Genomic DNA, 50,163 nt, shown 5'->3' on the forward strand with positions numbered 1-50,163 from the left:
GGCTTGAAAAACTCTGAACTGTTCGGAAATGCAGCGTATCTCTTCGGCCTGTCACGCCGGAGGTCGCGGGTTCGAGCCCCGTCACTCGCGCCATTTTTTCAACGAGTTAGCGAAAAAATGTGAACATGGCCGTGACGCGGACCGTAGGTTCGCGCATTTGATTCTCAGCCCTGTCGTCTTCCTGCCGGAGCATCTGCTTTCACCTGCACCCTCAAGCGGCATCGGTCTGACTATTCCCTGACGAATGATGTCGTCTGCCCGTTGTAGCCGCCGTTGCGCAGCGCCTGGCGGGGACTGCGGAGGCTCCGCTATAAATGCTGGCCGCAGACAGATGACAGCAGCCGCAACGATGCGCGCCGTCATCGGCGTAAGGCTCCTTCCTCGGCCTCCTTCCCCTCGTCCCGGAAGATAATCCAAGAGCGGCGATGAACCGCATCGGCAACCAGATCCGGTCACGACCAGAAACAAAGAAAAACCCCGCCTGATGGAGGCGGGGTTTTTAGATCGTTGAACGAGGCAGGTGCTGCCCCGATGCAGTGGAAGCGCCTTAGTTGACGGCGTCCTTGAGACCCTTGCCGGCGGTGAACTTCGGCACGGTACGGGCCGGAATCTTCACCTCGGCGCCGGTCTGCGGGTTACGGCCGGTCGACTCGGCACGCTTCGACACCGAGAAATTACCGAAACCGACAAGCCGGACGTCCCCACCATTCTTCAGTTCGCCGGTGATGACGGAGAACACCGCATCGACCGCCGACTGCGCGTCACCCTTGGAGAGTTTCGCAGCTTCGGCGACAGCGGACACCAGTTCGTTCTTGTTCATAAAATTTCCCTTCCATGAGAAAACCGGGACGAAAGACTCATCCGGCAGGAGCCGAACTTTAGAAAGAAGCACGGCTGCAACCAAGCGAAAATCCGGGTTGAACCCCTCAAAATCCCCCGTTTTCCGGGCTTTTCGAGCAAAAAGGCCGGGCATATGCCCGGCCCTTTTCAATTGATGCACTGCAATGTGAGCGAACGCTAATGCGCCAGCGACTTTGCAGCGTCGTCCGCGGTATCCACAGCTGCCGGCGTGCCGGCAGGTTCCACCCACTCGATCGGCTCCGGCATGCGCACCAGCGCATGCTGCAAGACCTCGCCGGCGCGGCTCACCGGAACGATCTCCAGACCGTTCTTCACGTTGTCCGGTATCTCGGCCAGATCCTTGGCGTTCTCTTCCGGTATCAGGACCTTCTTGATACCGCCGCGAAGCGCCGCCAGCAGCTTCTCTTTCAGCCCGCCGATCGGCAGCACCCTGCCGCGCAGCGTGATCTCGCCGGTCATCGCCACATCGGCCCGCACCGGAATGCCGGTGAGCACCGAGACGATGGCCGTGACCATGGCCACACCGGCCGAAGGACCGTCCTTGGGCGTCGCGCCTTCGGGAACGTGAACGTGAATGTCGCGCTTGTCGAACAGCGGGGGCTCCACGCCGAAATCGATGGCCCGCGAGCGGACATAGGATGCCGCAGCGGAAATCGATTCCTTCATGACGTCCTTCAGGTTGCCGGTGACCGTCATGCGCCCCTTGCCGGGCATCATCACGCCTTCGATCGTCAGCAACTCGCCGCCAACCTCCGTCCACGCCAGACCGGTGACGACACCGACCTGATCGTCCGTCTCGGCCATGCCGAAGCGATAGCGCTGAACACCCAGATAGTCGGCAAGATTGGCTTCGGTAATCTTCACCGACTTCTTCTTGGTCTTCAGGATCTCCGTCACCGCCTTGCGGCCGAGCTTCATCAGCTCGCGTTCCAGAGAGCGTACACCTGCCTCGCGGGTGTAGGTCTGGATAATGGCGCGGATGGCACCATCGGCAACCGAGAACTCCTTCGGCTGGAGCGCGTGGTCGCGGACCACCTTGGGCAGCAGGTGCCGCCTGGCGATCTCGACCTTCTCGTCCTCCGTGTAGCCGGCGATACGGATGATCTCCATGCGGTCCATAAGAGGCGCAGGAATGTTCAGCGTGTTCGCCGTCGTCACGAACATCACGCTCGACAGGTCGTATTCGACCTCGAGGTAATGGTCCATGAAGGACGCGTTCTGCTCCGGGTCCAGAACCTCCAGCAGCGCCGAGGACGGATCGCCGCGGAAGTCCTGTCCCATCTTGTCGATCTCGTCGAGCAGGAAGAGCGGGTTGGACTTCTTCGCCTTCTTCATCGACTGGATGACCTTGCCGGGCATCGAGCCGATATAGGTACGCCGGTGACCGCGGATCTCGGCCTCGTCACGCACGCCGCCAAGCGCCATGCGCACGAATTCGCGTCCCGTCGCCTTGGCGATGGACTTGCCGAGCGAGGTCTTGCCGACGCCGGGCGGGCCGACGAGGCACAGGATCGGGCCCTTCAGCTTCTTCTGGCGGCTCTGCACGGCCAGATACTCGACGATGCGCTCCTTGACCTTGTCGAGGCCGAAATGATCGGCATCGAGAACGGTCTGCGCATAGTTCAGGTCCTGCTTCACCTTGGAGTTACGACCCCACGGGATCGACAGCAGCCAGTCGAGATAATTGCGCACGACTGTGGCTTCGGCCGACATGGGCGACATGGTGCGCAGCTTCTTCAGCTCCGCTTCCGCCTTCTCGCGGGCTTCCTTCGAAAGCCGGGTCTTCTTGATGCGCGCTTCCAGTTCGGCGGCCTCGTCGCGGCCGTCCTCGCCCTCGCCGAGCTCCTTCTGGATCGCCTTCATCTGCTCGTTGAGGTAGTATTCGCGCTGCGTCTTCTCCATCTGGCGCTTGACGCGAGAGCGGATGCGCTTCTCCACCTGAAGAACGGAAATCTCCGCCTCCATGAAGCCCATGGCGCGCTCGAGACGCTCCTTCACCGAAAGGGTGGAGAGCATTTCCTGCTTCTCGGGAATCTTGATGGCGAGATGCGAAGCAACCGTATCGGCGAGCTTGGAATAGTCGTCGATCTGGCTGGCCGCGCCAACCACCTCCGGCGAAATCTTCTTGTTCAGCTTCACATAGTTTTCGAAGTCGGAGACCACGGAACGGGCGAGCGCCTCGATCTCGACCTCGTCTTCTTCCGGCTCCGTGAGCGCGGAAGCGTGGGCCTCGTGAAAGTCCGTGCGATCGGTGAAGCTGTCGATGCGCGCGCGCGCGGTGCCCTCGACCAGCACCTTGACGGTGCCGTCCGGCAGCTTCAGGAGCTGCAGCACATTGGCGAGCGTTCCCACCTCGTAGATGGCGCCGGCTTCGGGGTCGTCGTCAGCGGCGTTCATCTGGGTGGCGAGCAGGATCTGCTTTTCCTGACCCATCACCTCTTCCAGCGCCTTGATCGACTTTTCACGGCCGACAAAGAGGGGCACGATCATATGCGGGAAGACCACGATGTCACGCAGCGGGAGGACTGCGAACACACCATTGCCTGCGGACCGGGCTGTTTTGGCCATTGTCAAACCTTTCCTTCGCGCACGCCTTGAGCCGAACGCGAATCCTATATTAACGACCGGGGATCGTTCCGCCTACCACCGTTTGCGACGGAGGCTTACGCAGCGCGGACTTCAGCCCCGAACTCACCCGTTAGGTGGATGCCGGCAAAGCAAAGATCAAGGGCGGCAGTCGGCAATCGGCAATTGGCAGTCGGAAAAGAAGCTGCCGCGCACTGCTGTGTGCCGCCGGCTCCGACTGCCGATTGCCGACTGCCAAACGCCATCAGGCGCTGACGTTACCCTTCTTTTCCTTGGTATCGGAGTAGATGTAGAGCGGGCGTGCATTGCCCAACACGACCTCTTCGGAGATCACGACCTCGCGAACGCCTTCCAGCGCCGGCAGTTCGAACATGGAGTCCAGCAGGATCGCTTCCATGATGGAACGCAGGCCGCGCGCGCCCGTCTTGCGCTCGATGGCGCGGCGGGCAATGGCCGAAAGCGCGTTCTCATGGAAGGTAAGTTCCACATTCTCCATCTCGAACAGGCGCTGGTACTGCTTCACCAGCGCGTTCTTCGGCTCGGTCAGGATCTGCACCAGCGCAGCCTCGTCGAGATCCTCGAGCGTCGCCAGAACCGGCAGGCGGCCGACGAATTCGGGGATCAGGCCGAACTTGAGCAGGTCTTCCGGCTCAACCATGCGGAACAGTTCACCGGTGCGGCGCTCCTCGGGAGAAGCCACGGAGGCACCGAAACCGATGGAGGTCTTGCGGCCGCGATCGGAGATGATCTTGTCGAGTCCCGCGAAGGCGCCTCCGCAGATGAACAGGATGTTGGCCGTGTCCACCTGAAGGAATTCCTGCTGCGGATGCTTGCGCCCGCCCTGCGGCGGCACGGAGGCGACGGTGCCCTCCATGATCTTCAGGAGCGCCTGCTGCACGCCCTCGCCCGACACGTCGCGGGTGATCGAGGGATTGTCAGACTTGCGGCTGATCTTGTCGATCTCGTCGATATAGACGATGCCGCGCTGGGCCCGCTCGACATTGTAGTCGGCAGACTGCAACAGCTTCAGGATGATGTTCTCGACATCCTCGCCGACATAGCCCGCCTCGGTCAGCGTGGTGGCGTCCGCCATGGTGAAAGGCACGTCGATGATGCGGGCGAGCGTCTGCGCAAGCAGCGTCTTGCCGCAGCCGGTCGGGCCGATCAGCAGGATGTTGGACTTCGAAAGCTCGACGTCGTTGCTTTTGCCGGCATGGGCAAGGCGCTTGTAGTGATTGTGAACCGCAACCGACAGCACGCGCTTGGCATAGGGCTGGCCGATCACGTAATCATCGAGCACATTGATGATTTCCTGCGGTGTGGGCACGCCCTCGCGCGACTTCACCATCGAGGTCTTGTTCTCCTCGCGGATGATGTCCATGCAAAGTTCGACGCACTCGTCGCATATGAAGACGGTGGGACCGGCGATCAGCTTGCGCACTTCGTGCTGGCTCTTGCCGCAGAACGAGCAATAGAGCGTGTTCTTGGAATCTCCGCCGCCGCCGTTGCTGACCTTGCTCATCTTCCAGTCCTTTCATGACCGTCCGCCGGTGGCCTGGCCGGCAGGACGCATTCCCGTGCGCCGGGGGTTCCGCCGCTTTCGGCATCCCTTGGCACCCGCAACGCATTCCGTACGAAACACCAATCAGAAAACGTGGCAATGATTCCCGCAGCCCTGGTGAAGCTAAGCCGTCGAAAATCAACATTGCCTTAACGTAGGCAATCGCGTGGGCTGTGGGAACAGCAAATTGTGGCCGAAATGCCGCAAACAGTCTCAAAAGCGCGTCATTTCAGCCACCGCCGTCCGTCAGGCCGAAGCGGTATCCGCCTCGGCCGCCTCACGCGTGGAATGCACCTTGTCGATCAGCCCGAATGCCAGCGCCTCGTCCGCCGTCATGAAATGGTCGCGGTCGAGCGTCTTTTCAATGGTCTCGTAGTCCTTGCCGGTGTGCTTGACGTAGACCTCGTTGAGACGGCGCTTGAGCTTGATGATGTCCTGGGCATGGCGCTCGATGTCCGAGGCTTGCCCCTGGAACCCGCCCGAAGGCTGGTGAACCATGATGCGCGCGTTGGGGGTGGCGAAGCGCATGCCCTTCTCGCCCGCGCAAAGCAGCAGCGAGCCCATCGAGGCGGCCTGCCCGATGCAGAGCGTGGAAACGGCCGGCCTGATGAACTGCATGGTGTCGTAGATGGCCATGCCGCTCGTGACCACGCCGCCCGGCGAGTTGATGTAGAGCGAGATTTCCTTCTTCGGGTTCTCGGCCTCGAGGAACAGGAGCTGCGCGCAGACCAGCGTCGCCATGCCGTCTTCCACCGGACCGGTAATGAAAATGATGCGCTCCTTCAGAAGGCGCGAAAAGATATCATAGGCCCGCTCGCCGCGGTTGGTCTGCTCGACCACCATCGGAACGAGGTTCATGTAGGTTTCGATCGGGTCTTTCATGAATTGTCCTTGTCGAGATGGACCGGCACGGAACGGAGGCAAGGCCGGGATTGAATCATTCTGACTTTTCATCCCGTAAATAGGATGGCCGCTCACCCTTGCGCAAGGGTAAGACTGCAGCGCCTACCGTTAAGGTTGCCGTATGCCGGAATGAAACGCCGGCCCGCTTATGCAGGCCGGCGCATGTCGTCGACAAGGATACGGTGTCAGATCTTGAGCGTGCGGTTTTCCTCGCGGCCGACGCCGCGAACTTCAATGCGGTCGCCATAGACCTCGACAATCGAATAGGCGGTGGTGTCGGGCGTATCGACCATGCCCTTGAAGTTGAGGAAATGCTTGCCGCCGGTCTCGCCATAATTGCCGGCGTGGTTATGGCCGTTGAAGTAAGCGACGAAATTGTCGTAGCCGGTCAGCATTTCCACAATGCGCTCGGAGTCCCACTGGTTGTGCTCGTTGGCCGGATAGACCGGATAGTGATTGAGAACGATCACCTTCTCGCCGGCAGCCTGCGCCTTCTTCATGGTTTCCTCGGCCCATTCGAATTGCTCGTCGCTCAGGGAACCGTTCCAGCTCTGTGCGTTTTCCGCAGCCTTGGCCTTCAGCTCGTCCAGCCGGGCGGCTGCGATTTCACGGCGCGGATCGCCCTCCGGCGGCGCAAAGGTGCTGACATCGTTGCCATCGAGCACGAGGAAGCGATAGCCGCCGCCAGTGAAATCGTAATAGGCCTTGTCCATGCCAACCGTGCGGACGACCGAGGCGAGATATTCCTTTGCGATGTCGTAGTCGTGGTTGCCAAGCACGAAGAAATGCTCGTGCTTCAGCTTGTCGTAAAGCGGCAGGATATGGGAAAAACTCTCCCAGTGGCGGTCGATGATGTCGCCGAGCGTCGCCACGAACTGGAGGTCTTCCTTGTTGAACGCCTCTATGGCGTCCGACAGCTTCCAGAGGCTGTTGGCATAGTAGCGGTTCATCTTCAGGCTCGGGGCGACCGGCGCATATTGCGGGTCGGCCACGATGCCGAAACGGAACAGTGGACCGTTCTGCGCGACCGCGCCGGTGACGGCGAAACCGGCAAAAGGTGCGAAAAAGGCAGCGGCAGCGCCGCCCTTGATGATGTTGCGACGAGTGACCATGAATGGCCTCCTGGGCTTGTTGGAAGGACAAGCCGCAGCTACCTGCCTGTCATGACAAGCCAGTGACGGTACAGGCCAGTGACGGTACAGGGACTGTTCAGAGGCGGATCACATACTCCTTGCGAGTCGTTTCAAGGACTTCCCAGCTTCCCCTGAAGCCCGGCCTGAGGACAAAAGAGTCCCCGGCGCGCACGGTCCTCGCTTCGCCGCCCTCCTCCGTAATCACCGAAATGCCGGAGAGGATGCGGCAGTATTCCCATTCGTCGTACTCGATGCGCCATTTGCCGGATGTCGATTCCCAGACGCCGGCGTAGAGGTCGTCACCGTGTTCCTCGACATTCCATGTCCGGAATTGCGGATTGCCGGAAACGATACGCTCCGGCGCCGGTGCGCCGGCTTCCGGCTCGATGCCGGAAATGTCGAGGGTGAGGAGTTTGGGTTCGGACATGGCAACGGGCTCCGGTTTGCTCCGGAGCCCTGCGTGCCATGAAGATCAGGCCTTGGCCAGCGCCTGTTCCAGATCGGCGATGATATCCTTCGCGTCCTCGATGCCGACGGACAGGCGAACCGTATCGGGCCCCGCGCCGGCCAGCGTCTTCTGCTCGTCCGAGAGCTGGCGATGCGTGGTGGAAGCGGGGTGAATCACCAGCGACTTGGTGTCGCCGACATTGGCGAGGTGCGAGAACAGCTCCAGCCCCTCGACGAACTTGACGCCGGCGTCGTAGCCGCCCTTGAGGCCGAAGGTGAACACGGCGCCAGCGCCCTGCGGAGAATACTTCTTCTGCAGCGCATTGTTCGGATCGGAGGCGAGGCCGGGATAGGAAACCCACGACACCTTGGGATGCTTCGACAGCCATTCGGCCACCGCCAGCGCATTGTCGCAGTGACGCTGCATGCGCAGCGGCAGGGTTTCAAGGCCGGTGAGGATCATGAAGGCGTTGAAGGGCGAGATGGCCGGGCCGAAATCGCGCAGGCCGAGCACGCGCGTGGCGATGGCGAAGGCGAAATTGCCAAAAGTCTGATGCAGGACGATGCCGCCATATTCCGGGCGCGGCTCCGACAGCATCGGATATTTGCCGGACTTCGACCAGTCGAAGGTGCCGCCGTCGACGATGATGCCGCCGATGGAATTGCCATGACCGCCGATGAACTTGGTCAGCGAGTGCACCACGATGTCGGCGCCATGCTCGATCGGGCGCACCAGATAGGGCGAGGCCAGCGTGTTGTCGACCACCAGCGGCAGACCGTGCCTGTGCGCCACATCGGCCAGAGCGGCAAGATCGACGAACTCGCCATTCGGATTGGCAAGGCTCTCGACGAAGATGAACTTGGTCTTCTCGTCTATCTGGGACTCGAAGGTGGAAACGTCCTTCGGGTCGCCCCAGCGAACTTCCCAGCCGAAATTCTTGAAGGCATGGCCGAACTGGTTGATCGTGCCGCCATAAAGACGACGCGCGGCAATGAAGTTTTCCCCTGTCTTCAGCAGCGTGTGCGCCACCAGAAGCTGTGCGGCGTGACCCGAAGCCACCGCGAGCGCAGCCGTGCCGCCTTCAAGTGCCGCCACGCGCTCTTCAAGGGCTGCCTGCGTCGGGTTCATGATGCGGGTGTAGATGTTGCCGAATGCCTGCAATCCGAACAGCGACGCCGCATGGTCGGCATCGTTGAAGACGTAGGACGTCGTCTGGTAGATCGGGACCGCGCGCGCGCCGGTGGTCGGATCCGGCTTGGCGCCTGCATGAACGGCGAGCGTGTTGAAGCCGGGGGCATTCTGCGACATTTCATTCCTCCAGAAAGGGAAAATCGGAAACTCTGTGCTATCATTGGGATCAGCAAAGCAAGTTGCAAAGCGCAAAACACCACACTCGCGACTTCTTTGGAACAAAAATCCCCTTTTGCCGCAGAATATCGGAATTCCATTCCAGCCTTGCTCATGGCGCCGCAGGCTGCCATCCCATAGACGCGCAGATACCGTTCTGCCCGCCCATATTGAAACCCATTGTGCGAATGTGCTTCTCATAGGCTCCATTCGACCGGAGCCATGCCATGCCAGCCCAGATCACGCATAAGCCGACCCTCACCACGGAAGAAATCAACGAGCTGATGGGCTCCGTCTATCCGCAACTGAACGAAGGCGGACGCGCCTATGAGGCGATCGACGTCTTTCCCGGCGGCTGCAAGGTGCGGCTGAACGCCGACGAGCGGCATTTGCGTCCGGGCGGAACGGTTTCCGGTCCCACGCTGTTCACGCTCGCCGATATTGGCGGCTATGTGCTGGTTCTGACCCATGCCGGGGCAGATGCTCTTTCGGTGACCACGAATCTCAACATCAACTTCATGCGCAAGGCCGATGCCGGTCCCATCGATGCCCATTGCCGCATCCTCAAGCTCGGCAAGAGCCTCATGGTATTCGACGCCGATATCGTGGCCGGCCCCGACGGGCACAGCATCGCCCATGCGACAGGCACCTATTCCATCCCGCCAGTCCGCAACACGGAAAATCATGGGGTAAAATAATACCTTCAAATTAACATTATGTTTTTGTTACATGTTTTTGTGAAACAGACCAATTCATCAACTTGACGGTGCCCTCACCCTCCCCTATAAGCCGCCATGCAGACGATGACCTTTAAGGTCGGCGTTTGCTGTTGGCGGCGCGGGCCTCCAATCCAAGCAACAAGAAACGCCGTGCCGGCCGCAAGGCAGGCAGGGTCCCAACCGGAAACAGAACCATGACAACCTTTTCGCAGAAGCCTGCGGACGTGGTGAAGAAGTGGGTACTGATCGACGCCGAAGGTCTCGTCGTCGGCCGCCTCGCCTCTCTCGTCGCCAACCGTCTGCGCGGCAAGCATAAAGCCACCTTCACCCCCCATGTCGACGACGGTGACAACGTCATCATCATCAATGCCGACAAGGTGGTGTTCACCGGCAACAAGTACACCGACAAGAAGTACTACTGGCACACCGGCCACCCCGGCGGCATCAAGGAGCGCACTGCGCGCCAGATCATCGAGGGGCGCTTCCCGGAGCGCGTCATCGAGAAGGCTGTCGAGCGCATGATTCCGCGCGGCCCGCTCGGCCGTCGCCAGATGAAGAACCTGCGCGTCTATGCAGGCACCGAACACCCCCACACGGCCCAGCAGCCCGAGACGCTCGACGTCGGCGCGCTGAACGCCAAGAACAAGAAGGTCAAGTAATGGCTGAGCAGCTCTCCTCGCTCGCGGAACTGGGCTCGGTGGCCCAGACCTCGCAGCCGGCCGCACCGGTCCACGTCCAGAAGCTCGACAAGTCGGGCCGCGCCTATGCCACCGGCAAGCGCAAGGACGCCATCGCCCGCGTATGGGTCAAGCCCGGCTCCGGCAAGATCGTCATCAACGGCAAGGAGTACGACAAGTACTTCGCACGTCCGGTCCTCCAGATGATCCTGAACCAGCCGATTGTCGCGGCCAACCGTGTCGGCCAGTACGACATCGTTGCCACCGTGGCCGGCGGCGGTCTTTCGGGTCAGGCGGGCGCCGTGCGTCACGGCATCTCCAAGGCTCTTACCTATTACGAGCCGGAACTGCGCGGCGTGCTGAAGAAGGGTGGGTTCCTCACCCGCGACAGCCGCGTCGTCGAGCGCAAGAAGTACGGCCGCGCCAAGGCACGCCGTTCGTTCCAGTTCTCGAAGCGCTAAGCTTCGGCTCATCCCGACATCGAAAAGGCCGCCTTTCGGGCGGCCTTTTTGCATTCAAGGCAGGGCCGGCGTTCAGTTGATGCTCGCCGTCCTCCGTGCGGCTTGCAGGTGGTGGTCCGATCCAGCCAGCTGTCACGCATGACCACGAACACGCCATCTGCGGAACGGCGTATATCGACCTCGACCATTTCCGCCCCATCGGCGGCCGACGCGGCGAGCGCCGCAAGCGAATTTTCAGGATAGCGCGTCTTGCCTTCACGCAGACCGCCTGCCCTGTGGGCCACGATCATGACATGATCCCGCCAGCGGTTGGCCTGCTCGAAACGCTCCAGTATCCGGTCCACGCGCATTTCACCGGCGGTTGCCTTTGCAGCAGCAGGCAAGAGGAAGGCGGCGGCAAGCGTCAGGCGCGCCCAGAACATTCGCATCAGAACCGCTCCGTCGAACGTGTCGGGCGTGGTCTATGCCGATGCCATGACGGGCACGTGAACGAAGCCGGCTTATGCGGATATGAAAAAGGCCCCGCTTGGCGGGGCCTTTTTCTGAAACGCAGAGGAGACTGTGGCCGGGATCAGTTGCCCGCAGCCTTGGCCTTTTCCTGCTCTTCCTTGAGCTTCTTGGCGAAGTCCTCGTTGTTCTTGGAAACGAACTCCTGAAGCTTCTTCTGGCGCTCCTCAAGATCGGAGGCCTGCATCGCCGGCCCTTCGAAGGCGCCGGTGAAGCCCTCGAGCGAAATCTGGATCGGGTTGGGCTGATTCTGGAAATTGATCGAGGTCAGCACGATCTGGGAGCCCTTCTTGAACGAAGCGACGAGCTGGTCGGTCATCGGAACCTCGGCCACGCAACGGTCGGGGAAGCAGATGACATAGTCGAGCTTCTGGGCCTTGCCGCCGTCAATCTGAAGGGCGATGCCGGGAGGAACGAGACGGCCGCTCGGCACGGTCACCTGGAAAACCTTGCGGTTCACCTTGCCGCGCAGATCGATCATGCTCACGCCGGTGACGAGCTGGCCATTGCCTGCGGTGACGATGTTCTGCACATTGCAGATGTCGACATCCTCCTGCTTCGAGCAGGCCTTGAACCAGCCCTGCGGAATCTGCTGGGCCGAAGCCTGCGGCAGTCCGGCTGCGAGGAACCCGGCCACGCCAGCGGCCATGACCGACAGACGGTACGCTTTGGATTTCAGGCTGGACATAAGGTGCGCTTCCTCTCGACTTTGTGCCCGCGGCGCTGGCCCGACGCCGCACCGCAACGCTACCTGTTGCGTAAATGAGGCAACAGGATGGCTCGCGCGGCGTGTTACACTGCCAGCGTCGCCGAATCCAGTCCGCGCGGTGCATTTCTTGACTGTGACCAACGGATTTGCGCATCGCGTGGTAACTTGGCCACCGAATCAACGTGCCGCTCCACCGAGACCGAGTAATGAGACGAACCGCCCTCTGGCTGACTGCCGCCCTTTCGCTGCTGTCTATCCTGCCCCGGAACGCCTCGGCAGAACCACGACATGCCATCGCCATGCAGGGCGAACCGGCCCTGCCCGGGGATTTCACGCATTTCGGCTATGCCAATCCCGATGCGCCGAAGGGGGGCGAGATCACCTATTGCGTGGTCGGCACCTTCGACAATCTCAACCCGTTCATCCTCAAGAGCCTGCGTACCACTGCGCGCGGCGTGATCGACACGATCTTCGGCAACCTCGTCTTCGAACCGCTGATGCAGCGCAACATGGACGAAGCCTTCAGCCTCTACGGGCTGCTGGCCAAGAGCGTGGAGATGGACGAGGACCGCAAATGGATCGAATTTCATCTGGACCCGGATGCAAAATGGTCCGACGGCCAGCCGGTGACGCCGGAAGACGTGCTGTTCACCTATGATGTGTTCACCGAGAAGGGCCGTCCACCCTACTCCGACCGGATGAAGCGGGTGGAAAAGCTGGAGAAGACCGGCGACCACAGCGTGCGCTTCACCTTCAACGAGCATGCCGACCGCGAATTTCCGCTGATCATCGCCGCAACGCCCATCGTGCCAAAGCATTTCTTCGACAAGGAGAGCTTCGACCGGGGCACGCTGAAGCCGGTGACGGGCTCCGGCCCCTACCTCATCGAGCAGGTGGTGCCCGGCCAGCGCATCGTGTTCCGGCGCAATCAGGACTACTGGGGCAAGGATACCCCGACCAAACGGGGCTTCGACAATTTCGACAGGATCACCATCGAATATTTCCTGAACGCCACCGCACAGTTCGAAGCCTTCAAGAAAGGCATCTGCACCGCCTATGCCGGCCCGCTCTACACCGGCATGGGCCCGTTGCAGGTGGAGCGGGAATTCGACTTCCCTGCGGCGAAGGACGGGCGGGTGATCGTGAAAGCCTACGATCTCGGCATTCCGCCTGTCGTGAACGGCTTTCTGTTCAATACGCGGCTCTACAAATTCGCAGACCCGACCGTGCGGCGGGCGCTCGGCATGCTCTATGATTTCGAATGGGCCAACAAGAACATGTTCGGCGGCAAGCTCACCCGCACCATGAGCTACTGGCAGGGCTCGGAGCTTTCCGCGCTCGGCCATCCGGCCAGCGAAAAGGAAAAAGCGCTGCTCGCCCCCTTCCCCGGCCGCGTTCCGGCCGATGTGATGGACGGCACCTGGCGTCCTCCGGTGAACGACGGATCGGGACAGGATCGCGCAGCGCTCAAGGCCGCGCTCGACCTGCTCAGGAGCGCCGGGTTCAGGATCGAGAACGGGGTGATGCTCGATCCGGACGGACAGGCTTTCGGCTTCGAAATCCTCACCGCCTCGCAGGAGGAGGAGCGGCTGGCCGCCCTCTACCAGCGCACGCTGGCCAAGCTCGGCATCGCGGTGACGATCCGCGCGCTCGACGGCGACCAGATCCAGTCACGCAAGCAGCGCTTCGACTTCGAGGTGCTGATCGGCTCCAGCGGCTTCAACAATTCGCTGTCGCCCGGTATCGAGCAGATCGGGCGCTGGGGCTCGGAGGCAGCCGACCGCGAGGGATCGTTCAACCTTGCCGGCGTTTCCGATCCTGCCGTCGATGCGGCCATCGAAGCCATGCTCAACGCCCGCGAAAAGGACGATTTCGTCGCAGCGGTGCGTGTCCTCGACCGGCTGCTGATCTCCGGCAACTACATGGTGCCGATGCAGCACAACCCGCAGCAACTGATCGCCTACTGGAACAAGCTCGGGAATCCTGAAAAAGGCCCGCTTTTCGGCTTCCAGTTGCCGACATGGTGGGTGAAACCGAACTGACAGCCCGCGAAAGGAGCAGGCCATGACAGCATCCGTTTCCGTTGCCATCGACGTCGTTTCCGACGTCGTATGCCCCTGGTGCTTCATCGGCCTGAAGCGGTTGGAAAAGGCGATCGCCGCCGCCGGAGCCGTCGAGGTTCACGTCAGCTGGCGGCCGTTCCAGCTCGATCCCGGCATCCCGGAACAGGGTCTCAACCGCCGCGACTACATGCTCGGCAAGTTCGGCAGCGAGGACCGAATCCGTGAAATCCACGCCCGCATCGAGCCGCTGGGCGCCGCCGAAGGGATCGCCTTCGACTTCGACGCCATCACGGTTTCGCCCAATACGCTCGATGCCCACCGGCTTATCCGCTGGGCCGCAGCGAATGGCGAGGAGGTGCAGGGCAGACTGGTGCGCCTGCTGTTCAGCCTCTATTTCGAACAAGGCCGGAACATCGGCGACCATGCGGTGCTGATTGCCGCAGCGCGGGAAGCCGGCATGGATTCAGCGGTGGTGGAAACGCTGCTGCCCTCCGACGCGGATACGGATGCCGTTCGCAACGAAATCGCCACCGCTTCGCGGATGGGCGTGACCGGCGTGCCTTGCTTCCTGCTGGAGCGCCGTTACGCCGTGATGGGCGCGCAGGACACCGATACGCTGGCCGATGCCATCCGGCAGGTGGCCGCGGCCAAGGCACGCGGTGAACTGGACGGCGCGCAGTAAAACATGTCGCCCAAAGGTGGGAACCGATTTAGGGACAAGGACATGCTTCAAGACAAGGACTTAAAGAGCGGGGAGCGAACCTGAAAAATCGCTATGCGCTTTGGCGACTGGCAAGCTGTCCCAATAAGGCCGGAAACAAGCTCCGGCAGGAATTGTCGATCTCTTGTTGCGCCGCCATCGCCCCATGCGCGCAGTCCGGCGCGGAAGCACTGGCGGTGATTTTTCAGGAGCGGTGACCGGAGCCGGGCGTATCGTCGAGGCCGCCCATTCCAGGCCCTCCGCCCATGCCGCCGCCTCCCATTCCCATGCCTCCGCCCATTCCGCTGCCGCCGCGTCCACCGGAGCCCTGTCCCTGCCTGCCTTCGCCCTTGCCGCGCCCGCCGGCGCCGGACGGCCGCGTCGGGCCCTGCATGGGGATAGAAAGATCGGCGGGGATCGGGCCGATGTCGAGCGCCTCGCGGATGAAATCGCGTAACGAGACGACAAGCTCATGCGTATGCACCGGGTGGCCGGCGACCAGCTCGCGCGCGGCGCGTTCGGCCAGCCGAACCTGCTGCTCGGTGCCGAGCAGGATGATGTCGGAAAGTGCTGCCTCCACCGCGTCGCGGATGCGCCGGGGACGGTCGGACCCCGTCTCCACGTCAGGGACTACGACGCTGACAGTTTCAGCATCTTCCACATCATCTTCCATGCCGGCGGCAGAGCCTTCGTGCCGACGAAGATCGCGCAGATGGCGCGGATCGACCGCCAGATCGCCGGTGAAGGAACCGCCGAGCACCTTGTAGGCGGCGATCAGCGTGCGCAGGCGCTCGTTGATCTGGCGGTTCATCCGCTCCCGGCGCTGCTGGATGGTGAACATCATGATCAACCGGATGCCCATGCTGATGAGCGTGAAGAGCGCCAGCCCGACCACCGTGAACAGGATGCTCTGCCAGGAGCTGAAATCGAAATTACGCAGCATCTGCCCTCCGCTCCCGATTGCGCCACACATATCGGCGTCGGTTCCAAAAACCAGGGCAATTGCGCCTGCCGATCCAGCGCCGTTCAGGCGGCGGCGAGCTTCGCCAGTTGCGTCATCACCACGGCCGAACCGGACAGGCGCTTTTCGGCGTTCGGCCAGTCTCGGATGAAGACGACGCTCTGGTCCGGCCTGATCTTGGCCAGAATGCCCTGCTCGCCTATGAACCTGACCAGCCCGGCCGGGTTGGCGAAGGTCTTGTTGCGGAACTGGATGACGACACCCTTCGGCCCCGCATCCAGCTTCTCGACATTGGCCTTGCGGCACAACGCCTTGATGAAGACGATCTTCAACAGATGCTTCACTTCGTCCGGCAGCGGGCCGAAGCGGTCGATGAGTTCGGCCCCGAAGGCGTCGATTTCCTCCGGCGTCTCCAGGTCGCCGAGACGGCGATAGAGCGCCAGGCGCAATTGCAGGTCGGGCACGTAGCTTTCGGGGATCATCACCGCGGTGCCGATGGCGATCTGCGGCGACCAGCCGGTGTCGGCGGCAGAACCCAAATCCTTCACCTCGGCCACCGCTTCCTCCAGCATCTGCTGGTAAAGCTCGAAGCCGACCTCCTTGATGTGGCCGGACTGTTCCTCGCCCAGAAGATTGCCGGCGCCGCGAATGTCGAGGTCATGACTTGCCAGCTGGAAGCCTGCGCCGAGCGAATCCAGCGATTGCAGCACCTTGAGACGGCGGTCGGCCGTGTCGGTCAGCTTCTTCCTGGCCGGCAGCGTGAACAGCGCATAGGCGCGCACCTTGGAGCGGCCGACGCGGCCGCGCAGCTGATAGAGCTGGGCGAGGCCGAACATGTCGGCGCGGTGCACGATCATGGTGTTGGCGGTGGGGATGTCGAGGCCGGATTCCACGATGGTGGTGGAGAGCAGCACATCGTACTGGCCTTCGTAGAAGGCATTCATGATGTCGTCCAGCCGGCCGGGCGGCATCTGGCCGTGAGCCACGGCGACCTTCAGTTCCGGCACTTCCGCCTTCAGGAACTCCTCGATCTCGGCAAGATCGCTGATGCGCGGCACGACATAGAAACTCTGGCCGCCGCGATAGCGCTCGCGCAGCAGCGTCTCGCGGATAACCAGCGGATCGAATGGCGAGATGAAGGTGCGCACCGCCATGCGGTCCACCGGCGGCGTGGCGATCAGCGACAGTTCGCGCACGCCCGTCAGCGCCAGTTGCAGCGTGCGCGGGATCGGCGTCGCCGACAGCGTCAGCACATGCACGTCGGTCTTAAGATCCTTCAGCCGCTCCTTGTGCTTGACGCCGAAATGCTGCTCCTCGTCGATGATCAGCAGGCCGAGATTGCGGAACTTTATCGAAGAGCCGAGCAGCGCATGGGTGCCGACGACAATATCGACGGTGCCTTCCTCCAGCCCCTTCTTCGTCTCGGCCAGTTCCCTGGCGCCGACCAGCCGCGAAGCCTGCCGCACCTTGACCGGAAGGCCGGCAAAGCGCTGCGAGAAGGTCCTGAAATGCTGGCGCGAGAGCAGTGTAGTCGGCACAACCACCGCAACCTGGAAGCCTTCCATCGCGGCGATGAAAGCGGCGCGCAGCGCCACCTCGGTCTTGCCGAAGCCGACATCGCCGCACACCAGCCGATCCATCGGCCTGCCGGCGGAAAGGTCTTCCATCACCGCGTCGATGGCCGTCTGCTGGTCGTCGGTTTCCTCGTAAGGGAAGCGGGCAGAGAACTCGCCGTAGATGCCTTCGGCCGGGATCATGGTCGGGGCGGCGCGCATCTGGCGTTCGGCCGCGATGCGGATGAGATCGCCCGCCATGTCGAGCAGGCGTTTCTTCAGCCTTGCCTTGCGCGCCTGCCATGCCCCGCCGCCAAGCTTGTCCAGCGTGGCCTCGGCCGAATCCGAACCATAGCGCGACAGAAGCTCGATATTCTCCACCGGCAGGAACAGGCGGTCGTCGCCGGCATAGCGGATTTCGAGGCAATCATGCGGCGCGCCTGCGGCCTGAATGGTCTTCAGGCCCACGAAACGGCCGATACCGTGATCGGCATGGACGACGATGTCGCCGGCCGACAGCGAGGCGGCTTCGGAGATGAAATCGGCGGCGCGCTTGCGCTTCTTCGAGCGGCGCACCAGCCGGTCGCCCAGAATGTCCTGCTCGGCCACGACGACCATGCCGTCGGTCTCGAATCCGGTTTCGAGTTGCAGCACGGCCAGCGCCGCCTGCCCTTTTTCGAGCTTTTCTGTTTCGGCCAGCGTGGCGACGCGCCTGAGGCTGCCGAGATGATGTTCGGCCAGGATCTGCCCCAGCCGGTCGAGCGAGCCTTCCGTCCAGCCAGCGATGACGACGCGGCGGCCGGCGGCGCGCTGGTCGGAAATGTGCTTCACCGCCTCGGTGAACACATTGGCGTTGGGGTCGGCGCGCTCCTCGGCAAAGCTGCGCCCGGCCCGCGCACCTGCGTGCAGGACCTTCCGGCCGCCCGCATCGGGTGCGGTGAAAGGCGTGAATTCCAGCGTCTCGCGCGCGGCGGTGGCGGCATTCACCTCGTCCGGCGAGAGATACATGAACTGCGGCGCGACGGGCTTATAGGGAACCGTATCCTTCAGCGCGCCATCGGCCTGCTGCCTGCGTGCCTCGTAGTGGTCGAGGATCAGCGCGTGGCGTTCCGAAAGCGCCTCATGGGCCAGATGGTCGAACACCACCGGCCCCTCCGGCAGGTAATCGAAAATCGTCTCCAAGCGCTCATAAAAGAAGGGCAGCCAGTGCTCCATGCCCGCAAAGCGGCGACCTTCGCTTACCGCCGCATAGAGCGCATCGTCGCGCGAAGGGGCGCCGAATGCCTCGATATAGGAGCGGCGGAAGCGGCTGATGCTGTCCGCGGTGAGCGCCACCTCGCTCATCGCCTGCATGACCAGTTCGGTGCGCTGGCCGGTGGTGCGCTGGCTGGCCACATCGAAGGCGCGGATCGATTCCAGCGTGTCGCCGAAGAAATCGAGGCGCAGGGCTTCCTCCGCGCCCGGCACGTAAAGGTCGAGGATGCCGCCACGCACGGCGAACTCGCCCACCTCGCGCACGGTCGGAACGCGCTCGAATCCGGAATTTTCCAGCCGCCTGACGAGCAGGTCCATGTCGACCTGATTGCCCGGTTTCGCCCTGAAGGTCTGCGCCTCGATCAGATCGGCCGGCGGCACCCGCTGCAACAGCGCGTTGGCGGTGGTGAGCACCACGGCGCGATGCGGTTGCGCGCGCAGAGCGACGATGGCCGCAAGCGCATCGAGCCGGCGCGCAGCCGCATCCGAGCCGGGCGACACGCGATCGTAAGGCAGGCAGTCCCACGCCGGCAGTTCCAGAACCGGCAGGCCGGGATCGGCAAAGGCCAGCGCCTCGACGATGGCCGGCAGGCGCTGGCCGTCGCGGGCGACGAAGAGCAGCGGACCGTCCGGCGCGATCTCACGCGCTGTCCCGGCAAGCGCGAAAGCTTCGTAGCCATCGGCCACGCCATCGATGACGAAGGAGCCGGTGCCGCCCTTCGGCAGGCCGATTTTCGGAATGAGGCTCATGAAACGGGTTTCTTCGGAAACAAGCGGATAAAGTCTGACGAGACGTCAGATAGTTCAGACGGGGAGCGACGCAACCTTGCTGCGCCATTCCAGCACGCGATGCAGGATCGGCAGGTCGAGGCCGGATGGAACCGGGTCCTGGCCGGTGATCCACGGCAGCAGTTCGGTATCGTTGATCTCCAGCAGACGCTCGTACTGGTCGAGTTCGTCAGTGCTCAGGCCCTCGATTTCCGCATCGGCGAAACTGCCCAGAATCAGGTCCATCTCGCGCATGCCGCGATGCCAGGAACGAAACAGCAGCTTGCGCCGGCGGGCATCCAGCCCTTCGCTTGTTCTCGATGTTCCGGTCATGGCAGCCAACTCCACTTGGGAGCCAGTTAAGAAGCCCCCGATAATTCCTATCGGGGGCTCATATCGCATACTTATAAGAAACTCACCTAGTTTCGACCCACGTGCGGCCCGCCATAGAGCAGCGTGAAGCACGACAACTTGCACTGTTTTCTGTATAATAAACTACATAGAAATTTAAGGCTCTTATAAACAAAATCATGGGCTTGCGAGCATCTTAGCGACGAATTCGACTTGCCTCCGCGCGCATGGCCGGTAGACCTTGGCCATGCGCCCTTCCCTGCTCGATCCGCTGTTCGCGCCCATCACCTCGCTGGCCGGCGTAGGCCCGAAGGTTGCGACGCTGATCGAGCGCGTGCTGCCGGTCGATCTCGGCGACCGCGAGGCGCGGGCCGCCGATCTCCTGTTCGTGTTGCCCAATTCGGTGATCGACCGTCGCAGCCGTCCCGGCATCGCCAATGCCGCGCCCGGCGCCATCGTCACGCTCGACCTGACCATCGACGGCCACCAGCCGCCGCCGCGCGGCAACCGCTCGGTGCCTTACCGCATCTTCGCCCATGACGACACCGACGACATCACGCTGACCTTCTTCCACGCCCATGCCGCCTATCTGGAAAAACAGCTTCCCGAAGGCGCGCAGGTGATCGTCTCTGGCCGCATGGAGTGGTTCAACGGGCGGCCCTCGATGGTGCATCCGGACCATATCGCGCTGGCCGAGGAGGCGGCGAACCTGCCGCTGGTCGAGCCGGTCTATCCGCTCACCGCCGGCCTGTCGGGCAAGGTGCTGCGCCGGGCCATCGCACAGGCGCTTTCACGCGTGCCGGCGCTGCCGGAATGGCAGGACGCAGCCTTCATGCGCCGCCACTCCTTGCCCGCCTTCGGCATGGCATTGGTGCGCGTCCACAATCCCGAAACGCCGACAGATGCGGCCCCCGACAGCGCGGCATGGCGCAGGCTCGCCTATGACGAGTTCCTTGCCGGGCAGGTTTCGCTGGCGCTGGTGCGGGCCCGCGTGCGACGGCTTTCCGGCCGGCCGCTGACCGGCGACGGAAGGCTTGTCGAAGCGTTGCGCACCGCCCTTCCCTATGCGCTGACCGGTTCGCAGGAAACGGCGCTCGCCGAAATCCATGCCGACCTTGCCGAACCGGAGCGCATGCTGCGCCTGCTGCAAGGCGATGTCGGCTCGGGCAAGACCGTGGTGGCGCTGCTTTCCATGGCGCGGGCGGTCGAGGCCGGCGGACAGGCTGCCCTGATGGCGCCGACCGAAATCCTCGCCCGCCAGCATTTTTCCACCATCGCACCGCTTGCCGAACGCGTGGGGCTCAAGATCGCGGTGCTCACCGGCCGTGAAAAGGGCCGCGAGCGCAGGGACGTGCTGGAAGGTCTGGCCGACGGGACGATCCATATCGTCATCGGCACGCACGCGCTGTTTCAGGAAAGCGTCACCTTCCGCAACCTCGTGCTGGCTGTCGTGGACGAACAGCACCGCTTCGGCGTGCATCAGCGGCTGGCGATGACCGCCAAGGGCGATGCGCCAGACATGCTGGTGATGACCGCCACCCCCATTCCCCGCACGCTGGTGCTGACCGCCTTCGGCGACATGGACGTTTCGCGCCTCACCGAAAAACCAGCAGGCCGCCAGCCGATCCGCACCGTGACCCTGCCGCTGGAACGCCTGCCGGAACTGGTCGGGCGCATCCGCGATGCCGTGGCGGAAGGCCAGAAAGTGTACTGGATCTGCCCGCTGGTCGAGGAATCCGAAGAGGTGAAGCTGATGGCGGCGGAGGATCGATTCGCCTCGCTGCAACCCGTGTTCGGCGACCGGCTCGGCCTCGTCCACGGCCGCATGAAGGGCGCGGAGAAGGACGACGCCATGCGCGCCTTCAAGGATGGACAGACGCGCGTTCTGGTCGCCACCACAGTGATAGAGGTGGGCGTGGACGTGCCGGACGCCACCATCATCGTCATCGAACATGCCGAGCGCTTCGGCCTGGCCCAGCTTCACCAGTTGCGCGGGCGCGTGGGGCGCGGCTCCAAACCCTCCTCCTGCGTGCTGCTCTACAAGGAGCCGCTGGGTGAGACCGCCAGGCGCAGACTGTCGGTGATGCGCGAGACGGAAGACGGCTTCCTCATCGCCGAAGAGGATCTGAAACTGCGTGGCGAAGGCGAGTTGCTGGGCACGCGCCAGTCCGGCACGCCTGGCTTCCGGATCGCCCGCATCGACACCCATGCCGACCTGCTCGAAGCCGCGCGCGACGATGCACGGCTGATACTGGCGACCGATCCGGACCTGCAAAGCGCCCGCGGCGAGGCGTTGCGGCTGCTGCTCTACTTGTTCGGCAAGGACGAGGCCGTGCGCTTGCTGCGCGCCGGCTGAACCTCTTCCAGCTTCGGGTTGGAAATGGTGACGGCCTCGGCATCCGGGCCGCGCTTGCGCTTCACCTTGGGAGCGACGAGACCGGCCGAGACGATCAGGCGCGCGCCTTCCTCGATGGTCATGTCGAGCAGAACGATCTCGGATTTGCGCACATACATAAGGAAACCCGTGGTCGGGTTGGGCGTGCATGGCATGAAGACCGCGATCAGCGGATCACCTTCCACATCCAGTTTCTCGTTGATTTCGGTTTCCTTCTCGCCGGACAGGAACACCAGCGACCATACGTCCTTGCGCGGATATTCGACCATGCCGACATGCTTGAACATGTCGCCCTGATTGGACAGAACCGTCTCGAAAATCTGTTTCAGGGACCGGTAGATGCCGCGCACCAGCGGCATGCGTCCAAGAAGCCGCTCGCCGAAGTTGACGATGGCGCGGCCAACGATATTGGCGGCAAGAAAGCCGATCAGGGTGATCAGCAGCAGCGCGACGATCAGGCCGAAGCCCGGAACCGCGAAAGGCAGATAGGTATCCGGGCTGTAGCGGGCGGGAATATAGGGCTTCACCCAGGAATCGACCCAACCGACAAAGGACCACGTCAGATAGGCTGTGATGGCCAGCGGGGCGCTGACGATGAAGCCGGTCAGGAAATAGTTCCTGAGCCGTGTCATTGCCGAGGTCCTGATGATGATGTTCGACATGCTCGCCCGCTTCGTTGCGTTGCAACATTAAGCGAGCGGGCGGCGCTTTGGAACACCGAAGTTGCCCTTCATCCGTCTCCGGACGCTACTCCACTGTGACCGACTTGGCGAGGTTGCGCGGCTGGTCGACGTCGGTGCCCATGAACACGGCCGTGTAATAGGCCAGAAGCTGGATCGGCAGCGCGTAGACGATGGGCGAGATGATCTCCGGAACGTCCGGCATGACGATGGTGTCCATCGTCTCGACCGTGGCGTTGGCCGCGCCCTTCTCGTCGGTGATGAGGATGATCCTGCCGCCGCGCGCCGCGACCTCCTGCATGTTGGAAACCGTCTTTTCGAAGATGCGGTCGTGCGGGGCGATCACCACCACCGGCATCTTCTCGTCGATCAGAGCGATGGGACCGTGCTTCAGTTCTCCCGCCGCATAACCCTCGGCATGGATATAGGAGATTTCCTTGAGCTTCAGCGCGCCTTCCATGGCCAGCGGGAAGTTGGTGTCGCGGCCCAGATAAAGCACATGCTTGTAGTGCGACAGTTCGCGCGCCAGCTTCTCGATCTGGCGCTCCACCTTCTGCAAAGCCTGGTTGGTATAGCGCGGGGTTTCGGAAAGGCCACGCACCAGCGCCTTCTCCTCTTCAGCAGAAATCTTCCCGCGCTCGGCGGCCGCCCGCACGGCCAGCGAGGCCAGAACCGAAAGCTGGCAGGTAAATGCCTTGGTCGAGGCGACGCCGATCTCCGGCCCCGCCAGTGTCGGCAGCACCACGTCCGACTCGCGGGCGATGGTCGATTCGCGGACATTGACGACCGCGCCGATGGTCATGCCGGCCTTGCGGCAGTAGCGCAGCGAGGCCAGCGTGTCGGCCGTCTCACCGGACTGCGAGATGAACAGCGCGGCATCGCGTGCCGAAAGCGGCATCTCGCGGTAGCGGAATTCCGAAGCGATATCGATGTCCACGGGAAGGCGTGCATAACGCTCGAACCAGTATTTGCCGACCAGTCCGGCAAGATAGGCGGTGCCGCAGGCGGAAATCGCCAGACGCTCGATGCCATTGAAATCGAACGGCAGATCGAGCTTCCTGGTCGTGCCGTTGGCGAAATCGAGATAATGCGCCAGCGTATGCGAGATCACTTCCGGCTGCTCATGGATTTCCTTCTCCATGAAGTGGCGGTGATTGCCCTTGTCGACCAGATAGGACGTGCCCAGCGATTGCTGGCGGCGGCGCTCCACCGCATTGCCGTCGATGTCGAAAATCGAAACGCCGCCGTGGCGCACGACCACCCAGTCGCCATCCTCCAGATAGGTGATGGAATTGGTGAAGGGGGCAAGCGCGATGGCGTCCGAGCCCAGGAACATCTCGCCGTCGCCGTGACCGACAGCCAGCGGCGGACCGTTGCGGGCGCCAACCACCAGATCCTCGTCGCCCCTGAACATGATGGCGAGCGCAAAGGCCCCCTGAAGCCGCCTGAGCGCATTGTGCGCGGCTTCCACGGGAGCCGCGCCCTTTTTCAGTTCGCGCGCCACCAGATGCGCAACGACCTCGGTGTCGGTCTGCGAGGCGAAATGGTAGCCGTCGGCGGCAAGCTCGTCGCGCAGTTCGGCGAAGTTCTCGATGATGCCGTTGTGAACGACCGCCACATCTCCCGAAAAATGCGGGTGGGCGTTTGTTTCATTGGGTACGCCATGTGTGGCCCAGCGCGTATGGCCGATGCCGGTGGTGCCGAACAGAGGCTCATTTTTCAGTCGATTTTCCAGATTGACCAGCTTGCCTTCGGCGCGGCGGCGGGCAAGCTCGCCTCTTTCGATGGTGGCAACGCCTGCCGAATCATAGCCGCGATATTCCAGCCGCTTGAGCGCATCGACAATGAGGGGCGCAACCTGCGTCCTGCCCACGATTGCTACGATTCCGCACATTCCTGTTCAACCCTTGGTCCTGAGAGCGCCGCCGCTGTGTAAATGGGACGATGCAAACGAGAAAATCAAATTGCGTTTCGGCTCGTACCACGCTTCCTTCGCCGACTACTTCTTTGCCGCCTCTGCCCGGCGCGCGCGCAGAACGCGGGCCTTGTCCGGCAAGGTTTTCTGGCGGGCCCGGCCGAAGGCGAGCGCATCGTCGGGCACGTTTTCGGTGATCACCGAACCGGATGCCACATAAGCGCCATTGCCGATGGAGACGGGCGCAACCAGCGACGAGTTCGAGCCGATGAAAGCACCCTCACCGATCTCGGTGAGGAATTTGGAATAGCCGTCATAGTTGCAGGTGATGGTGCCGGCGCCGATATTGGCTCCGGCACCGATATGGGCGTCGCCGATATAGGTCAGGTGATTGACCTTCGCACCCTTTTCCACCACCGCTTTCTTGACCTCGCAGAAATTGCCGACCTTGGCTTTTTCTTTAAGATCCGTGCCCGGCCGCAGCCGCGCGAAGGGGCCGACCTCCGCACCGGACGCCACTTTGGCACCTTCCAGATGGCTGAAGGCGCGGATGGTTGCACCGGAAGCCACGTGCACGCCCGGCCCGAACCAGACATTCGGCTCGACCAGCGCATCGGCCTCGATCAGCGTGTCGTGCGAGAAGAACACGGTATCGGGGGCAATCAGGGTTACACCCGCCATCATGAAGTCGCGGCGGCGGCGCTTCTGCCAGATGGCCTCGGCTTCGGCCAGTTCGGCGCGGTTGTTGATGCCCAGCGCGCTCTCGAAGCTCGCCTCGGTGGCGACGACCTCGAGCCCCTTGCCGCCCGCGATCTCAACGATGTCGGTGAGATAGTACTCGCCCTTGGCATTGGCGTTGCCCACGGCATCGAGAAGGTCCAGCGCATGCTTGCCGGCAATCGCCATCAGGCCGCTGTTGCAGAAGGTGATGCGCCGCTCGTCCTCGCTGGCATCCTTGTCCTCGCGGATGGCGATCAGCTGCCCATCCTTTTCTATGAGGCGTCCATAGCCGGACGGATTGGCGGCGCGGAAGCCGAGCACGACGACAGCCGCGCCCTCCGCCAGCCGGATGCGGGCCGTGGTCAGCGCATCGGCATCGATCAGAGGCGTATCGCCGAACATGACGAGCACATCGTCATGGCCGCGCTCCAGAGCCTTGCGCGCGGCTAGCACGGCGTGGGCGGTGCCGAGACGCTGCCTCTGCTCGAAGATTTCGGCCTCCGGCGCAAAGCTTTCCGCGGCGGAGCGCAGCTTTTCGCCGCCATGCCCGACAACCAGCGCCAGATCGCCGGCACCGGCATTCTGGGCGGCATTCGCCACATGCGCGACCAGCGGCAGACCGGCAATCTTATGAAGCACCTTTGGCAGAGCGCTTTTCATGCGCGTGCCCTCGCCGGCGGCAAGTATGATCGAAAGGCAGGTTCGCTGGCTCATCGGGGAAACCGCAGTCTGGTTGCAAATGTCCGGGCTGTTTAGCACCACCGTCTTGTTGAACCAATGCGGTTAAATTCGGGTATGCGCGCAACATCCGACGTTGGGTCAGCGCGCATGCCCGATTTTCACCCCAGTCGGCCGAGAACCGGGAATGTCTCCAGAAGCCAGAAAGCCACGGTCTGCACGCCTCCGGTCAGGAAAAAGACGCCCGCCACCACCAGAAGACCTCCGATGATCTTCTCGACCCGGCCAAGATGCACGCGGAACCGGCCGAGAAAGCGCATGAACGCACCCGAGAACAGCGCTGCGATGAGGAAGGGAATGCCGAGGCCGAGCGAATAGGCGGCCAGCAGCAAGGCCCCTTCTCCCACCGTCTCGCGCCCGCCGGCCAGTGTCAGGATCGGCCCAAGAACAGGCCCGATGCAAGGGGTCCAGCCAAAGGCGAAAGCAAGCCCCATGACATAGGCCGCGACGGCGCTCGCCGGCTTGCCCTGACTCTGGAACCGCGCCTCCCGCGACAGAAGCGGAATGCGGATCAGCCCGAGGAAATTCAGGCCCATGATGATGATCAGGATGCCGGCCGCAAACGCCAGCGGTTCCTGCCAGACCCTCAGGAGACGCCCGATCGTCGAGGCTCCGGCCCCCAGCGCCACGAACACGGTGGAGAAACCGAGCACGAAGGCTGCCGAGGCCGCAAGCAGAGGCGCGCGCGCGCCTGCCTTCGCGGCGGTGGCCGTATCGCCACGAAAATCGTCGACCGAAACCCCGGCCATGTAGCACAGATAAGGCGGCACCAGCGGCAGCACGCAGGGCGACAGGAACGACAGAGCCCCGGCCCCGACCGCGCTTACATATCCTATATCCAGTGCCATGCCTGCCATCCTGCGATTTCGCCGCCCTATAGCGGCCGGCGGCCCGCCCCTCCAATCACCATTTCGTGGTTGGATGCCGGAAAGCCGGCCGGAACAAAGCAGCTTACCTCCACGTTGATAAAGATGGATGCGACCCAATCCCGCATCCGCTTCTATCTCATAGCGAGACTTTTGGTTCACGGAGGATTTGCCATGAAGACGCAGGCATTCGCACGACCACTCGCATTCACGCTGGCCCTTTTGCTTTCCGGAACGGCTGCATCGCTCGCAGCGGAAGCCTGGAAGGAGGCCGAAGCCGGCGGCGCGAAGATCTATACGGACACCAACGGCATGACGCTTTATACCTACGACAGGGACGGCGACGGCGTATCGAACTGCTACGATACGTGCGCAACCAACTGGCCGCCGCTTCCGGCCGCCGCGGATGCGCAGCCGCAGGGCGACTGGACCATTGTCGAACGCACCGACGGGTCGCGCATGTGGGCCTATGAAGGCAAGCCCGTCTACACCTTCGCAAGGGACCAGAAGCCCGGTGACACGACCGGCGACGGCGTGAACGACGTCTGGCACATCGTGAAGGCAGACTGAAATCCGGAGGCGGACGACATCGCGCCGGGTGAAGCGGCCGAGTGAACGGGGGCGACTATGCCAATGCCCGCACGCCCATGCTGCGCTCGCTAGCGAGATCGGGCCCGTTCATTGCGGCATTGCGGAATGCATGGAGCCTACAGGGCATCCGTGCGTCTGGCCTGATGCACGTTTGCGGGGCGTTCGCCACGTATGATGTCGCTCGCCTCCAGATATGCCATCTCGATAAGATAGGTCAGCATGTCGCAGCGTTCAGCTTCCGCCATGGCGCGAAGCTGACCGAGCATGGATTGCAGATAATCGAGGGTTTCGGTTCGCCGCCTGCTGTACATGTAGGCCATCGAAAATTTCACTCCTCTCCGCCGAACTGACCAGACCGTCACGTTCGGCAGTCCCATGAGCAAGCCGGCGTCAGTCCGGGTTGCCAAGATGTCCAAACCTTATGTCACCTATATTAAAAAGTGCAATACAAATTTACAATCCCGCATAGGTTGCATCGCATTAAGGTTGCGGTTTGAGCCCTGCCTCTTGACCGGACGCAAAAGCACGGCCATTTGACGGTACCTGAAGATTTTTCGTCGCGGACCCGGGAGGCTTCTCCCGCCGCAGACCCAGCATTACACGGTAAATATGGACGTCGTCGTCGTCGAATCGCCTGCAAAGGCGAAGACAATCAACAAGTATCTCGGACGAAACTACAAGGTCCTGGCCTCTTTCGGCCATGTCCGCGATCTTCCAGCCAAGGACGGTTCGGTGCGTCCCGACGAGGACTTCGCCATGTCCTGGTCGGTGGACGGCGCTTCGGCCAAGCGCCTTGCCGACATCGCCAAGGCGGTCAAGGAGGCCGACGGCCTGATCCTCGCGACCGACCCCGATCGCGAAGGGGAAGCCATCTCCTGGCATGTGCTCGACGTCCTGCGCGCCAAGAAGGTCCTGAAGGACAAGCCCGTCAGCCGTGTGGTCTTCAACGCCATCACCAAGCAGTCGGTGCTCGACGCCATGGCCAATCCGCGCCAGATCGACACGCCTTTGGTGGACGCCTATCTGGCGCGGCGCGCGCTCGACTATCTGGTCGGCTTCACGCTTTCGCCGGTGCTGTGGCGCAAGCTGCCCGGTGCGCGTTCCGCCGGCCGTGTGCAATCCGTGGCGCTGCGGCTGGTTTGCGACCGCGAAGCGGAGATCGAGCGCTTCGTGCGCGAGGAATACTGGAACATTGCCGCCATCCTTGGCACGCCCCGCAACGACAGTTTCGAAGCCCGGCTGACCGCCTATGAAGGCAGGAAGCTGCAGAAGCTCGACATCAAGAACAAGGGCCAGGCCGAAGGCATCAAGGCGATGCTGGAGGGTGCGAGTTTCCGGGCGTTGTCTGTGGAAGCCAAGCCCACCCGGCGCAACCCTGCCCCGCCCTTCACCACGTCGACCCTGCAACAGGCTGCCTCGTCGCGCCTCGGCTTTTCCGCCAACCGCACCATGCAGGTTGCCCAGCGCCTCTATGAAGGCATGGACATCGGCGGCGAGACGGCCGGCCTCATCACCTATATGAGAACCGACGGCGTGCAGATGGCGCCCGAAGCCATTTCCGCCGCCCGCGCGGCCATCGGCAAGGAATTCGGCGAGAAATATCTGCCGGAGAAGCCGCGCTACTACACCACCAAGGCCAAGAACGCCCAGGAAGCGCACGAGGCGATCCGCCCGACGGACTTCTTCCGCACGCCGGCCTCGGTGCGGCAATATCTGGATGCAGACCAGGCCCGGCTCTACGAGCTGATCTGGAAGCGCGCCATCGCCAGCCAGATGAACGCCGCCGAGATCGAACGCACCACGGTCGAGATCGAAGCTTCCAATGGCGCGAAGACCGCCGCGCTGCGTGCCGTGGGCTCCGTCATCCGCTTCGACGGTTTCATTGCCGCCTATACGGACCAGAAAGAGGAAGATTCGGAAGACGAGGACAACCGCCGCCTGCCCGAAATCCGGCAAGGCGAGCAACTTGCGCGCGAGAGCATCAACGCCACCCAGCACACTACGGAGCCGCCGCCGCGCTATTCGGAAGCCGCGCTCATCAAGAAGCTGGAAGAGCTCGGCATCGGCCGCCCCTCCACCTATGCGGCGACGCTGAAGACGCTGGAGGATCGCGAATACGTCACCATCGACAAGCGCCGGCTGATCCCGCACTCCAAGGGCCGGATCGTGACTGCCTTCCTCGAAAGCTTCTTCGACAAATATGTCGAATACGACTTCACCGCCTCGCTTGAAGAGAAGCTGGACGAGATTTCCGATGGCAGGCTCGACTGGAAGGACGTCCTGCGCGACTTCTGGACCGATTTTTCGGCGTCGGTCGACGACATCAAGGAACTGCGCGTTTCCGATGTCATCGATGCGCTCAACGACGACCTTGCCCCGCTTCTGTTTCCAGCGCGCGAGGACGGGTCGGACCCGCGCATCTGTCCGAAATGCGGCACCGGCAATCTGTCGCTGAAACTCGGCAGATACGGCGCTTTCGTGGGATGCTCGAATTATCCCGAATGCGGCTATACGCGCCAGTTCGGTGAAAATGGCGAAGGCGACGCAGAGGCCGGCGGTGCAGAAAACGGCAACAAGGTTCTCGGGAACGATCCTGAGACGGATGAGGAAGTGACCCTGCGCACCGGTCGCTTCGGCCCCTATGTGCAGCGCGGCGAAGGCAAGGAAGCCAGGCGTTCGAGCCTGCCGAAGGGCTGGTCGGCCGCGACGATCGATCTTGAAAAGGCGCTGGCGTTGCTGGCGCTGCCCCGCGACGTCGGCGCGCACCCGGAAACCGGCAAGATGATCTCGGCCGGCCTTGGCCGCTACGGACCGTTCGTCCTGCATGACGGCACCTATGCCAATGTGGAATCGATCGAGGACGTCTTCACCATCGGTCTCAACCGTGCCGTCACGGTTCTGGCAGAGAAGCAATCCAAAGGCCGCGGCGCACGCGGTGGTGCCGCCGCGGCGGCACTGAAGGAACTGGGCGATCATCCCGATGGCGGCGGCAAGATCACTGTTCGCGACGGCCGCTACGGGCCTTATGTGAATTTCGGCAAGATCAACGCGACGCTGCCCAAGGGCAAGGATCCGCAGGCCATCACGCTCGAGGAAGCTCTGGTGCTGATCGCGGAAAAGGAGGCCAAGGGCGGCGGCGCGAAGAAGCCGGCGCGCAAGGCCGCAGCTCCAAAGAAGGCGGCGGCGAAGAAGACTACGGCAGCCAAAAAAACCGCAGCAAAGAAGAAGGAATAGAAGCTTGGCGCGAGGGATCTCCGGAAGACACCACGGCGATCCCCGCGCCGGTGACACGCGGCGCGGGACAAAGGACCAGTATCGCCCCTCGCGTGACGAAATCCTTCGCTACATTGCCGAGAATCCCGACCGCGCCGGAAAGCGCGAGATTGCCAAGGCGTTTGCCCTGCGTGGCGATGACCGCGTATGGCTGAAGGACATGCTGCGCGACCTTGAGGACGAAGGGCTTCTGGAAAAAAAGCGCAAGCGGCTGTCGCGCCCCGGCAATCTTCCCACCATCGCCGTTCTCGACATATTCGCACGCGATGAAGATGGCGGCCTTCTGGCCCGGCCGGCCGAGCAGGACGAAAACGGGAATTCTCCCACGGTGGCCATAAAGCCGCCGCGCGGCGGGCCTGCTCCCGGCATTGGCGACCGTGTGCTCGCCAAGACCTTCTCCACTGGCAAGGACGAAGGTCCGGCCTATACGGCGCGCGTCATCAAGATATTCGAAAAACGTTCGCAGGCGGTGCTCGGCATCTTCCGCACGCTTTCCGACGGAACGTTCCGCATCGAGCCCGTGGAACGGCGGCAACCCGAACTCACCGTCGACAAGGAGTTCAGGAACGGCGCCAACAATGGGGATCTGGTCGAGGTCGAGCCTTCGCGCATGCCGCGCTACGGCCTGCCGAAAGCGAAGGTGATCGCCGTTCTGGGCTCGCCGCTCAACGAGAAGGCGGTCTCCATGATCGCCATTCACGCCCATGACATCCCGCACATCTTCCCGCCGGAGGTGCTGGCAGAAACGCAGGCGCTCAAACCCGTTACAATTGAAGGGCGCGAGGACTGGCGCGAACTGCCGCTGATCACCATCGATCCGGCCGACGCCAAGGACCATGACGATGCCGTGTTCGCGGAACCCGACCCCGACGAAAAGAATCCCGGCGGCGTGATCGTCACGGTGGCGATCGCCGACGTCGCGGCCTATGTGCGACCGGGAACGGCGCTCGACCGCGAGGCGCTGAAGCGCGGCAACTCCGTCTATTTCCCGGATCGCGTCGTGCCCATGCTGCCCGAACGCATCTCCAACGATCTGTGCTCGCTGCGCGAAGGCGAGGACCGGCCGGCCATGGCGGTACGCATGACCTTTTCGGCGGAAGGCCGCAAGATCCGCCACTCCTTCCACCGCGTGATGATGAAATCGGCGGCGAAGCTGGCCTACCCGCAGGCACAGGCAGCCATAGATGGCACCCCGGACGACAAGACCGCGCCGCTGCTCGACACGGTGCTGAAACCGCTGTGGGCGGCCTATGCCGTGCTGAAGCGCGGCCGCCAGCACCGGGAACCGCTGGAACTCGACCTGCCGGAGCGCAAGATCATCCTCAAGGAAGACGGAACCGTCGACCGGGTGATCGTGCCGGACCGCCTCGACGCCCACAAGCTGATCGAGGAATTCATGATCCAGGCCAATGTGGCCGCCGCCGAGACGCTTGAGGGCCGAAAGCAGCCGCTCGTCTACCGCATCCATGACGGGCCGACGCTCGCCAAGCAGGAGGCGCTGCGCGAATTCCTGCAAAGCATCGGGCTCTCGCTGGCGCGCGGCGCGCAGATGCGCCCGTCACAGTTCAACGGCCTTCTGGAGCGCGTTCGCGGCACCGACAATGACGCGCTGGTCAACGAGGTTGTGCTGCGCACCCAGAGCCAGGCCGAGTACGCGCCCGACAATATCGGCCATTTCGGCCTCAACCTGAAACGCTATGCGCATTTCACCTCGCCGATCCGCCGCTTTGCCGATCTGATCGTTCACAGGGCGCTGATTGCCGCGCTGGGGCTGGGACAGGGCGGGCTTACCCGTGACCAGGAGTCGCAGCTTGCCGAGACGGCTGCCCTCATCTCGACAGCTGAGCGGCGCGCCATGGCGGCGGAACGTGAAACCGTGGATCGCCTGATTGCGGCGCATCTGGCCGAGCATGTCGGCGACAGTTTCCAGGCCAGGATCTCCGGCGTGACCAAGGCAGGACTTTTTGTCCAGTTGCCGCAATTCGGCGCGGATGGTTTCATCCCGGTGTCGTCCCTGGGAGGGGACTACTATATATACGACGAAACGGCACGATCGCTGTTTGGAGAACGAAGCGGAAAAGGTTATCAGCTCGCGGACAATGTCGAGGTCCGTCTCGTCGAAGTGGCTCCCATGGCCGGAGCCATGCGCTTCGAGATGCTGAGCGAGCCCAAGCCGCTTCCGGGCTCCACGCGATCCTACCACAAGGCTAAAGGCCGCATCCGCGCGTCGAAGAATCGACCCGGTACGCGCGGCAGGAGACGATGACATGAGCACAGGCAGCACCGAAAAGCAGGTTTTCGGCGGCAACCAGCAGCCATCGAGGCCCGCGAGGCCGCTTGGCGAAGCCATGAGGCGGGGGTTGCTGAGCCGCTGCCCGAACTGCGGCGAAGGCAAGCTGTTTCGCGCCTTCGTGAAACCGGTCGACAAGTGCTCGGTCTGCGGCGAGGAAATCAGCCACCACAGGGCCGACGACCTTCCCGCCTATCTCGACATCGTCGTGGTCGGCCACATCGTCATCGCCGGCTTCATGGCTGTGGAAATGCGCTACGTCTGGCCCATGTGGCTCCATTTCGCCGTCTGGGCGCCGCTGACGCTGATACTTGCCCTGGCCATGCTTCAGCCGATCAAGGGCGCGGTCATCGGCCTGCAATGGGCGCTCTACATGCATGGCTTCGGCGGCGAGCCCGACCACATCGAGGCCCATCCGGAAGCCTAGGCTTGCGGCCTTCCGGTGGCACGAGGGCAAATCCGAAAACAGCCCTTCCGTCACGGGCCGCTTTCGGCTAGGTCGATTGCCATGCAAGGTATGACCAAAGCTGAAGTCGACAAGGTGGAGGGCGCATCGATGGAAACGAAGGCGCCGCCCCTGCGACCGCGCGATGCGGCGACGCTTCTGCTCCTGGACCGGCAGGGCGGCGCGTTTCGCGTGCTCATGGGCCGGCGCCATTCGAGCCACGTGTTCATGCCGGGCAAGTTCGTTTTTCCCGGCGGGCGCACCGATCCGGGCGACGGACGCGTGCCGGTGGCCCATGGCCTGCACCCTGCCGAAGAAGCGAAACTGACGGTACGCGCAACCCGCACGACGCCCATGCGCGCCCGCGCCATCGCCCTGTCGGCGATCCGCGAAACCTACGAAGAGGCCGGCCTTCTGATCGGGAGCAAGGCCGCTTTTTCCACCTCCCGGCCGGACTGGCAGGGCTTTGCCGAACACGGCGTGATGCCATCGCTGCAAGGACTGCGCTTCGTCGCGCGCGCCGTCACCCCGCCCGGCCGCGTTCGCCGCTTCGATACCCGCTTCCTTGCCGCCTTCCGCGACGACGTTGCGGTGGAGCTACCACAGGGGGGGCCCACCAACGAGCTTGAAGAGCTGGTATGGCTGCCGCTCGACGAAGCACGCCAGGCCGACGTTCCCGCCATCACCCGCACCATTCTGGAAGAAGTCCAGAAGCGGCTCGCCGACGACCCGCGCCTGAGCCCCGGTGGCCCGGTGCCGTTCTACCGCATGCTCAACAACCGCTTTGTGCGCGATCTTCTCTGATCGGGATTACTGCGTTGCTGTCACAGAAACCTCTTCCGCGAGCTGGCTGCCGGATATCCTCTCCACGCCGGACAAGCGCACAATGACAGGCACGGCTGACGCCTGCGAGGCAGCACGCGTGCAATGGCTGCCGATGATTGCCGCCATCGCGGCGATCAGCGCCGTCGGCATCGCCATCGGGCTCGGCATGCCGCTTCTTTCCATCATTCTGGAAACGCGCGGTCATTCTGCCTCCATGATCGGGCTGAACACCGCGATAGCAGGAATTGCCTCCATCGCGGCCGCGCCGATGGCCACGCCGCTCGCCACGAGATTCGGCGTGGCATGGACCATGCTCGCCATGATCGTGACCGGAGCGCTGGCCTTCGTGGGATTCTACTTCGCTCCCGCTTTCTGGATGTGGTTTCCGCTGCGCGCCGCGCTGCATCTGTCACTGACGGTGCTCTTCATCCTTTCGGAATTCTGGATCAGCGCATCGGCCCCTCCGCATCGGCGCGGCCTGGTTCTGGGCATCTACGCCACGGTGCTGTCGCTCGGGTTTGCGGCCGGCCCCTGGCTGTTCTCCAGGCTTGGAAGCTCCGGTTTCATGCCATTCGGCGTCACCGTCGCACTGGTCGCGCTGGCGGCCATCCCGATCATTGCCGCGCGCAAGGAAAGCCCCCCGATCCACACGGACGGAGAAACGAAAACCGGCTTCCTGCGCTATATCTGGCTGGTGCCGACAGCCACCGCTGCCGTCCTCGTGTTCGGCGCGGTGGAGACCGGCGGTTTCGCGCTCTTCCCGGTCTATGGCAACAGGATCGGCTATTCCGAAGCGGATGCGGCGCTGCTCCTGACCATGATCGGCCTTGGCAACGTCATGATGCAAATTCCCATCGGCATGATCAGCGACAAGGTTTCCGACCGCCGCTATCTGCTGCTCCTTTGCGCAAGCGTCGGACTGGTCGGCACGGCCTTCATGCCGCTGTTCGCCCAGAACTGGCATCTGATGGCCGGCCTGCTGTTCCTGTGGGGCGGCGTGGTGGCGGCGCTCTACACTGTGGGGCTCGCCCATCTGGGCTCCCAGCTTTCAGGCCATGAGCTGGCCTCCGCCAACGCCGCATTCGTGCTGTGCTACGGCATCGGCATGGTCATCGGCCCGCAGGCAGTCGGCATCGGCATGGACCTGTTCGGCCCGCCGGGCTTCGGCTGGTCGCTGGCCGTGTTCTTCGGCGGCTATATGGTGCTCTCCATCGGCCGGCTGCTGATCCGCTCCACCCGCTGACCGATTCGGACATCGCGGCATGAGGCATGGCGTCAACGGATGCGGCGGCACCTTGCTGAGAAGTTCCCAGCACAAAACTGCCGGTGCATCGCGGGCGACATGACGCCCAATGATGGCCCGCCGGGGTTGCGTTCCGGCCGTTTTCCTATATAGACGCCCTCAATCTGCCGGTCCCGATTGGGGGCTGAACGGAGGGCCGTGGGTTTTTCGAAGCCTTCGACAGGAAGCCGAAAGCGCTTCTGCCTCCCGTGTCTCCGCTCTCGACCGTCTCGTTCATGCTCCTTTCTTCCTCGCCCCCTTACCGGGAAATCGGCGGGTCAAGAGAAGTTGCAGAGGCTTTAGCCGTCGGGAACCGGGAGAGAAACGAAGAAAGGCAAGACAATGGCTCTTTACGAACATGTGTTTCTTGCCCGGCAGGATCTGTCGCAGCAGCAGGTCGATGAGCTCGTTGAACGTTTCAAGGGCATCATCTCCGAAGGCGGCGGCTCGGTTGGCCGGGTCGAGAACTGGGGACTGAAGTCCCTCACCTACCGGATCAAGAAGAACCGGAAGGCTTACTACACGCTGATGGACCTCACCTGCCCGCCCCCGGCTCTCAACGAGCTGGAGCGCCAGATGGGCCTGTCGGAAGACATCCTGCGCTTCATGACCATCAAGGTCGAGCAGCACGAGGAAGGCGCGTCGGCCATGATGCAGAAGCGCGAGGAGCGCTCCGAGCGTGGCAATTTCGGTGACCGTCCGCGCTTCGGCGACCGTGATCGTGGCGATCGCGGTGGCGACCGCGACCGTGGTGATCGGGGCCCGCGCCGTCCGCGCGAAGGCGAAGGAGAGTAATCGATGGTCGACATCAACCAGATCCCGACCCGGCGCCCGTTCCATCGTCGCCGCAAGACCTGCCCGTTCTCCGGCGCCAACGCCCCGAAGATCGACTACAAGGACGTGCGTCTGCTGCAGCGCTACATTTCCGAGCGCGGCAAGATCGTGCCATCGCGCATCACCGCCGTCAGCCAGAAGAAGCAGCGCGAGCTCGCCAAGGCGATCAAGCGCGCCCGCTTCCTCGGCCTGCTGCCCTATCTGGTGCGCTAGAATTTCCGGAGCGGGCGGCTTGCCGTCCGCTCCGCCCAGCCGTGACGGGCACGGTTGAGGATACATGCAAATCCCGGGTTGGGGTCGCTTCATCGTCCCCTAACTGCCTCGGACGGGCAGGACAGCGAACAGGGCGCACCGCGCCATCGACCTTTCCTGACTGTCCCTTTCGCATTGGCCCTATAAGCCAACCCAAGGTCTGAAAGGACAAGAACATGGAAGTCATCCTTCTCGAACGCATCGCGCGCCTCGGCCAGATGGGCGACACCGTCAAGGTCAAGGACGGTTTCGCGCGCAATTTCCTGCTGCCCAAGGGCAAGGCGCTGCGCGCCAACGAAGCCAACAAGAAGAAGTTCGAAGGCCAGCGCGCCCAGCTCGAGGCCCGCAACCTCGAGCGCAAGTCCGAAGCCGAGGCCGTTGCCGAGAAGCTCGACGGCACCACCTTCATCGTCGTCCGTTCGGCGGGTGAAACCGGCCAGCTCTACGGTTCGGTTTCGACCCGCGACATCGCCGACATTCTTTCGGAAGAAGGCTTCAGCGTGGCCCGCAACCAGGTCGAGCTCAACCACCCGATCAAGACCATCGGCCTCACCAACATCGCGATCGCGCTGCACCCCGAGGTGGAAGTCACGATCACGCTGAACATCGCCCGCTCGACCGATGAGGCCGAGCGTCAGGCCCGCGGCGAAATGCTCACCACCGCCGAGGCCATCTATGGCGAAGACATCAACGAGAACGCTCGCCCGGACAATTTCTTCGATCCCAATGCAGAGTTCGAAGAGGGCGAGGAAGAAGCGTAAGTTTCGCGCTTCCCCTGCGTACTGGACCAAGAACCCGGGCTCTGCCCGGGTTTTTTTATGCCAGCATGGAACTTTTCAAACGGGTCCCGTTTCTGCAAGATTGCACATCAGTGCTGTCCTGGACCGTTTCACCGTTCCACGTTAGCGATGAAGCCGTCCGACTCTTTGGCAGAGAGCGCCCCTGTGCCGTTTCCGGCACCCGGGAATTTGCGCAGGAAGAGGTTGGCGATGAATATTTTGCTGCAACGGATTATCGATAAAGTCGTCCACACCGGCAATTTGACGGTGACCGGACCAAATGGTGCCACACGCACTTTCGGTGACGGAACCGGCGACAGGGTTCATATCGTGATCCATACCAGACGGGCGGAGCGCGCCATCGCCCTGCATCCCTCGCTGGCCATTCCGGAAGCTTTCATGGAACAGGAGCTCGACTTCGCCGAAGGCGACGTTCTCGGCTTCCTGCATCTGGTCTACCGGAACATGGGCATTTCCTGGACCGACTCGAACTGGGGCAAGCTGCTCAATACGGCACGCCTCGCCTTCCGGCCGTTGCAGCAACTGAATACGCACCGCCGCTCGAAGAAGAATGTCGAGCATCATTACGATCTGTCGGGCGAACTTTACAAACTCTTCCTCGACGACGACATGCAATATTCCTGCGCCTATTTCGAGCGGCCCGACATGACGCTGGATGAGGCTCAACTCGCCAAGAAGCGGCACATCGCCTCCAAGCTGCGCATCAAGCCCGGCCAGACCGTGCTCGACATCGGCTGCGGCTGGGGCGGAATGGGCCTCTACATCGCCCGCACCTTCGAGGCGGATGTGCTGGGCGTGACCCTTTCCAGCGAGCAGCATCAGGTGGCAACCGAGCGGGCGCAGGCCGAGGGCCTCGACCGGCATGTTCATTTCGAGATTCGCGATTATCGCGACCTGTCGGAACGCTTCGACCGCATCGTGTCGGTCGGCATGTTCGAGCATGTCGGGATCAACCAGTACCAGACCTTCTTCGACAAATGCGCCACCCTGCTGAAACCCGACGGCGTGATGCTTCTGCACACCATCGGCCGCACCGCACCGCCGACCACCACCAACGCCTTCATCCGCAAGCACATCTTCCCTGGCGGCTACATCCCCGCATTGTCCGAGATCATGCCGGCGATCGAGAAGTCGGGGCTTGCGATCACCGACATCGAAATCCTGCGGCTTCATTATGCGGACACGCTCAGGCACTGGCGCGAGCGGTTCCTTGCCAACCGCGACAAGGTTAAGGCGATCTACGACGAACGCTTCTGCCGCATGTGGGAGTTCTACCTGTCGGGCTCGGAAGCTTCGTTCCGCTGGCAGGACCTGGTCAATTTCCAGATCCAGCTCACCCGCGAGAACGACGCGCTGCCGATCACCCGCGACTACATCTCCAAATGCGAAAAAGCGCTGGAGATGCACGAAAGGGCGCATGGCAAGGAAGTGGCCGGGGACCGGCCGGAGCCAGTGAACGCGCCGCGGCCTCGCAACCGGAAAATCGCCGGGAAGCCGTGAGGCATGTGCATGCCGTTCGCTTCAGGACCGGGAATAGCAGGAAAGCTTAAATCGGCACGTCATTCCCGGACTAGAAATGAGCGAAGCGGATGGGGAGCGCCGGCAATCCATCTCACCACATCGGCGGACCGTTCGAGGGCTTCGGATCGCGCCATCGAAGATCGGGCTTGCCAACCTTCCTGCGCACGGTGAATAAGGCCCTTTCCCGCCCGCAGGAAACGGAAATGGTCTACCTGATCTACGCTGCCGCCGCGCTTGCCGAGATTGCCGGCTGCTTCGCCTTCTGGGCATGGTGGCGGCTCGGCAAATCGGCGCTGTGGCTGGTGCCGGGCGTGGCTTCGCTCATGCTGTTCGCATGGCTTCTGGCACAGGTGGACAGCGCCGCGGCCGGACGCACCTATGCCGCCTATGGCGGCATCTACATCGCCGCCTCTCTCTGCTGGCTATGGTTCGCGGAGGGCCTGCGCCCCGACAAGTGGGACATCGCCGGAGCCGTCGTCTGCGTTGCAGGCGCCTCGCTCATCCTGCTCGGACCGCGCGGAGCCTGAAGGTGCAATTGCCTCCGGCCTTGCGCGCAGCGGTCGACGCGCTGCTTGAGGACACGCCTGTCGCGGCGCTGAAGCAGGCCGCGCGGACGCTTTCGGAGCGCTACCGGGCGGAACTGCGCGACGGGCGCCTGCATATGTCGGAAGAACTGGCGGTGAAGGCCTATCTGGCCACGCGCCTTCCCGCCACCTTTGCAGCGGCACGCGCCAGCCTTGAGGCAGTCGCCGAGGCAAGGCCGGGCTGGTCGCCGCAGACGCTGCTCGATATCGGCGCGGGCCCCGGAACATTATTGTGGGCGGCAGCCGATACCTGGCCGGACCTTGGCCATGCCACCCTTCTCGAAGCCAGCGTGCCGGCGCGCCATGCAGGCCAGCATCTTGCCGGCCATCTCGCTCTCGAAAGCGACTGGATAGGCGGCGACGCGACGACGGACCTGCCCGGCCTGCCGCAGGCCGATCTCGTCACCTGCGCCTATGTGCTCGACGAACTGGAGCCCGCCGCCCTTGCGGCGCTGGTCGACCGGCTCTGGGCACTGGCCGCCGACACGCTCCTGATCGTCGAGCCCGGCACGCCGGCCGGCTGGCGGCGCATCCTTGCCTGCCGCGCCCGACTGATCGAAGCCGGCGCGCATGTGCTGGCGCCCTGCCCTCATGCCGCGCCCTGCCCGCTCGCGGAGCCGGACTGGTGCCATTTCTCGCGCCGCCTCGCGCGTTCGCGCATCCATCGCCTCGTAAAGGATGCCGACGTGCCGTGGGAGGACGAGAAATTCGCCTACATTGCCGTATCGCGCAGATCGCCCGCAGATGAACGGCCGCAAATGCGTGTGCTCGCCCCGCCGAGAGGTGGCTCCGGCAAGGTGGAGCTGAAATTGTGCCACCCCGATGGCAGCGCCTGCGCACGGCTTTTCACCAGGCGCGACGGCGATATGTTCAAAAGGGCAAAACGCCTGGACTGGGGCGATGCCCTCGCCGAATAGCGCACGGCTTGTTCTTGATATGTTCAAGCGCCATTGCTAGGATTCGGCAGCGTTCCGGAGTCAACCTGATTCTGCCCGAAACCGGCCCTGCCCCGTCATACTTCTGTGGATGGTGCGTATTGGCTGTGGATCATGTGCGCAGCAGGCAGATTGTGGGGAACAGATCGACTCAGGCGATCCTTCGTCTGCTAACCACAGGCATCGGCAACCCGAGGGAATCATGGCAGAGGCAGCACGCAAACTGGCAACAGCGGAAACGCCGCTCTACCGCGAGGCGCCCAACAATATCGAGGCCGAGCAGGCGCTGCTGGGCGCCATGTTGGTCAACAACGATTCGTTCTACCGCGTCTCCGACTTCCTCAAGGCCACTCATTTCTACGAACCCCTGCACCGCAAGATCTTCGAGGTCGCCTCGGAGCTCATCCGCATGGGCAAGATGGCCAATCCGGTGACCATGAAGACCTTCCTGCCCGCCGAGGAGAAGGTAGGCGACATGACGGTGGTGCAGTACCTCGCCCGGCTGGCGGCGGAGGCGGTCACCGTCATCAATGCCGCCGACTATGGCCGCGCCATCTACGACCTCGCCACGCGCCGGGCGCTGATCACGGTCGGCGAGGACATGGTCAACATCGCCTATGACGCGCCCGTCGACATGTCGCCGTCCGAGCAGATCGAGGATGCCGAGCGGCGGCTGTTCGAGCTGGCCGAGACCGGCCGCTACGACGGCGGGTTCGAGAGCTTCTCCGACGCCATCAAGACCGCCGTGGACATGGCCAATGCCGCCTATATGCGCGACGGCGGCCTTTCAGGCATCGCCACCGGCCTGCGCGACCTCGACAAGCGAATGGGCGGCTTGCAGGCTTCCGACCTTATCGTGCTGGCGGGGCGTCCCGGCATGGGCAAGACCTCGCTCGCGACAAACATCGCCTTCAATATCGCTGAAGCCTATCAGCCGGCCCAGCAGGCGGACGGCTCGTTCAAGGCCGCGAATGGCGGCGTGGTCGGCTTCTTCTCGCTCGAAATGTCGTCGGAGCAGCTCGCCACCCGTATCATTTCCGAGCAGACGGAAATCTCCTCCTCCAAGATCCGGCGCGGCGAGATTTCGGAAATGGACTTCGAGAAGCTGGTGGCCTGTTCGCAGACCATGCAGAAGATTCCGCTGTTCATCGACCAGACGGGCGGTATCTCCATCGCCCAGCTTGCGGCACGCGCCCGGCGGCTGAAGCGCCAGCGCGGCCTCGATGTCATCGTCATCGACTATATCCAGCTCATGCAGGGCTCTTCCGCAAAGGCCAGCCAGGGCCGCGTGCAGGAGGTGACCGAGATCACCACCGGCCTGAAGGCGCTGGCCAAGGAGCTCGGCGTGCCGATCATCGCGCTCTCCCAGCTCTCGCGTCAGGTGGAAAGCCGCGATGACAAGCGCCCGCAGCTTTCCGACCTGCGCGAGTCGGGCTCCATCGAGCAGGACGCCGACGTGGTGCTGTTCGTCTATCGCGAGGAATATTACCTCAAGAACAAGGAACCCAAGCTCGGCACCGAAGACCACATCAAGTGGGAAAACGATATGAACGAGGCGCGCGGCAAGGCCGAGGTGATCGTCGCCAAGCAGCGTCACGGCCCCACGGGCACCGTGCAGCTCGGCTTCCAGGGCGAGTTCACGCGCTTCTTCGACCTCGCCGAAGACAGCCACCTGCCGGAGAGGTTCGAGTAGGGTTTTGGCACATTCCCTGAACTTTGATGGCGGGTGCCTCACGCTCCCCCATACGGGAGCATAGGATGGCGAAAGCGCCGCGCACCCAGTTCATCTGCCAGAATTGCGGCGCCGTGCACCAGCGCTGGGCCGGCAAATGCGATTCCTGCGGCGAGTGGAACACGCTCATCGAGGAAGGCACGGCCGGCGGCATCGGTGCAGGCCCCGCTTCGCTGCGCAGCGTGCGCAAGGGCCGCGCCGTCGCGCTCACCTCGCTGGCTGGCGACATCGAGGATGCGCCGCGCATCGTCTCGGGCATCGGCGAACTCGACCGCGCCACCGGCGGCGGCTTCGTGCGGGGTTCCGCCCTGCTCGTGGGCGGCGATCCCGGCATAGGAAAATCCACGCTTCTGACACAGGCTGCGGCCGCGCTCGCAAGACAGGGACACCGCATCGTCTATGTGTCCGGAGAGGAAGCGGTCGCGCAGATCAGGCTGCGGGCGCAGCGGCTGGGCGTCGCGCACACCCCCGTCGAACTCGCGGCGGAAACGAATGTGGAGGATATCCTCGCCACCATCGCCGACGGCAAGCGGCCCGACCTCGTCATCCTCGATTCGATCCAGACGCTGTGGACCGACCTTGCCGATTCCGCGCCCGGGACGGTGACGCAGGTGCGCGCGTCCGCGCAGGCGATGATCCGTTACGCCAAGTCAACCGGGGCTGCCGTGGTTCTGGTCGGACATGTCACCAAGGAGGGCCAGATCGCCGGCCCGCGCGTGGTCGAGCACATGGTCGACGGCGTGCTTTACTTCGAAGGCGAAGGCGGTCACCACTATCGCATCCTGCGCACGGTGAAGAACCGTTTCGGCCCCACCGACGAGATCGGCGTGTTCGAGATGTCGGACAAGGGCCTTCGCGAGGTGGACAATCCATCGGAGCTGTTTCTCGGGGAGCGCCATGCCAAGGCGCCGGGAGCCGCCGTGTTCGCCGGCATGGAGGGCACGCGCCCGGTTCTGGTGGAGATACAGGCGCTCGTCGCCCCCTCCCCGCTCGGCACGCCGCGCCGTGCCGTGGTCGGCTGGGACAATGCGCGTCTTTCGATGGTTCTGGCCGTCCTGGAAGCACATTGCGGCGTCCGCTTCTCGCAACATGATGTCTATCTCAACGTCGCCGGCGGCTACCGGATCACGGAACCGGGCGCGGACCTCGCCGTGGCGGCGGCTCTGGTTTCCTCCCTCACCGGTCTTGCCCTGCCGGCCGATTGCGTCTATTTCGGCGAAATCAGCCTTTCGGGGGCCATAAGGCCGGTTGCGCATGCGCAGCAGCGCCTCAAGGAAGCCGAAAAGCTGGGGTTCGCAAGAGCGGTTCTTCCGTTGGCGGGAGCCCGGAGTGGCGAGGAGATTTCCGGCGGGACGGGTGCCGGACATTTCCGGCCTGCCGAACTTGCCGACCTCGTGGCACGCATAGCCGGCTCGCGCCGCAGCCGTGCCCCGGACGACGAATGACACTGCTCATGAAGTGGGGCGAAGACCATGCCGATTACGCTGCTTGACGGAATCCTCGTCGGCTTCACCCTTGTCTCCGCGATGCTCGCCATGGTGCGGGGTTTCTCGCGCGAGGTTCTGTCGATCGCCTCCTGGGCGGCTTCGGCAGCGGCAGCCTACTTCTTCTACAAGCCGGTCCTGCCTTATGTGCAGCCCTATATCGACAACGAGAAGATCGCCATGGCCGCGGCCGCGGCCATCGTGTTCGTCATCGCCCTGATCGTTGTCACCGTCATCACCATGAAGATCGCGGATTTCATCATCGATTCCCGCATCGGCGCGCTCGACCGCACGCTGGGCTTTCTCTACGGCGCGGCACGCGGCATCCTTGTGGTCGCTGTGGGCCTGCTGTTCTTCAACTGGCTGGCCGGAGATCGCGCACCGACATGGATTGCCGACGCCAAGTCGCGCCCGCTGCTGGAGTCGGTCGGGGCCAAGCTGGAAAGCCTGCTGCCCGAAGACCCGGAAAACGCCATCCTGAAACGGCTTCAGCGCGACGGCCAGTCGCCCGAGAGCACGGCACCGGCTGCACCGGGAACAGCGGTTGCCCCCGACGCGGGCCAGGACGAGGGTGCCGGCGCGCCTCCCGCAGACGACGCCAACTGATAAAAACCGTGCTCCGGGGGCGCGACGAACTTCCGCGTTGCTCCGGAACGGCCGAGGTTCTATATACCGGCTTTAGCGGAGCTTGAGCTTATGGCGGATGAACTTGGCGCACTCGTTGCCGAAGACGACGATCATTTGCATGAAGAATGCGGCGTGTTCGGCATTCTTGGCCATAAGGACGCCGCCGCGCTGACGGCTCTCGGTCTGCACGCGCTCCAGCATCGCGGTCAGGAAGCAGCGGGCATCGTATCCTATCACGACCGGCGCTTTCATTCGGAGCGGCACATGGGCCTCGTCGGCGATCATTTCACCGACGCCGCCACGCTGCACCGGCTGCCCGGTGACCGCGCCATCGGCCATGTGCGCTATTCGACGACCGGCGAGACGATCCTGCGCAACGTGCAGCCGCTGTTTGCGGAACTGGAAGTGGGCGGCATCGCCATCGCGCATAACGGCAATTTCACCAACGGCATCACGTTGCGCAAACAGCTTATCGCCTCGGGCGCCATCTTTCAGGCGACATCCGACACCGAGGTCGTGTTGCACATGATCGCGCGCTCGCGCCACTCCTCCTCCTCCGACCGCTTCGTGGACGCCATCCGGCAGGTGGAGGGCGGCTACGCCATGATCGCGCTGACCCGCACAAAGCTCATCGCCGCGCGCGATGCTGTCGGCATACGCCCGCTGGTGATGGGCGAACTCGACGGAAAGCCGATCTTCTGCTCGGAGACCTGTGCGCTCGACATCATCGGCGCGAAATATGTGCGCGACATCGAGAACGGCGAAGTGGTGATCTGCGAGATCCAGAAGGACGGCACCATCACCACCGAGGCGATAAAACCCGAAAAGCCTCAGCCCGAACGCCTGTGCCTGTTCGAATATGTCTATTTCGCGCGGCCCGATTCCGTGGTCGGCGGCCGCAGCGTCTATGTGGCGCGCAAGAACATGGGCAAGAACCTGGCTGCCGAAGCACCCGTCGAGGCCGATGTGGTGGTGCCGGTGCCGGACGGCGGCACGCCGGCGGCACTCGGTTTCGCGCAGGCGAGCGGCATCCCGTTCGAATACGGCATCATCCGCAACCATTATGTCGGCCGCACCTTCATCGAGCCGACACAGCACATCAGGGCGCTCGGCGTGAAGCTGAAACACTCCGCCAACCGCGCCATGATCGAGGGAAAGCGCGTGGTGCTGGTGGACGATTCCGTCGTGCGCGGCACGACCTCGGTCAAGATCGTGCAGATGATCCGTGACGCCGGCGCAACGGAAGTGCATCTGCGCGTGGCTAGCCCGATGATCTACCATCCGGATTTCTACGGCATCGACACGCCGGACGCGGACAAGCTGCTGGCCAACCAGCACAAGGATCTCGATTCCATGTGCCGCTATATCGGCGCGGATTCGCTGGCATTCCTTTCCATCGACGGGCTATACAAGGCTGTCGGCGGCAAGCCCCGGGACCCGCAAGCGCCCGCTTTCACCGATCACTATTTCACGGGTGAATACCCGACCCGCCTCGTCGATCAGGACGGCGAGAGCAATGTGCACACGCTGTCGCTGCTTGCCAGCAACGGCTGAATCCTTGCAGGCATCCAGAGGACAGGCATGAACATCGACCTGACGGGCCGTACGGCTGTGGTGACGGGCGCTTCGCGCGGCATCGGTTATTTTCTCGCAAGGCATCTGGCGGCCGCCGGCGCGCATGTAATCGCGGTGGCGCGCACGGTGGGCGGGCTTGAGGAACTCGACGACGAGATCAAGGCCGAAAGGGCGCGCACCGGCAAGGGCGAAGCCACGCTGGTGCCCCTCGATCTGACCGACATGGAAGGCATCGACCGCCTCGGCGGCGCGATCCACGAGCGCTGGGGCAAGCTCGACATACTGGTCGCCAATGCCGGGGTGCTGGGGGTGATCGCCCCGCTCGGCCATGTCGAGGCCAAGGTGTTCGACAAGGTGATGACCGTCAATGTCACCTCGACATGGCGGCTGATCCGCTCTGTCGACCCGCTGCTGCGCCAGTCGGATGCCGGCCGGGCCATCGTTTTGTCTTCAGGTGCAGCTCATTCCGCGCGCGCCTTCTGGGGGCCTTATGCCGCTTCCAAGGCTGCTGTCGAGGCTATGGTGCGGTCATGGGCAGATGAATCCCGCAATTATCCGCTGCGCATCAATGCGGTCGACCCCGGCGCGACCCGCACCGCCATGCGCGCGCTCGCCGTTCCCGGGGAAGATCCCAATTCGCTGCCGCATCCTTCCGAGATCGCCGCCCGCATCGTGGGGCTGGCCAGCCCGGAGCTGACACGGACCGGCGAGATCTATCAGGCACGGCATGACCGCTGGGTGTCCTACCGGATGCCGGAATAGGCTGTTTTTCACACGAAGTCGTGACTGGCCGGCCCTTTGGCGGCCTCATATCGTTTTCCGGCACCAATCCCATCTTCAAGCCGGAGGACACCATCATGCGTAAATTCCTGCTTATGGCCGCCCTGACCCTCGCCACCGGCGGCACGGCGCTGGCACAGGACAATTCGATGAGCTTCTTCGTCACCAGCCAGGGGTCCGGCAAGGGCGCCGACCTGGGTGGTCTCGACGGAGCCGACGCGCATTGCGCCTCGCTCGCCGAAGCGGCTGGCGTCAGCGGCAAAACGTGGCGCGCCTACCTTTCGACCGGCGACACGGATGCACGCGACCGCATCGGCGCAGGCCCATGGCTCAACGCCAAGGGCGAGAAGATCGCCGATGATGTCGCCTCCCTGCATGGCGAGGGCAACAACATCACCAAGCAGACGGCGCTGAACGAGAAGGGCGAGGTCATCAACGGTCGCGGCGACAGCCCCAACCGCCATGACATCCTCACCGGCTCGAACCCGGACGGCACGAAAGCCGAGGGCAGGACCTGCGGCGACTGGACGATGAGCGGGGCCGAGGGCGAAGCGATCGTCGGCCATTCCGACCGCATGGGGCTCGACGAATCGGACGCAGCAAAGTCGTGGAACTCCTCGCACGCCTCGCGCGGCGGATGCAGCCAGGAAGCCTTGCAGGGAACCGGCGGCGACGGCCTGTTCTATTGCTTCGCGGCCAACTGAAGCGCTCCGTAAGGGCTGCGCCGGAGAAAAGGCGCATCACCTGCAACACGGAAACAGCACCTATCCTCGGGAAAGCCGGCCGGAAGGCCGGCTTTTTCGCGGTCGGCCCGCGCGCCTGCGCCGTGGAAATTCCGCCCGCCATGTTGACGGGGACAGGCGTTCCGTTAACTTCCGGGCGTAATCGGCCCGTAGATTTTTTTTGAACACAACGGCGGGAGCAACCACCGCATGGCCTTGATCCTCGCGCTATTGGCCGCCATTGCCTTTGTGTGGTGCCTGACCGCCATTGTCGAGAAGGTGCGGCTTGGCCTGAGTTCCGCACAAGCCATTCTCTATGCGCCCTTCAAGCTGTTCTACCGCATCTCCGACTCCCGAATCGGCATCGCTCGCGGAACTCAGGCCCCCGTCGTCTATGTCGTGACCCACCAGTCGCGGATCGACCCGGCGCTGATGCTGTCCTTGTTGCCGGATGAAACGCTGCACATTCTGGACGAGGCTTCGGCAAAATCGCTATGGCTGGAGCCGTGGCGCGAACTCGCCCGCACCATAACGTTCAATGCCGAGCATGTTTTCGTGTCGCGCCGGCTGGTGCGCGTGCTCAGGGGCAAGGGAAGGCTGGCAGTCTATATGCCTGCGGCTGTCGAACCGGATATGCGCTCATTCCGGCTTTATCGCGCCGTCATCCGCATCGCCATGCAGGCGGACGCCCGCATCGTGCCGGTCTTCATTGGCGGCGCACAGGCGCTTCCCTTCCAGGCATCCGGCAAGCCCCCCGCCCTGCGGCGCTGGTTCCCCCGGCTCAACATCTCGGTTCTCGAACCGATGACCGCGCGGGAACTGGTAGCGCGCAACGGCAGCCCTGCCACCAGAAACGCACACGCATTGTTCGACCGAATGGCCGAGGCCCGGCTGGCGGCGACCAGCCCCGACCTCACCCTGTTCCAGGCCGTACGCGATGCAGCGGAGCATTTCGGCCCCGGACATCTTGTTCTGGAAGATGCCACCGGCAACAGGCTGAGCTATCGAAAATTGCTGACCGGCGCCCGCATTCTCGGCACGCGCTTCACGAAGCTCACAAACCCGGGCGACTCGGTCGGCGTGATGCTGCCGAACAGCAGCGCGGCCGTTCTTGCCCTGCTTGGTCTGGCCTCCGCCGGCCGGGTATCCGCGCTGGTCAACTACACCGCCGGTCCGGCAAATGTGGAAGCTGCGATGCGCACCGCCGTCGTCCAGATCGTCATCTCCTCGCGCGCGTTCGTGGAGAAGGCAAAGCTCGACGATGTCGTTCAGGCGGTCGAATCCGCAGGCGCAAAACTGGTTTGGCTGGAGGATTTGCAAACCGGCGTGACCGGGATCGACAAGTTCCGTGCAGCTCTGCTGTGGCGCTATCCGGTTTACCGGAACAACGCGTGCGTTCCGGCGGTTATCCTGTTCACGTCCGGCTCGGAAGGTCTGCCGAAAGCGGTCGTCCTGTCGCATCGGAACCTGATCGTGAATGCCATGCAGGGTGAGGCCCGGGTCACCGTTTCCTGTCGCGACATCGCGCTCAACATATTGCCGATGTTCCATTCCTTCGGCCTGACGGCGGGCACGCTGCTGCCGCTGATCAACGGAATGAAGCTGTTCCTCTATCCATCCCCGCTGCACTACAAGCTCATTCCGCAGGTTGCCCGCCGCCTGAAGCCGACCGCGATGTTCGGCACCGACACTTTCCTTGCGCAATATGCGCGCACGGCCTCCGAAGGCGATTTTTCCAGCCTGCGCTTCGTGGTCGCGGGCGCGGAAGCCGTGAAGGCGGAAACCCGCCGTGCCTGGAGCGAACGTTTCGGTACCATGATCCTGGAAGGTTACGGCCTCACCGAAGCCGCCCCGGTGGTCGCGGTCAACACGGCCATCCACAATCGCGAAGGCACCGTCGGCCGGGTCCTGCCCGCCATGCGCATGCGTATCGAACCGGTCGAAGGCGTTCCGGAAGGCGGACGCCTGTTCCTGACCGGCCCCAATGTCATGATGGGTTACATGACCGCAGACCGCCCGGGAGAACTCCGGCCGCTTGCGGATGGCTGGCAGGACACCGGCGACGTCGTCAAGGTCGACAATGAGGGCTTCATCACCATTACCGGACGCGCGGCGCGTTTCGCCAAGATTGCAGGCGAGATGGTGTCGCTGGGCGCCGTCGAAATGCTGGTGCAGTCTCTGTGGCCCGAAGAGAGCCACGCGATCGTCTCCGTGCCGGATCGCAGACGCGGCGAGCGCATCGTGCTCGTCACCACCGCCACACAGGCGAATGCGGCAAGCCTGCGAAAACTCGGCAAGCAGGCAGGCATCGCCGAGCTCGCGGTGCCGGGAGACATCGTCAAGGTGACGGAAATCCCGGTTCTCGGCTCCGGCAAGACGGATTACAGGGCCACCCGAGATCTGGTCATCGAGCGGCTCAGCGCCGGAAGCGCGGCCTAGATCATTTAATCGTTTCACGGAATTGATGAAATGATCTAACTATTTGTTTATACTGCATTTGTGCGACGCCAAATGTTTCCATTTGGCTGCAAATGCTCTAGAGCGTTTCACGTTTTGACGGAAGCGTAGCCTGCGTTTTGGAAATAGTTGTTGCATTCGGCTGCCTCGATGGTTTCGACGAGGTGGCCGACGTGGCGCCAGGTGTCCTCGACGGTGCGCTTCTGAGCTTGTCGCATCCAGTGTTTGATCTTGGCGAAGGCCTGTTCGATTGGATTGAGGTCGGGAGAGTAGGGCGG

At 63.2% G+C, this 50,163-nt stretch carries 43 protein-coding genes; 25 read left to right on the forward strand and 18 right to left on the reverse strand.

The annotated features are described in order from the left end of the window. Positions 1-547: 547 nt before the first annotated feature. The 7 genes from hupB to DES43_RS17720 form a co-directional block, all read right to left on the reverse strand. Positions 548-820: a DNA-binding protein HupB gene (hupB, locus tag DES43_RS17690; protein WP_035025575.1), complete on the reverse strand. Its 273-nt coding sequence runs from the start codon at positions 818-820 to the stop codon at positions 548-550. A 197-nt stretch (positions 821-1,017) separates the two neighbouring features. Next, positions 1,018-3,429 carry an endopeptidase La gene (gene lon, locus DES43_RS17695; RefSeq protein WP_035025576.1) on the reverse strand — a complete coding sequence of 804 codons (2,412 nt, stop codon included), beginning with the start codon at positions 3,427-3,429 and terminating at the stop codon, positions 1,018-1,020. Positions 3,430-3,691: 262 nt separating this feature from the next. Continuing rightward, positions 3,692-4,969 (reverse strand): ATP-dependent Clp protease ATP-binding subunit ClpX, encoded by a 1,278-nt coding sequence (clpX, locus tag DES43_RS17700; RefSeq protein WP_035025578.1) that lies wholly within the window; start codon positions 4,967-4,969, stop codon positions 3,692-3,694. Between the two features lie 285 nt (positions 4,970-5,254). After that, positions 5,255-5,890 carry an ATP-dependent Clp endopeptidase proteolytic subunit ClpP gene (gene clpP / locus DES43_RS17705; RefSeq protein WP_035025580.1) on the reverse strand — a complete coding sequence of 212 codons (636 nt, stop codon included), beginning with the start codon at positions 5,888-5,890 and terminating at the stop codon, positions 5,255-5,257. Between the two features lie 206 nt (positions 5,891-6,096). After that, complete coding sequence (locus DES43_RS17710; protein WP_035025582.1) at positions 6,097-7,023, reverse strand: metallophosphoesterase; 927 nt, start codon at positions 7,021-7,023, stop codon at positions 6,097-6,099. 97 nt (positions 7,024-7,120) lie between these two features. After that, positions 7,121-7,471, reverse strand: a complete 351-nt coding sequence (locus tag DES43_RS17715; protein WP_035025585.1) for a cupin domain-containing protein — start codon at positions 7,469-7,471, stop codon at positions 7,121-7,123. A gap of 45 nt (positions 7,472-7,516) precedes the next feature. Further along, complete coding sequence (locus tag DES43_RS17720; protein WP_035025586.1) at positions 7,517-8,800, reverse strand: O-acetylhomoserine aminocarboxypropyltransferase; 1,284 nt, start codon at positions 8,798-8,800, stop codon at positions 7,517-7,519. A gap of 266 nt (positions 8,801-9,066) precedes the next feature. On the opposite strand from DES43_RS17720, the gene DES43_RS17725 reads away from it, so the two are divergent. The 3 genes from DES43_RS17725 to rpsI all read left to right on the forward strand — a co-directional run bounded on the left by DES43_RS17725 (position 9,067) and on the right by rpsI (position 10,696). Continuing rightward, entirely contained in the window at positions 9,067-9,537 is a 471-nt protein-coding gene (locus tag DES43_RS17725; RefSeq protein WP_035025587.1) for a PaaI family thioesterase, read from the forward strand. A gap of 215 nt (positions 9,538-9,752) precedes the next feature. Next, positions 9,753-10,217, forward strand: a complete 465-nt coding sequence (rplM, locus tag DES43_RS17730; RefSeq protein WP_035025589.1) for a 50S ribosomal protein L13 — start codon at positions 9,753-9,755, stop codon at positions 10,215-10,217. Further along, the gene (rpsI, locus tag DES43_RS17735; RefSeq protein ID WP_035025591.1) at positions 10,217-10,696 is read left to right on the forward strand and encodes a 30S ribosomal protein S9; all 480 of its coding nucleotides are present in this window, start codon (positions 10,217-10,219) and stop codon (positions 10,694-10,696) included. Before rplM ends, rpsI begins: the two co-directional genes overlap by 1 nt. 8 nt (positions 10,697-10,704) lie before the next feature. On the opposite strand, the gene DES43_RS17740 is transcribed toward rpsI, so the two are convergent. Beyond that, positions 10,705-11,124 carry a glycerophosphodiester phosphodiesterase family protein gene (locus DES43_RS17740; RefSeq protein ID WP_084496453.1) on the reverse strand — a complete coding sequence of 140 codons (420 nt, stop codon included), beginning with the start codon at positions 11,122-11,124 and terminating at the stop codon, positions 10,705-10,707. Between the two features lie 143 nt (positions 11,125-11,267). Continuing rightward, complete coding sequence (locus DES43_RS17745) at positions 11,268-11,891, reverse strand: invasion associated locus B family protein (protein ID WP_035025595.1); 624 nt, start codon at positions 11,889-11,891, stop codon at positions 11,268-11,270. Positions 11,892-12,118: 227 nt separating this feature from the next. Here DES43_RS17745 and DES43_RS17750 point away from each other — a divergent pair, with 227 nt between their 5' ends. Both DES43_RS17750 and DES43_RS17755 read left to right on the forward strand, forming a co-directional pair. Next, a complete protein-coding gene (locus DES43_RS17750) occupies positions 12,119-13,954 on the forward strand; it encodes an extracellular solute-binding protein (RefSeq protein ID WP_035025596.1) in 1,836 nt (611 codons plus the stop codon). Between the two features lie 22 nt (positions 13,955-13,976). Next, the gene (locus DES43_RS17755; RefSeq protein ID WP_035025598.1) at positions 13,977-14,657 is read left to right on the forward strand and encodes a DsbA family oxidoreductase; all 681 of its coding nucleotides are present in this window, start codon (positions 13,977-13,979) and stop codon (positions 14,655-14,657) included. A 223-nt stretch (positions 14,658-14,880) separates the two neighbouring features. On the opposite strand, the gene DES43_RS17760 is transcribed toward DES43_RS17755, so the two are convergent. The 3 genes from DES43_RS17760 to DES43_RS17770 form a co-directional block, all read right to left on the reverse strand. Continuing rightward, positions 14,881-15,618, reverse strand: a complete 738-nt coding sequence (locus tag DES43_RS17760) for a hypothetical protein (protein WP_035025602.1) — start codon at positions 15,616-15,618, stop codon at positions 14,881-14,883. Between the two features lie 83 nt (positions 15,619-15,701). Beyond that, positions 15,702-19,193 (reverse strand): transcription-repair coupling factor, encoded by a 3,492-nt coding sequence (mfd, locus tag DES43_RS17765; RefSeq protein WP_035025605.1) that lies wholly within the window; start codon positions 19,191-19,193, stop codon positions 15,702-15,704. Between the two features lie 54 nt (positions 19,194-19,247). Then, positions 19,248-19,544 (reverse strand): FAD assembly factor SdhE, encoded by a 297-nt coding sequence (locus tag DES43_RS17770; protein ID WP_035025608.1) that lies wholly within the window; start codon positions 19,542-19,544, stop codon positions 19,248-19,250. A gap of 265 nt (positions 19,545-19,809) precedes the next feature. Between DES43_RS17770 and recG the strand changes: the two genes are divergently transcribed. Beyond that, positions 19,810-21,918, forward strand: coding sequence for an ATP-dependent DNA helicase RecG (gene recG / locus DES43_RS17775; protein WP_035025610.1), 2,109 nt, complete (start codon positions 19,810-19,812; stop codon positions 21,916-21,918). On the opposite strand, the gene DES43_RS17780 is transcribed toward recG, so the two are convergent. The 4 genes from DES43_RS17780 to DES43_RS17795 all read right to left on the reverse strand — a co-directional run bounded on the left by DES43_RS17780 (position 21,870) and on the right by DES43_RS17795 (position 26,858). Continuing rightward, on the reverse strand, positions 21,870-22,589 hold the full coding sequence (locus tag DES43_RS17780) for a DUF502 domain-containing protein (RefSeq protein ID WP_084496456.1): 720 nt from the start codon (positions 22,587-22,589) through the stop codon (positions 21,870-21,872). The two genes, recG and DES43_RS17780, sit on opposite strands and share 49 nt — an antisense overlap. Positions 22,590-22,704: 115 nt before the next feature. Continuing rightward, positions 22,705-24,531, reverse strand: a complete 1,827-nt coding sequence (gene glmS, locus DES43_RS17785; protein WP_133675891.1) for a glutamine--fructose-6-phosphate transaminase (isomerizing) — start codon at positions 24,529-24,531, stop codon at positions 22,705-22,707. Between the two features lie 105 nt (positions 24,532-24,636). Continuing rightward, positions 24,637-25,986, reverse strand: a complete 1,350-nt coding sequence (glmU, locus tag DES43_RS17790; RefSeq protein WP_035025618.1) for a bifunctional UDP-N-acetylglucosamine diphosphorylase/glucosamine-1-phosphate N-acetyltransferase GlmU — start codon at positions 25,984-25,986, stop codon at positions 24,637-24,639. 125 nt (positions 25,987-26,111) lie between these two features. Continuing rightward, complete coding sequence (locus tag DES43_RS17795; RefSeq protein WP_035025706.1) at positions 26,112-26,858, reverse strand: cytochrome c biogenesis CcdA family protein; 747 nt, start codon at positions 26,856-26,858, stop codon at positions 26,112-26,114. A 192-nt stretch (positions 26,859-27,050) separates the two neighbouring features. Here DES43_RS17795 and DES43_RS17800 point away from each other — a divergent pair, with 192 nt between their 5' ends. Then, entirely contained in the window at positions 27,051-27,446 is a 396-nt protein-coding gene (locus DES43_RS17800; protein ID WP_051520499.1) for a COG4315 family predicted lipoprotein, read from the forward strand. A gap of 137 nt (positions 27,447-27,583) precedes the next feature. Here DES43_RS17800 and DES43_RS17805 read toward each other — a convergent pair whose 3' ends face one another. Next, positions 27,584-27,787: a hypothetical protein gene (locus DES43_RS17805; RefSeq protein ID WP_035025621.1), complete on the reverse strand. Its 204-nt coding sequence runs from the start codon at positions 27,785-27,787 to the stop codon at positions 27,584-27,586. Positions 27,788-28,076: 289 nt separating this feature from the next. Between DES43_RS17805 and topA the strand changes: the two genes are divergently transcribed. The 18 genes from topA to DES43_RS17895 all read left to right on the forward strand — a co-directional run bounded on the left by topA (position 28,077) and on the right by DES43_RS17895 (position 49,867). Beyond that, on the forward strand, positions 28,077-30,701 hold the full coding sequence (topA, locus tag DES43_RS17810; RefSeq protein WP_035025623.1) for a type I DNA topoisomerase: 2,625 nt from the start codon (positions 28,077-28,079) through the stop codon (positions 30,699-30,701). Positions 30,702-30,705: 4 nt separating this feature from the next. Next, positions 30,706-33,006 carry a ribonuclease R gene (rnr, locus tag DES43_RS17815; RefSeq protein ID WP_035025626.1) on the forward strand — a complete coding sequence of 767 codons (2,301 nt, stop codon included), beginning with the start codon at positions 30,706-30,708 and terminating at the stop codon, positions 33,004-33,006. A 1-nt stretch (position 33,007) separates the two neighbouring features. Beyond that, positions 33,008-33,457 (forward strand): DUF983 domain-containing protein, encoded by a 450-nt coding sequence (locus DES43_RS17820; protein WP_035025628.1) that lies wholly within the window; start codon positions 33,008-33,010, stop codon positions 33,455-33,457. Between the two features lie 81 nt (positions 33,458-33,538). Continuing rightward, complete coding sequence (locus DES43_RS17825; protein WP_035025630.1) at positions 33,539-34,279, forward strand: NUDIX hydrolase; 741 nt, start codon at positions 33,539-33,541, stop codon at positions 34,277-34,279. An 82-nt stretch (positions 34,280-34,361) separates the two neighbouring features. Further along, entirely contained in the window at positions 34,362-35,543 is a 1,182-nt protein-coding gene (locus DES43_RS17830; protein WP_035025632.1) for an MFS transporter, read from the forward strand. 381 nt (positions 35,544-35,924) lie between these two features. After that, positions 35,925-36,377 carry a 30S ribosomal protein S6 gene (rpsF, locus tag DES43_RS17835; RefSeq protein ID WP_035025634.1) on the forward strand — a complete coding sequence of 151 codons (453 nt, stop codon included), beginning with the start codon at positions 35,925-35,927 and terminating at the stop codon, positions 36,375-36,377. Positions 36,378-36,380: 3 nt separating this feature from the next. Beyond that, positions 36,381-36,629, forward strand: a complete 249-nt coding sequence (gene rpsR / locus DES43_RS17840) for a 30S ribosomal protein S18 (protein WP_035025637.1) — start codon at positions 36,381-36,383, stop codon at positions 36,627-36,629. 215 nt (positions 36,630-36,844) lie between these two features. Continuing rightward, entirely contained in the window at positions 36,845-37,429 is a 585-nt protein-coding gene (gene rplI / locus DES43_RS17845) for a 50S ribosomal protein L9 (protein WP_035025639.1), read from the forward strand. A gap of 228 nt (positions 37,430-37,657) precedes the next feature. Next, positions 37,658-38,968 carry a cyclopropane fatty acid synthase gene (locus DES43_RS17850; protein ID WP_035025642.1) on the forward strand — a complete coding sequence of 437 codons (1,311 nt, stop codon included), beginning with the start codon at positions 37,658-37,660 and terminating at the stop codon, positions 38,966-38,968. 224 nt (positions 38,969-39,192) lie between these two features. After that, positions 39,193-39,516 (forward strand): YnfA family protein, encoded by a 324-nt coding sequence (locus tag DES43_RS17855; RefSeq protein ID WP_035025644.1) that lies wholly within the window; start codon positions 39,193-39,195, stop codon positions 39,514-39,516. Positions 39,517-39,518: 2 nt separating this feature from the next. Further along, entirely contained in the window at positions 39,519-40,490 is a 972-nt protein-coding gene (locus DES43_RS17860) for a small ribosomal subunit Rsm22 family protein (protein ID WP_035025646.1), read from the forward strand. A 220-nt stretch (positions 40,491-40,710) separates the two neighbouring features. Continuing rightward, positions 40,711-42,201 carry a replicative DNA helicase gene (locus DES43_RS17865; RefSeq protein WP_035025649.1) on the forward strand — a complete coding sequence of 497 codons (1,491 nt, stop codon included), beginning with the start codon at positions 40,711-40,713 and terminating at the stop codon, positions 42,199-42,201. A gap of 65 nt (positions 42,202-42,266) precedes the next feature. Then, a complete protein-coding gene (gene radA, locus DES43_RS17870) occupies positions 42,267-43,685 on the forward strand; it encodes a DNA repair protein RadA (RefSeq protein WP_133675894.1) in 1,419 nt (472 codons plus the stop codon). Positions 43,686-43,712: 27 nt separating this feature from the next. After that, positions 43,713-44,330 carry a CvpA family protein gene (locus DES43_RS17875; RefSeq protein WP_035025654.1) on the forward strand — a complete coding sequence of 206 codons (618 nt, stop codon included), beginning with the start codon at positions 43,713-43,715 and terminating at the stop codon, positions 44,328-44,330. A gap of 90 nt (positions 44,331-44,420) precedes the next feature. Next, on the forward strand, positions 44,421-45,905 hold the full coding sequence (gene purF, locus DES43_RS17880; RefSeq protein WP_035025657.1) for an amidophosphoribosyltransferase: 1,485 nt from the start codon (positions 44,421-44,423) through the stop codon (positions 45,903-45,905). A 27-nt stretch (positions 45,906-45,932) separates the two neighbouring features. Then, positions 45,933-46,688, forward strand: a complete 756-nt coding sequence (locus DES43_RS17885; RefSeq protein WP_035025660.1) for an SDR family NAD(P)-dependent oxidoreductase — start codon at positions 45,933-45,935, stop codon at positions 46,686-46,688. A 95-nt stretch (positions 46,689-46,783) separates the two neighbouring features. Continuing rightward, complete coding sequence (locus DES43_RS17890) at positions 46,784-47,410, forward strand: hypothetical protein (RefSeq protein ID WP_035025711.1); 627 nt, start codon at positions 46,784-46,786, stop codon at positions 47,408-47,410. Positions 47,411-47,638: 228 nt separating this feature from the next. Next, complete coding sequence (locus DES43_RS17895; RefSeq protein WP_035025663.1) at positions 47,639-49,867, forward strand: AMP-binding protein; 2,229 nt, start codon at positions 47,639-47,641, stop codon at positions 49,865-49,867. 107 nt (positions 49,868-49,974) lie between these two features. Here DES43_RS17895 and DES43_RS17900 read toward each other — a convergent pair. Continuing rightward, the coding region (locus tag DES43_RS17900; RefSeq protein WP_133675896.1) for a transposase at positions 49,975-50,163 on the reverse strand (189 nt) is incomplete at its 5' end.

This window comes from Aquamicrobium defluvii, assembly GCF_004363725.1.
GTDB lineage: Bacteria > Pseudomonadota > Alphaproteobacteria > Rhizobiales > Rhizobiaceae > Mesorhizobium > Mesorhizobium defluvii.

Coding starts and splice junctions, on each gene's coding strand:
- hupB (WP_035025575.1), bottom strand. CDS start 820: ATGAACAAGAACGAACTGGTGTCCGCTGTCGCCGAAGCTGCGAAACTC.
- lon (WP_035025576.1), bottom strand. CDS start 3,429: ATGGCCAAAACAGCCCGGTCCGCAGGCAATGGTGTGTTCGCAGTCCTC.
- clpX (WP_035025578.1), bottom strand. CDS start 4,969: ATGAGCAAGGTCAGCAACGGCGGCGGCGGAGATTCCAAGAACACGCTC.
- clpP (WP_035025580.1), bottom strand. CDS start 5,890: ATGAAAGACCCGATCGAAACCTACATGAACCTCGTTCCGATGGTGGTC.
- DES43_RS17710 (WP_035025582.1), bottom strand. CDS start 7,023: ATGGTCACTCGTCGCAACATCATCAAGGGCGGCGCTGCCGCTGCCTTT.
- DES43_RS17715 (WP_035025585.1), bottom strand. CDS start 7,471: ATGTCCGAACCCAAACTCCTCACCCTCGACATTTCCGGCATCGAGCCG.
- DES43_RS17720 (WP_035025586.1), bottom strand. CDS start 8,800: ATGTCGCAGAATGCCCCCGGCTTCAACACGCTCGCCGTTCATGCAGGC.
- DES43_RS17725 (WP_035025587.1), top strand. CDS start 9,067: ATGCCAGCCCAGATCACGCATAAGCCGACCCTCACCACGGAAGAAATC.
- rplM (WP_035025589.1), top strand. CDS start 9,753: ATGACAACCTTTTCGCAGAAGCCTGCGGACGTGGTGAAGAAGTGGGTA.
- rpsI (WP_035025591.1), top strand. CDS start 10,217: ATGGCTGAGCAGCTCTCCTCGCTCGCGGAACTGGGCTCGGTGGCCCAG.
- DES43_RS17740 (WP_084496453.1), bottom strand. CDS start 11,124: ATGCGAATGTTCTGGGCGCGCCTGACGCTTGCCGCCGCCTTCCTCTTG.
- DES43_RS17745 (WP_035025595.1), bottom strand. CDS start 11,891: ATGTCCAGCCTGAAATCCAAAGCGTACCGTCTGTCGGTCATGGCCGCT.
- DES43_RS17750 (WP_035025596.1), top strand. CDS start 12,119: ATGAGACGAACCGCCCTCTGGCTGACTGCCGCCCTTTCGCTGCTGTCT.
- DES43_RS17755 (WP_035025598.1), top strand. CDS start 13,977: ATGACAGCATCCGTTTCCGTTGCCATCGACGTCGTTTCCGACGTCGTA.
- DES43_RS17760 (WP_035025602.1), bottom strand. CDS start 15,618: ATGCTGCGTAATTTCGATTTCAGCTCCTGGCAGAGCATCCTGTTCACG.
- mfd (WP_035025605.1), bottom strand. CDS start 19,193: ATGAGCCTCATTCCGAAAATCGGCCTGCCGAAGGGCGGCACCGGCTCC.
- DES43_RS17770 (WP_035025608.1), bottom strand. CDS start 19,544: ATGACCGGAACATCGAGAACAAGCGAAGGGCTGGATGCCCGCCGGCGC.
- recG (WP_035025610.1), top strand. CDS start 19,810: ATGCGCCCTTCCCTGCTCGATCCGCTGTTCGCGCCCATCACCTCGCTG.
- DES43_RS17780 (WP_084496456.1), bottom strand. CDS start 22,589: ATGACACGGCTCAGGAACTATTTCCTGACCGGCTTCATCGTCAGCGCC.
- glmS (WP_133675891.1), bottom strand. CDS start 24,531: ATGTGCGGAATCGTAGCAATCGTGGGCAGGACGCAGGTTGCGCCCCTC.
- glmU (WP_035025618.1), bottom strand. CDS start 25,986: ATGAGCCAGCGAACCTGCCTTTCGATCATACTTGCCGCCGGCGAGGGC.
- DES43_RS17795 (WP_035025706.1), bottom strand. CDS start 26,858: ATGGCACTGGATATAGGATATGTAAGCGCGGTCGGGGCCGGGGCTCTG.
- DES43_RS17800 (WP_051520499.1), top strand. CDS start 27,051: ATGAAGACGCAGGCATTCGCACGACCACTCGCATTCACGCTGGCCCTT.
- DES43_RS17805 (WP_035025621.1), bottom strand. CDS start 27,787: ATGGCCTACATGTACAGCAGGCGGCGAACCGAAACCCTCGATTATCTG.
- topA (WP_035025623.1), top strand. CDS start 28,077: ATGGACGTCGTCGTCGTCGAATCGCCTGCAAAGGCGAAGACAATCAAC.
- DES43_RS17820 (WP_035025628.1), top strand. CDS start 33,008: ATGAGCACAGGCAGCACCGAAAAGCAGGTTTTCGGCGGCAACCAGCAG.
- DES43_RS17825 (WP_035025630.1), top strand. CDS start 33,539: ATGCAAGGTATGACCAAAGCTGAAGTCGACAAGGTGGAGGGCGCATCG.
- DES43_RS17830 (WP_035025632.1), top strand. CDS start 34,362: ATGACAGGCACGGCTGACGCCTGCGAGGCAGCACGCGTGCAATGGCTG.
- rpsF (WP_035025634.1), top strand. CDS start 35,925: ATGGCTCTTTACGAACATGTGTTTCTTGCCCGGCAGGATCTGTCGCAG.
- rpsR (WP_035025637.1), top strand. CDS start 36,381: ATGGTCGACATCAACCAGATCCCGACCCGGCGCCCGTTCCATCGTCGC.
- rplI (WP_035025639.1), top strand. CDS start 36,845: ATGGAAGTCATCCTTCTCGAACGCATCGCGCGCCTCGGCCAGATGGGC.
- DES43_RS17850 (WP_035025642.1), top strand. CDS start 37,658: ATGAATATTTTGCTGCAACGGATTATCGATAAAGTCGTCCACACCGGC.
- DES43_RS17855 (WP_035025644.1), top strand. CDS start 39,193: ATGGTCTACCTGATCTACGCTGCCGCCGCGCTTGCCGAGATTGCCGGC.
- DES43_RS17865 (WP_035025649.1), top strand. CDS start 40,711: ATGGCAGAGGCAGCACGCAAACTGGCAACAGCGGAAACGCCGCTCTAC.
- radA (WP_133675894.1), top strand. CDS start 42,267: ATGGCGAAAGCGCCGCGCACCCAGTTCATCTGCCAGAATTGCGGCGCC.
- DES43_RS17875 (WP_035025654.1), top strand. CDS start 43,713: ATGCCGATTACGCTGCTTGACGGAATCCTCGTCGGCTTCACCCTTGTC.
- purF (WP_035025657.1), top strand. CDS start 44,421: ATGGCGGATGAACTTGGCGCACTCGTTGCCGAAGACGACGATCATTTG.
- DES43_RS17885 (WP_035025660.1), top strand. CDS start 45,933: ATGAACATCGACCTGACGGGCCGTACGGCTGTGGTGACGGGCGCTTCG.
- DES43_RS17890 (WP_035025711.1), top strand. CDS start 46,784: ATGCGTAAATTCCTGCTTATGGCCGCCCTGACCCTCGCCACCGGCGGC.
- DES43_RS17895 (WP_035025663.1), top strand. CDS start 47,639: ATGGCCTTGATCCTCGCGCTATTGGCCGCCATTGCCTTTGTGTGGTGC.